The 57,268-nt window shown below is 72.4% G+C and carries 46 protein-coding genes and 1 pseudogene; 19 read left to right on the top strand and 28 right to left on the bottom strand.

Annotated elements, in window-relative coordinates:
- Window positions 1–385: 385 nt before the first annotated feature.
- On the bottom strand, window positions 386–2,260 hold the full coding sequence (locus KMS84_RS08450; RefSeq protein WP_256915465.1) for a DUF4192 family protein: 1,875 nt from the start codon (window positions 2,258–2,260) through the stop codon (window positions 386–388).
- A 162-nt stretch (window positions 2,261–2,422) separates the two neighbouring features.
- On the opposite strand from KMS84_RS08450, the gene KMS84_RS08445 reads away from it, so the two are divergent.
- Both KMS84_RS08445 and KMS84_RS08440 read left to right on the top strand, forming a co-directional pair.
- The gene (locus tag KMS84_RS08445; protein WP_256915464.1) at window positions 2,423–4,588 is read left to right on the top strand and encodes a RecQ family ATP-dependent DNA helicase; all 2,166 of its coding nucleotides are present in this window, start codon (window positions 2,423–2,425) and stop codon (window positions 4,586–4,588) included.
- 488 nt (window positions 4,589–5,076) lie between these two features.
- Window positions 5,077–5,697 (top strand): hypothetical protein, encoded by a 621-nt coding sequence (locus tag KMS84_RS08440; RefSeq protein ID WP_256915463.1) that lies wholly within the window; start codon window positions 5,077–5,079, stop codon window positions 5,695–5,697.
- A 303-nt stretch (window positions 5,698–6,000) separates the two neighbouring features.
- Here KMS84_RS08440 and KMS84_RS08435 read toward each other — a convergent pair whose 3' ends face one another.
- The 3 genes from KMS84_RS08435 to KMS84_RS08425 all read right to left on the bottom strand — a co-directional run bounded on the left by KMS84_RS08435 (window position 6,001) and on the right by KMS84_RS08425 (window position 8,122).
- The gene (locus tag KMS84_RS08435) at window positions 6,001–6,636 is read right to left on the bottom strand and encodes a hypothetical protein (RefSeq protein ID WP_256915462.1); all 636 of its coding nucleotides are present in this window, start codon (window positions 6,634–6,636) and stop codon (window positions 6,001–6,003) included.
- A 68-nt stretch (window positions 6,637–6,704) separates the two neighbouring features.
- Window positions 6,705–7,406 (bottom strand): ribonuclease HII, encoded by a 702-nt coding sequence (gene rnhB / locus KMS84_RS08430; protein ID WP_256915461.1) that lies wholly within the window; start codon window positions 7,404–7,406, stop codon window positions 6,705–6,707.
- 86 nt (window positions 7,407–7,492) lie between these two features.
- Entirely contained in the window at window positions 7,493–8,122 is a 630-nt protein-coding gene (locus KMS84_RS08425; RefSeq protein ID WP_256915460.1) for a TetR/AcrR family transcriptional regulator, read from the bottom strand.
- Window positions 8,123–8,306: 184 nt separating this feature from the next.
- On the opposite strand from KMS84_RS08425, the gene KMS84_RS08420 reads away from it, so the two are divergent.
- Window positions 8,307–9,854 carry an MFS transporter gene (locus KMS84_RS08420; RefSeq protein WP_256915459.1) on the top strand — a complete coding sequence of 516 codons (1,548 nt, stop codon included), beginning with the start codon at window positions 8,307–8,309 and terminating at the stop codon, window positions 9,852–9,854.
- Window positions 9,855–10,280: 426 nt separating this feature from the next.
- Here the strand turns inward: KMS84_RS08420 and KMS84_RS08415 are convergent, their stop codons facing one another.
- From KMS84_RS08415 to KMS84_RS08405, 3 genes are all read right to left on the bottom strand, one after another.
- Window positions 10,281–11,186 carry an ADP-ribosylglycohydrolase family protein gene (locus tag KMS84_RS08415; protein WP_256915458.1) on the bottom strand — a complete coding sequence of 302 codons (906 nt, stop codon included), beginning with the start codon at window positions 11,184–11,186 and terminating at the stop codon, window positions 10,281–10,283.
- Entirely contained in the window at window positions 11,183–11,860 is a 678-nt protein-coding gene (locus KMS84_RS08410; protein ID WP_256915457.1) for a histidine phosphatase family protein, read from the bottom strand. Before KMS84_RS08410 ends, KMS84_RS08415 begins: the two co-directional genes overlap by 4 nt.
- A gap of 117 nt (window positions 11,861–11,977) precedes the next feature.
- On the bottom strand, window positions 11,978–12,583 hold the full coding sequence (locus KMS84_RS08405; protein ID WP_256915456.1) for a YdbC family protein: 606 nt from the start codon (window positions 12,581–12,583) through the stop codon (window positions 11,978–11,980).
- 156 nt (window positions 12,584–12,739) lie between these two features.
- Between KMS84_RS08405 and KMS84_RS08400 the strand changes: the two genes are divergently transcribed.
- Window positions 12,740–13,273, top strand: a complete 534-nt coding sequence (locus tag KMS84_RS08400; protein ID WP_256915455.1) for a TerD family protein — start codon at window positions 12,740–12,742, stop codon at window positions 13,271–13,273.
- Window positions 13,274–13,388: 115 nt separating this feature from the next.
- Here the strand turns inward: KMS84_RS08400 and KMS84_RS08395 are convergent, their stop codons facing one another.
- Together KMS84_RS08395 and nrdR are read right to left on the bottom strand one after the other, a co-directional pair.
- Window positions 13,389–16,289, bottom strand: coding sequence for a vitamin B12-dependent ribonucleotide reductase (locus tag KMS84_RS08395; protein WP_256915454.1), 2,901 nt, complete (start codon window positions 16,287–16,289; stop codon window positions 13,389–13,391).
- Between the two features lie 160 nt (window positions 16,290–16,449).
- Window positions 16,450–17,019 carry a transcriptional regulator NrdR gene (gene nrdR / locus KMS84_RS08390; RefSeq protein WP_256915453.1) on the bottom strand — a complete coding sequence of 190 codons (570 nt, stop codon included), beginning with the start codon at window positions 17,017–17,019 and terminating at the stop codon, window positions 16,450–16,452.
- A gap of 583 nt (window positions 17,020–17,602) precedes the next feature.
- Between nrdR and lexA the strand changes: the two genes are divergently transcribed.
- Window positions 17,603–18,382 (top strand): transcriptional repressor LexA, encoded by a 780-nt coding sequence (lexA, locus tag KMS84_RS08385; protein WP_079659071.1) that lies wholly within the window; start codon window positions 17,603–17,605, stop codon window positions 18,380–18,382.
- A 184-nt stretch (window positions 18,383–18,566) separates the two neighbouring features.
- Here lexA and KMS84_RS08380 read toward each other — a convergent pair whose 3' ends face one another.
- The 4 genes and pseudogenes from KMS84_RS08380 to KMS84_RS08365 form a co-directional block, all read right to left on the bottom strand.
- Window positions 18,567–20,618, bottom strand: coding sequence for an ATP-dependent DNA helicase (locus KMS84_RS08380; protein WP_256915452.1), 2,052 nt, complete (start codon window positions 20,616–20,618; stop codon window positions 18,567–18,569).
- 175 nt (window positions 20,619–20,793) lie between these two features.
- Window positions 20,794–21,330: pseudogene (locus tag KMS84_RS08375) on the bottom strand (GNAT family N-acetyltransferase); the annotation flags it as partial.
- A 90-nt stretch (window positions 21,331–21,420) separates the two neighbouring features.
- Window positions 21,421–23,622 carry an IucA/IucC family protein gene (locus KMS84_RS08370; protein ID WP_438818913.1) on the bottom strand — a complete coding sequence of 734 codons (2,202 nt, stop codon included), beginning with the start codon at window positions 23,620–23,622 and terminating at the stop codon, window positions 21,421–21,423.
- A 164-nt stretch (window positions 23,623–23,786) separates the two neighbouring features.
- Entirely contained in the window at window positions 23,787–25,484 is a 1,698-nt protein-coding gene (locus KMS84_RS08365; RefSeq protein ID WP_438818912.1) for a diaminobutyrate--2-oxoglutarate transaminase family protein, read from the bottom strand.
- Window positions 25,485–25,764: 280 nt separating this feature from the next.
- Here KMS84_RS08365 and KMS84_RS08360 point away from each other — a divergent pair, with 280 nt between their 5' ends.
- Entirely contained in the window at window positions 25,765–26,991 is a 1,227-nt protein-coding gene (locus KMS84_RS08360) for a trypsin-like serine peptidase (protein WP_256915449.1), read from the top strand.
- Window positions 26,992–27,236: 245 nt separating this feature from the next.
- Here the strand turns inward: KMS84_RS08360 and hflX are convergent, their stop codons facing one another.
- From hflX to miaA, 6 genes are all read right to left on the bottom strand, one after another.
- Complete coding sequence (gene hflX / locus KMS84_RS08355) at window positions 27,237–28,730, bottom strand: GTPase HflX (protein WP_256915448.1); 1,494 nt, start codon at window positions 28,728–28,730, stop codon at window positions 27,237–27,239.
- Between the two features lie 202 nt (window positions 28,731–28,932).
- Window positions 28,933–30,477: a M1 family metallopeptidase gene (locus KMS84_RS08350; RefSeq protein WP_256915447.1), complete on the bottom strand. Its 1,545-nt coding sequence runs from the start codon at window positions 30,475–30,477 to the stop codon at window positions 28,933–28,935.
- A gap of 155 nt (window positions 30,478–30,632) precedes the next feature.
- Complete coding sequence (locus tag KMS84_RS08345; protein WP_256915446.1) at window positions 30,633–32,819, bottom strand: RelA/SpoT family protein; 2,187 nt, start codon at window positions 32,817–32,819, stop codon at window positions 30,633–30,635.
- A 301-nt stretch (window positions 32,820–33,120) separates the two neighbouring features.
- The gene (gene dapF, locus KMS84_RS08340; RefSeq protein ID WP_256915445.1) at window positions 33,121–33,990 is read right to left on the bottom strand and encodes a diaminopimelate epimerase; all 870 of its coding nucleotides are present in this window, start codon (window positions 33,988–33,990) and stop codon (window positions 33,121–33,123) included.
- 131 nt (window positions 33,991–34,121) lie between these two features.
- Window positions 34,122–34,631: a hypothetical protein gene (locus KMS84_RS08335; protein WP_256915520.1), complete on the bottom strand. Its 510-nt coding sequence runs from the start codon at window positions 34,629–34,631 to the stop codon at window positions 34,122–34,124.
- A gap of 108 nt (window positions 34,632–34,739) precedes the next feature.
- Entirely contained in the window at window positions 34,740–35,678 is a 939-nt protein-coding gene (gene miaA / locus KMS84_RS08330) for a tRNA (adenosine(37)-N6)-dimethylallyltransferase MiaA (RefSeq protein WP_256915444.1), read from the bottom strand.
- A gap of 220 nt (window positions 35,679–35,898) precedes the next feature.
- Here miaA and KMS84_RS08325 point away from each other — a divergent pair, with 220 nt between their 5' ends.
- Window positions 35,899–36,168, top strand: coding sequence for a hypothetical protein (locus KMS84_RS08325; protein WP_256915443.1), 270 nt, complete (start codon window positions 35,899–35,901; stop codon window positions 36,166–36,168).
- 23 nt (window positions 36,169–36,191) lie between these two features.
- Complete coding sequence (locus tag KMS84_RS08320) at window positions 36,192–36,464, top strand: antitoxin (RefSeq protein WP_256915442.1); 273 nt, start codon at window positions 36,192–36,194, stop codon at window positions 36,462–36,464.
- Window positions 36,465–36,558: 94 nt separating this feature from the next.
- Here the strand turns inward: KMS84_RS08320 and KMS84_RS08315 are convergent, their stop codons facing one another.
- From KMS84_RS08315 to KMS84_RS08300, 4 genes are all read right to left on the bottom strand, one after another.
- Window positions 36,559–37,302: a class III extradiol dioxygenase subunit B-like domain-containing protein gene (locus tag KMS84_RS08315; protein ID WP_256915441.1), complete on the bottom strand. Its 744-nt coding sequence runs from the start codon at window positions 37,300–37,302 to the stop codon at window positions 36,559–36,561.
- 113 nt (window positions 37,303–37,415) lie between these two features.
- Window positions 37,416–38,945, bottom strand: coding sequence for a tRNA (N6-isopentenyl adenosine(37)-C2)-methylthiotransferase MiaB (gene miaB, locus KMS84_RS08310; protein WP_256915440.1), 1,530 nt, complete (start codon window positions 38,943–38,945; stop codon window positions 37,416–37,418).
- Between the two features lie 65 nt (window positions 38,946–39,010).
- The gene (locus tag KMS84_RS08305) at window positions 39,011–39,763 is read right to left on the bottom strand and encodes a response regulator transcription factor (RefSeq protein ID WP_256915439.1); all 753 of its coding nucleotides are present in this window, start codon (window positions 39,761–39,763) and stop codon (window positions 39,011–39,013) included.
- Window positions 39,760–40,767, bottom strand: a complete 1,008-nt coding sequence (locus tag KMS84_RS08300) for a sensor histidine kinase (protein WP_256915438.1) — start codon at window positions 40,765–40,767, stop codon at window positions 39,760–39,762. Before KMS84_RS08300 ends, KMS84_RS08305 begins: the two co-directional genes overlap by 4 nt.
- A 303-nt stretch (window positions 40,768–41,070) precedes the next feature.
- Here KMS84_RS08300 and KMS84_RS08295 point away from each other — a divergent pair, with 303 nt between their 5' ends.
- Window positions 41,071–41,556, top strand: coding sequence for a cation:proton antiporter regulatory subunit (locus tag KMS84_RS08295; protein WP_256915437.1), 486 nt, complete (start codon window positions 41,071–41,073; stop codon window positions 41,554–41,556).
- 4 nt (window positions 41,557–41,560) lie between these two features.
- Complete coding sequence (locus KMS84_RS08290) at window positions 41,561–42,787, top strand: cation:proton antiporter (protein WP_256915436.1); 1,227 nt, start codon at window positions 41,561–41,563, stop codon at window positions 42,785–42,787.
- A 50-nt stretch (window positions 42,788–42,837) separates the two neighbouring features.
- On the opposite strand, the gene KMS84_RS08285 is transcribed toward KMS84_RS08290, so the two are convergent.
- Complete coding sequence (locus KMS84_RS08285) at window positions 42,838–43,242, bottom strand: pyrophosphohydrolase domain-containing protein (RefSeq protein WP_256915435.1); 405 nt, start codon at window positions 43,240–43,242, stop codon at window positions 42,838–42,840.
- A 100-nt stretch (window positions 43,243–43,342) separates the two neighbouring features.
- On the opposite strand from KMS84_RS08285, the gene KMS84_RS08280 reads away from it, so the two are divergent.
- A complete protein-coding gene (locus KMS84_RS08280) occupies window positions 43,343–44,356 on the top strand; it encodes a TAXI family TRAP transporter solute-binding subunit (protein WP_256915434.1) in 1,014 nt (337 codons plus the stop codon).
- 33 nt (window positions 44,357–44,389) lie between these two features.
- Here KMS84_RS08280 and KMS84_RS08275 read toward each other — a convergent pair whose 3' ends face one another.
- The gene (locus KMS84_RS08275) at window positions 44,390–45,799 is read right to left on the bottom strand and encodes a sensor histidine kinase (RefSeq protein WP_256915433.1); all 1,410 of its coding nucleotides are present in this window, start codon (window positions 45,797–45,799) and stop codon (window positions 44,390–44,392) included.
- 12 nt (window positions 45,800–45,811) lie between these two features.
- The gene (locus KMS84_RS08270) at window positions 45,812–46,498 is read right to left on the bottom strand and encodes a response regulator transcription factor (RefSeq protein WP_256915432.1); all 687 of its coding nucleotides are present in this window, start codon (window positions 46,496–46,498) and stop codon (window positions 45,812–45,814) included.
- Window positions 46,499–46,832: 334 nt separating this feature from the next.
- On the opposite strand from KMS84_RS08270, the gene KMS84_RS08265 reads away from it, so the two are divergent.
- The 8 genes from KMS84_RS08265 (at window position 46,833) to KMS84_RS08235 (ending at window position 53,609) form a co-directional block, all read left to right on the top strand.
- Entirely contained in the window at window positions 46,833–47,609 is a 777-nt protein-coding gene (locus tag KMS84_RS08265; protein ID WP_256915431.1) for an amino acid ABC transporter ATP-binding protein, read from the top strand.
- 64 nt (window positions 47,610–47,673) lie between these two features.
- On the top strand, window positions 47,674–48,528 hold the full coding sequence (locus KMS84_RS08260; protein ID WP_256915430.1) for a glutamate ABC transporter substrate-binding protein: 855 nt from the start codon (window positions 47,674–47,676) through the stop codon (window positions 48,526–48,528).
- A gap of 115 nt (window positions 48,529–48,643) precedes the next feature.
- Entirely contained in the window at window positions 48,644–49,309 is a 666-nt protein-coding gene (locus KMS84_RS08255) for an amino acid ABC transporter permease (RefSeq protein ID WP_256915429.1), read from the top strand.
- Complete coding sequence (locus KMS84_RS08250; protein WP_256915428.1) at window positions 49,306–50,214, top strand: amino acid ABC transporter permease; 909 nt, start codon at window positions 49,306–49,308, stop codon at window positions 50,212–50,214. The genes KMS84_RS08255 and KMS84_RS08250 overlap by 4 nt, the downstream gene beginning before the upstream one ends.
- A gap of 187 nt (window positions 50,215–50,401) precedes the next feature.
- Window positions 50,402–52,147 carry an FAD-dependent monooxygenase gene (locus tag KMS84_RS08245; RefSeq protein ID WP_256915427.1) on the top strand — a complete coding sequence of 582 codons (1,746 nt, stop codon included), beginning with the start codon at window positions 50,402–50,404 and terminating at the stop codon, window positions 52,145–52,147.
- 296 nt (window positions 52,148–52,443) lie between these two features.
- On the top strand, window positions 52,444–52,530 hold the full coding sequence (locus KMS84_RS41875; RefSeq protein ID WP_311605579.1) for a putative leader peptide: 87 nt from the start codon (window positions 52,444–52,446) through the stop codon (window positions 52,528–52,530).
- Window positions 52,531–52,629: 99 nt separating this feature from the next.
- A complete protein-coding gene (locus KMS84_RS08240) occupies window positions 52,630–53,172 on the top strand; it encodes a cupin domain-containing protein (RefSeq protein WP_256915426.1) in 543 nt (180 codons plus the stop codon).
- Complete coding sequence (locus KMS84_RS08235) at window positions 53,169–53,609, top strand: rhodanese-like domain-containing protein (RefSeq protein ID WP_438818911.1); 441 nt, start codon at window positions 53,169–53,171, stop codon at window positions 53,607–53,609. Before KMS84_RS08240 ends, KMS84_RS08235 begins: the two co-directional genes overlap by 4 nt.
- A 181-nt stretch (window positions 53,610–53,790) precedes the next feature.
- Here KMS84_RS08235 and KMS84_RS08230 read toward each other — a convergent pair whose 3' ends face one another.
- Window positions 53,791–56,337, bottom strand: coding sequence for an ABC transporter permease (locus tag KMS84_RS08230; protein WP_256915425.1), 2,547 nt, complete (start codon window positions 56,335–56,337; stop codon window positions 53,791–53,793).
- Window positions 56,334–57,026, bottom strand: a complete 693-nt coding sequence (locus tag KMS84_RS08225; RefSeq protein WP_256915424.1) for a winged helix-turn-helix domain-containing protein — start codon at window positions 57,024–57,026, stop codon at window positions 56,334–56,336. The genes KMS84_RS08230 and KMS84_RS08225 overlap by 4 nt, the downstream gene beginning before the upstream one ends.
- Between the last annotated feature and the right edge of the window lie 242 nt (window positions 57,027–57,268).

Here is a 57,268-nt window from a genome sequence, read left to right as displayed (position 1 = left end):
TCGAGGAGTTGTCGCTCGACGAACTGCCGGTCGGCGTCCGCGTCCTGGGGCGGTGCCGGCCGGGAGGAGTGGGAGCGTTCGTCGCGGCCGGAGCGTTCGTCGATGCTGAGGGGTGCGTCGGCGGCGGAGGGCGGAGTCGGCTGATGCATGCGGTGACTTCTTCTGCTCTCTGTGCGCCTCGGGCGAAGGTCGAGGCCCGAGGGGAGGCTCCGGCACGGCGGGGGAGCTGCGGCGGCGCGCCCGAGCAGGCAATCCGCCACTCAGGTGAACGGGGTGGGCCTCCCCCAGGTCACGCCCCCGGCCGGAAGGCCCCACCGATGGCGGTCGCCTGGCCCACGCGTCGGGCCGGGCGCGGACTCCGGCGGGATGTGTCGCGAGGGCGTCCTCAGGGACGGCCGGGGGTTTCGCCCGCGTCCGCGTGGAGCCGCACGCCTTCCCCGGACTCGCCATGGCGTCGGGCGGAGGGGCCCCCGCCGGGGCGCGTACGCGCCCCGGCACGACTCGGCGCTGTGGGGCGAGTGACATCGGACGGCGTCGGACGGTGACGGGATTCCCTCGTCTCGGGACCCGGCGCGACTCCTTCCGCGGTCTGCGCGGGCTCCGTCCCGACAGGGGTGGAACGCGGACGATGACGCCTGCGGGCGGTCGGGCGGGCAGCGGTCGGCAGCGGCCCCGACGCAGCCGCCGGCGAGCCGTGCGGGTCCGAGTCCTCCGCGACCGCGGTGCTCTCTGTGGCCGCAGTGTCGTCGGCGGCCACGGCGTTCTCGACCTGCCTCCCGTCGGTCGCAGTGATCGCTCCGCCAGCGCCGGACTCATCGGTTACGCGGGCCTCACCGGTTTCGTGAAGCCCACCGGATTCGTGAATCGCACTGGCTTCGTGAATCGCACCGGCTTCCGCGCTCACGTGTCCCGCCGCGCGGTCGGCGCCGCGTCCGTCGCGCGCGTCTCCTTCGGCGCGTGCGTCTCGTCCGTCCCGTTCGGCGCGCAGGCAACGTCGTACCGCCTCGGGGTCGAGGCCTTCGTTGCAGGCCTGGTGCAGCAGGCGGGCGAAGAGGTAGCCGGGGTCCACGCCCAGCGCCATGGCGAACGCCTCCCTCGCCTCGAGCTCGTCGCCGCCGGACCACGCGACCCAGCCTGCGAGGGTCAGCGACGCCGCCGCGTGTTCTGCGTAGGGCCCGACGCAGCGCCTCGCCAGGGCTCGCCACAGCCGCAGTGCGGGAGCCGCCTCGTCGCCCTCCATCCACTCGGCTGCCCGGTCGCGCGTCACCCGGTCCTGGAGGCCGAGGATCAGAGCCGCTGCCTCGTCGCATCCGATCAGTTCGTCGTCCCGCTGGTCGGCGAGAAGCGCGCCGGACACCACGGGCGCGTCGGCCAGGCGCCGCATCACCCGCCGCGCGAGTCGCAGAGTCTCGGCGGTGACACCCACACGGTTCGCGTCGTCCAGGATCCTCGGGATCAGCGCCATGGCGGCGGTGTCCAGGGCGACTTCCTGCTCCAGGGCCACGCCCGTCTCCAGCGGTTGCAACCGGGCCCGCAGCTCGCGCAGAGTGCCCCGGACCTGGATCCCCGCGTAGGTCGCGGCAGCGGCCAGCACGGAGGTTCCCGGCAGGCCCATCCGGACGCCCTCGACCGGACAGCATCCTCGACCGGCGCAGCAGTACGACCAGAACCGGCCGTCCGCGATGCAGAGGGCTTCGATCACCGGGATGTCGAGGCGGCCGCAGGCGAGGCGCAACCGATCGGCGAGCGGCTTGAGGCGCTCCATGACCTGTCGGCCCGTCTCTCCGGGCCCCGGCTCCTGGCAGAGGTAGGCGACCATCTGCGCGGGACGGTCGCCTCGACGTTCGCTGCCCGTGACCAGGCCCTGCGCCAACTGCTGCGCGACGGCTTCCCAGTCGTCGGGGTTGGCGGGGATGCCGAGCCGGGCCCGGCCGCCGAAACGCCCCCGGCCGCCGAGGTCGTGCAGGGCCACCAGCACGATGCTGTCCTCGGGCCGGTACCCGAGCAGATAGGGCAGCGCGTCGGCCAGTTCGTCCGGGGATCGCAGGGTGACCTGGTGGACGGTCCGGTCAGTGCCGTACTCGGCCTCCCCGTCGTCCATCGGACGACTGTCGTGTGCCGTGGGACCGCCGGCCTCCGCCGAGCCGCTCCGCCCGCCGCGTTCGTCCCGCCCTTCGTGGGCGTTCTGCGCCTCCCGGTCGTCGCGCCGGGCGATGGGGCCGTTTTCGGAGGGGCCGGTCGATTCGCTGTGATTCGTCATGCGCAGACGATCTCGCGTATGCCGAAATCCCGCTCGACCTGTGGATAACTCCAATCGCGGACATGTCAGACAAGCCGGGCCGACGAGACCCGAAGGCGCTCGGAGCCCTGCTCCCGCAACGGCCGTGACCGGATTGTCAGCGCCGTCCTGTTGTATGGAGGCATGGAGCACACGAGCAACACGGATCTCCGGGCCGACGCCGACGCCGTCCTCGCCCGCCTCGTCGGCGACGCCTCGGGCGCGGCCCGGCTGCGGGAGGACCAGTGGCGGGCGATCGAGGCGCTGGTCGCCGACCGGCGCCGGGCCCTGGTGGTCCAGCGGACGGGCTGGGGGAAGTCCGCCGTGTACTTCGTGGCGACCTCCCTGCTCCGGGCCCGCGGCTCCGGCCCCACGGTGATCGTCTCGCCGCTGCTCGCCCTCATGCGCAACCAGGTCGACGCCGCGGCCCGGGCCGGTATCCGTGCACGGACCATCAACTCCTCGAACACGGAGGAATGGGAGACCGTGCAGGGCGAGATCGCGGCCGGCGAGGTGGACGTCCTCCTGGTCAGTCCGGAGCGCCTCAACAACCCGGACTTCCGCGACCAGGTGCTGCCCCGGCTGGCCGCCGCCACCGGCCTGCTCGTGGTCGACGAGGCGCACTGCATCTCCGACTGGGGCCACGACTTCCGGCCGGACTACCGCCGCCTGCGGACGATGCTCTCCGACCTCCCGGCCGGCGTGCCGGTCCTCGCGACGACCGCGACCGCCAACGCCCGCGTGACCGCCGACGTCGCCGAGCAACTCGGCACCGGGGGCGCCTCGGACGCCCTGGTGCTGCGCGGCCCGCTGGATCGCGAGAGCCTGAGCCTGAACGTGCTGCGGCTGCCCGACGCGGCGCACCGGATGGCCTGGCTCGCCGACCATCTCGACGAGCTCCCCGGCTCGGGGATCGTCTACACGCTCACCGTGGCCGCCGCGGAGGAGGTCACCGCCTTTCTGCGGCAGCGCGGACATGTCGTCGCCTCGTACACGGGCCGCACCGAGAACGCCGACCGGCAGCAGGCGGAAGAAGACCTGCTGGCCAACAAGGTGAAAGCGCTGGTCGCGACCTCCGCTCTCGGCATGGGCTTCGACAAGCCCGACCTGGGCTTCGTCGTGCACCTCGGCTCGCCGTCCTCCCCCATCGCGTACTACCAGCAGGTCGGCCGTGCCGGACGCGGTGTCGAGCACGCCGAGGTGCTGCTCCTGCCGGGAAGGGAGGACGAGGCGATCTGGGAGTACTTCGCGTCGCTCGCCTTCCCGCCGGAGGACCTGGTGCGTCGCACGCTGGACGTTCTCGCGCAGGCGGAGCGGCCCGTGTCGCTGCCCGCGTTGGAGCCCCTGGTGGAGCTGCGCCGCTCCCGGCTGGAGACGATGCTCAAGGTTCTCGACGTCGACGGGGCGGTCAAGCGGGTCAAGGGCGGCTGGCTGTCGACCGGGCAGCCGTGGCGGTACGACACCGAGCGGTACGCGTGGGTCGCACGGCAGCGCAAGGCCGAGCAGGAGGCGATGCGGCAGTACGCGTCGACGACGGACTGCCGGATGGAGTTCCTCCAGCGCCAGCTCGACGACGAGGGCGCGAAGCCGTGCGGGCGGTGCGACAACTGCGCGGGAGCGCGGTACGCCGCCGACACGTCCTCGGCGGCGCTGGACGCCGCGCGGGTGGACCTGGGCCGTGCGTGCGTCGAGGTGGAGCCCCGTCGGATGTGGCCGACCGGCCTGGCGGCGATCGGCATGGGCCTCAAGGGGCGCATCCCGGCGAACGAGCAGGCGGCGTCCGGGCGGGCTCTGGGGCGTCTCTCGGACATCGGCTGGGGCAACCGGCTGCGCCCCATGCTGGCGCCCCAGGCTCCTGACGCACCGGTTCCGGACGACGTGGCCAGGGCCGTGGTGGAGGTGCTGGCGGACTGGGCGAAGGGGCCCGGCGGTTGGGCCTCCGGAGCGGCCGACGCCTCACCGCGCCCGGTCGGCGTGGTCACCGTCGCCTCCCGCACACGACCGCGGCTGGTCACCTCCTTGGGCGCGCGGATCGCCGAGGTCGGCCGGCTCCCCCTGCTGGGCACGGTGGAATACACCGCCGACGCCGCGCCGATCTCCCGGAGCAACAGCGCCCAGCGCCTCAAGGCGCTCGACGGCATGCTCGAAGTGCCGCCCGCGCTCGCTGCCGCCCTCGCCGAGACCCCGGGCCCGGTTCTCCTCGTGGACGACTACACCGAGACGGGCTGGACCCTCGCGGTGGCCGCCCGGATGCTGCGGCGGGCAGGCGCGCAGGGGGTGTTGCCGCTGGTTCTGGCCATGCAGGGCTGACGGAGAGCGGCCGGGCGCGAAAGTATCCGGCCTCTGAGGGGTCACCGATGCCCCGGCCGTCTCGCCGACGGACCCGCGCGCGCCTGCCGTCGCGGGCACCCCCAGGCCGAGGGTGGGGGCAGCGGGCGCGAGCCTCTACGCGCACGTAGCGGCCGGGACGCCCGACGTCGACGCCCCGCCGGGGGAGACCTCAGGCCCTCGTCGCGCCGCGGTGAACCGGCGTCAAACTCCGGGCCTCGAAGGCGCCTACAAGGCTTGAACGTCGACTCACGCATCCTCCGGTGAAACACTGGGTAGGGATATAAGCCACTCACCGCCATATAACGGTCGGTGGCCCCAATTGCTCGTTGCCGCATCCAAGTTCGGCAGGAAGAATTGAGGTCCGCTCCCCGCACGGCTCGGTCCGTAGTCCGGTTGGGCTCTGCTGCGGCGTGCGCTCCCCCGAATCCGACCCGCCCGCAGTGTGGGCCGTAGCCGAAGGGAGGCTCGTGACCTTCGGATTCGCTCCGTCCTCGGCGGCACCGTTGTCGACCTCCACGTCCGCCACCTCCGCCAACCGTTTGCTCGAGCCTGCCGAATGGGCCGCGGCCGGGATACCCCTGCTGCGCAACCCGCGGGAAGTCGTCAGCGGACTGCACTCACGGCACCGGCCGCGGCCGACCACGGCGATCGTGGCCGTCCTCGACCCGGACGAGCGGGTGCGGGCCAGCGCCTCGTTCACCCGACGCCAGGCTTCGAGTGACGGCTGGGTGTTCCGCAACGCCCTGCTCGCCCAGCTGCGCCGGGTCATACCCCACGATCTTCGGCTGCGCACCCCGGTGCGCACCGCCGTGCTGCTCTACTGCCGCGACGGCGACGCACGCTGGACGGAGGAGGACGGGGCGTGGATGTGGGGCCTTCGGGACGCCTGCACCTTGCACGGTCTGCGCTGCGGGGCGTACATCACTCTGACCCGGGACGGTTGGCAGGTCCTCGGGGAGGGGCGCGGCGGCCGACGGCCCAACGCGGATTCGGTTCCGGAGCCCTTCGCCCTGTCCGAGGCTCCGCCGCCGCTCCCCCGGACCGGCGGCTCGGCCTCCGAGGTGATGCGTCGCGCGGCCGCCCGCTGAGCGGCGACGGAGGACGGACGACCGGCGGCCGCTCGTCCGAGACGGCCCCACGGCCGGGAGGACGGCGACGGGGCCGGACCGCAGGACGGTGCCGGGGCCGGACCGGGGCCCGGCCGGAGACCCGCCGGCGAGTCCCGGCAGCGGGCCCGCCCGGAACCGACCGGTACGGGCGAAGACTCCGACGCGCCCGCCTCCACGGCCGGCCCGGGAACACCCGAGGGGCGCCCTGGCACACGGAAGAGGCGCCGCATCAGCGACGCCTCTTCCGGATGCGCCGGACCCTCGTGGCCTACCGGAACGGACTCAGACGCCCGCGCCCAGCACCGCGTTGATCGTCTGCGGGTCCCCGCAGACGATCAGCAGCGCCGAGGCACGCGTGCGGGCCAGCGGCAGAACGGTGGCGGCCACCGTGTCCGGTCCGCCGTTGACCGCGACGACGACGACCGGACGGGTACCCACCCGGGTCACCGCGGCGGCATCCGCGTAGAAGACGTCGTCCCCGGCGTCGTGCTGCGCCCAGTAGGGCGCCTCGCCGAAGGACAGCTCGTGGGCGGCCCACGGGTGCCGTTCGCCGGTCGTGATCACCAGCACGTCACCCGGAGCGCGTCCGGATTCCAGGAGAAGGTCGACGGCCTCCTCGGCGGCGTCCAGCGCGCCCACGGCCGAGGCCGGGATCAGCTGGACCTGGGCGGCCGCCGGAGCAGGCGCGGCGGCGGGAGCGGCCGGGGCCGAAGGCCCGGGCTTGGCGGCCGTGTCACGCGGCGCGCGCTGCGCCGGCGGCGTGGGCCGGAGGGGTCCGGGACGACCGGGACGCGACGGAGCCGCGGGACGGGGTCCGGGTACAGGTCGAGGGGTCGGCGCGGTGCGGCCGCTGGCCGGAACGGCGCGGGGACCCTGGGCACTCTCGTGAATCTGAGGCTCCTCGGGAATGAGAGGCATGAGCTGTTGTCTATCAAACGTTGGTGCGACACGCGCCAACGGGTGGCACATCAGTGCGACCGGAACGGTCAGAAGTCGAAACCGAGTTGACCCTCGACCTCCGGAACGCTTCCGTTCACCCAGCCGCGGGCCTTCTTGAGGTGCCGCCACTGGGGCAGCGCATCAAGATACGCCCACGACAACCGGTGGTACGGGGTGGGCCCCCGCTCCTCCAGTGCGGCCTTGTGCACGGGCGACGGATACCCGGCATTGTCCGCAAAGCCGAAGTCTGCATGCTCGGCACCCAGTTCGGCCATCATTTTGTCGCGCCGAACCTTGGCGATCACCGAGGCAGCCGCGACCGCCACGCACGACTGGTCGCCCTTGATCACCGTGCGGACCCGCCAGGGGGAACCGAGGTAGTCGTGCTTGCCGTCGAGGATCACCGCGTCCGGGCGGACCGGGAGCGCTTCCAGAGCGCGTCCGGCGGCCAGCCGCAGCGCGGCCGTCATCCCGAGCTCGTCGATCTCCTCGGGGGACGCGTGGCCCAGGGCGTACGACGTCACCCACTTCAGCAGTTCCTCGGACAGCTCGTTGCGACGCTTGACGGTGAGGAGCTTGGAGTCGGTGAGACCGACGGGCGGTCGGCGGAGTCCGGTCACGGCCGCGCAGACGGTGACGGGTCCGGCCCACGCGCCCCGGCCCACCTCGTCGACGCCGGCGATGACCTTGGCTCCGGTCGTGGCGCGAAGGGAGCGCTCGACGGTGTGAGTGGGTGGTTCGTACGGCATGGCGTCCTTAGGTTACGCCGCCTCGATCCCGTCGCGACACCCCGGTCGGCCCTGGCCCCTCGCGGACGGCGCCGACGGCGTCGACCTCACGCCCGGGGCGCGTCGGGCCGAAGCAGGGGCAGCATGAGCCCGTCCACCATCTCCTCGAGTTCGCGATCATTCCATTCGCAGGCGCTTATCTTCGAGCGGTACATCATCATGGCCGGAATGGCGTCGAACACGTAGCTGTTCGCCGCGTCCGCCCGCACCTCACCTCGCTCGATTCCCCTGCTGAGGACGTCGTGCAGGAGCCTGACCGTCGGTTCGACGACACCCTCGAAGATCAGGACGTGGAAGCGCTCCGCCTGGAGCGGATCGCATTCGTGAATGACCGAGCGCAACGCGAGGCCCGGGCGGGAGAACATCGCGTCGCGTGCGTCACGGCACAGCGCGAGCAGGTCCTCGCGCACGCTCCCCCGGTCGGGTGCGCCGTCCAGCCGTGGCAGTCCCGCACGCAGGGCCTCCGCGACGAGGTCCTCCTTGGAGGGCCAACGGCGGTAGACGGCGGCCTTGCCGGTCTGGGCGCCGGCCGCGACGCCCTCCATCGTCAGGCCGTTCCAGCCGACGGTGCCGAGTTGCTCCAGCGCGGCATCGAGAATCGCACGTTCGAGCACGGCGCCGCGCCGGCGAGGGGAGGCCGCCGGAGCGGGGGCGGCCGTCCAGCGCGAAGTAACCATCTGAGTGTCTCCAGCGAGCAGATCGAGCGGGGCGGGGGCAGAGAGGGACTCCGGGCGGCAGCGGCGGGGGACTCGCCGGGGGACGCCACCACAAGTGAACGCTTGCGTTCACTACGAGGAACTCACTACCTTTGACGGGCCAGTGAACGCCATCGTTCACTAACGCTTTTGTGGGGGACTCACAGTGACAACCTCTCAGTTGACCGAAGACCGGAAACCCGGCACGGCACGGCGCGCGGGACACCCGGGCATCGCGCTCGCCGTCATCGCGGCCTGCCAACTCATGGTGGTACTCGACGCGACGATTGTGAACATCGCCCTCCCGCACATTCAAGGAGCGCTGAAGTTCAGCACCACCGACCTCACCTGGGTGGTCAGCGCCTACACGCTCACCTTCGGCGGCCTGCTGCTGCTCGGCGCCCGGGCCGGCGACATCCTCGGCCGGCGCCGGGTGTTCATGGCCGGCATCCTGCTCTTCACCTTCGCCTCGCTGCTCGGCGGACTGGCGCAGGAACCCTGGCAGTTGCTCGCCGCGCGGGCCCTCCAGGGCATGGGTGGCGCCATCGCCTCGCCCACGTCGCTGGCGCTCATCACCACGACGTTCCCCGAAGGCCCCGAACGCAACCGGGCCTTCGGCGTCTTCGCCGCGGTGTCCGCGGGCGGCGGCGCGATCGGCCTGCTCGCCGGCGGCATGCTCACCGAGTGGCTCGACTGGCGCTGGGTGCTGTTCGTCAACGTGCCCATCGGGATACTCATCGCCACGCTCGCCCCGATGTACATCAACGAGTCCGAACGCCACCCCGGGCGCTTCGACATCGCCGGCGCGCTGACCTCCACCACCGGCATGGCCTCCCTCGTCTACGCCTTCATCAGGGCGGCGGAGGAGGGCTGGCGGGACGAACTCACGCTCGGCGCCTTCGCGGCCGCACTGGTCCTGCTGGTCGCCTTCGTGTTCACCGAGCGGCGCGCGAAGGAGCCGATCACCCCCCTGCGGATGTTCACCGACCGCAACCGCGCCGGCACGTACGTGATCATGCTGAGCCTCGCCGCGGCCATGTTCGGCATGTTCTTCTACATCGTGCTGTTCGTGCAGAACGTGCTGGGCTACAGCCCCATCAAGGCCGGTCTCGCGTTCCTCCCGGTCACCGTCGCCATCGCCACCGGCGCGGGCCTGTCCCAACGGTTCCTGCCGGTCCTCGGCCCCAAGCCGTTCATGGTCGCCGGAGCCACGCTGGTCGTGACCGGCCTCACCTGGCAGGCCTTCATCAGCCCGGACAGCACCTACGTCGGCGGCGTGCTCGGGCCGATGCTGATCTTCGGCTTCGGCATGGGGCTGAACTTCGTGACGGCGACGGTCACCGCGGTGGCGGGCGTCGCCCCGCACGAGGCCGGCGCCGCCTCCGGTCTGCTCAACGCCATGCAGCAGGTGGGCGGCTCGCTCGGCCTGTCCATCCTGACGACCGTCTTCGGCACGGCCGCCAAGGACGAGGCGGAGAAGCAGCTGCCGAAGTTCCTCGCCGAGGGCTCCGCGGAGCAGAAGGCCGAGTTCGCGCGGACGCATCAGCTGCCCGCGCCCTGGGGGCACGAGGTGCTCGCCCATGGCATCTCCTCGGCTTTCGTCCCGGCAGCCGGCATAGCCGTCCTGGCCCTCGCGACCGCCTGGTTCGTGATCCGGGTCCGCAAGAGCGACCTGGAAGCGCTGTCGGGCACGGCGGCCCCCGTGGTGGGCTGACCGAACGGCCCCACGGATCGACCCCGGAGTGTCGCCACCGCGCTCGGTGGAGGCGCGTCCCCCGCTCCCGGGTCGACCCGTCCGGCCTCCCGGCGCCGACAGCACCGACAGCACGATCATCGACAGTGCGTACCGCATACCCCGCCACACCCCCTGCGTCGCTCCACTCCCCCCGCCGCCGGGCCGGCGCTCGTCGCCCAGCGGTCGTTCGGACAACGCGGGGCCGTCACGCAGAGTTCCCATCGAGCACACAGAGTTCGCGACCCGCGGGAGTGGAACGGCTCAGCTGCGGCGCGTCGTCGGACGTTCACACCCCGGGAACGGCTCACCCACCGGCGGGCCTCTCGCCCACCGGGCAGCCGACCGCTCCCGTCCCTCGTCGCACGCCCGCTCGCCGCAGGCGCCCTCGGCTCACGCACCCTCGGCTCACGCGGACGCGGACAGCCACTCCGGCAGGTCCTCCACCTGCTGGGCCCAGGCGACGGGCGGCGCCCCGGCCTTGCCGGCGGCGAGCACCCCGCCCATGATGGCGCACGTGGTGTCCACGTCCCCGCCGACCTGCGCGGTCGTCCAGAACGCCGTCTCGTAGTCGGTCAGGGCGCGCGCGGCCGACCACAGCGCGAAGGGCACGGTGTCGTGCGCCGACGTCCGTCTGCCGCAGCCCAGGACGGCGGCGACGGTGGCCGCGTCGGCGTAGTCGAGCATGTCCCGGGCGCGGCCCAGGCCCGCGCGGACGGCGCTTCGGGGAATCAGGCCGATCACGCCGTCCAGCAGGGCCTCGGCCCCGGGCGGGCCGCCCGGGGCGCCGGACAGCGCGGCGGCCGCGGCCACGGCCATGGCGCCGACCACGGCCTCCCGGTGCTGGTGCGTGGGGTAGGCGGAGATCTCCGCCTGGTGGGTCGCCTGCTCGGGGTCGTCCGCGTACCAGGCGCCGAGGGGCGCGATCCGCATGGCGGCGCCGTTGCCCCAGGACCCCTGTCCGTTGAACAGGGCGGACGACAGCTCGCGCCAGTCCTCGCCCTGCCGGACCAGTCTGAGCAGGCGGTTGACGGCGGGACCGTAGCCGCGGTCGAAGTCGTGGTGTTCGGCGAAGGACCGGGCCAGCGCGTCCTGGTCGATGCGGTGGTGAGCGGCCAGGACCGCCACCACGGAGCAGGCCATCTCGGTGTCGTCGGTCCACTGCCAGGGGCCGGACGGCAGCTCGCGGCGCTGCAACAGCGGATAGTTCACCGGGACGAAGAACTGCGAGCCCAGCGCGTCGCCCACGGCGAGGCCGCGCAGGCTGGACAGGGCGCGCTCCAGGCGCCCGGCGGGAGAGGAGTCAGCGATCATCTTTCACCCACTCTATCCCCGGTGATCCCGTAGGGCGCCGGTTCCCGCCAGCGGTCGAAGGGCCGGTCGAGGGCGTACCGGTCGTCGTCCTGGAGAACGAGCATCCGCATCTCCGCGTTCCCCGGGTTCGCGAGCGACTCGAATTCGGCGACCGTCCAGTGGAACCAGCGCATGCAGAACAGGCGCATCGCCAGGCCGTGGGTCACCAGCAGCACGTTCGGCGGGTGGTCGGGGGCCTCGAAGCTGCGGAACAGGCTCTCCAGGAAGCCGCCGACCCGGTCGTAGACGTCCGCTCCGCTCTCGCCCTGCGCGAAGCGGTAGAAGAAGTGCCCGTAGGCGTCCCGGTAGGTCTTCTGCAGCTGGACGTCGTCGCGGTCCTGCCAGTTTCCCCAGTCCTGCTCGCGCAGCCGGGGCTCCTCGCGAACCCGTATGAGTTCGGGGTCGAGGTGGAAGGCGCGCAGGGTCTCGTGCGTGCGCCGGTAGGGGGAGACGTACACGCTGACCCGCTCGCGGCCGAAGACCTCCCGCAGGTGCTTTCCCGTCTCCTCTGCCTGACTGCGGCCCCGGTCGGTCAGGGCCAGTGCGTGGTCGGGTTCACGCTCGTAGACGGTGTCATCAACATTGCCCGTTGACTCCCCGTGCCGGACAAGGACGATGCGCCGTGGTCGTGCCATGCCAAGACCCTAGATCGGTCGGCGGCCGATCGAGCACTCGGAGGGCCTCCATACGGCGTAGGTCACACCATCACTGTCCCGGAAGGACGTGAAGGGCGCACGTCGGAGGGCGTGCGCTCACACCGTCCAGGCGGTCTCCAGCTCGACGATGTCCCCGGTCAGCGAGGAGACGTCCGCCTCCGTCTGCGCGCGCAGAGCGAGCCGTTCCACCCGCTCGGTGCGGTACTTCCCGTGCTCGGCCTGCGAGCGCCACATCGACAGCACCAGGAACTCGGGGCCGGGCGCCTCGGCGAACAGTCCGCGGATCATGCCGGGAGAGCCGGCCATGGCGGGGTTCCACACCTTCTCCTGCATGAGCGTGAAGTGCTCGGCGCGTTCCTCGTGGACCCGGCACAGCGCGACCCGCAGCAGGTCGGAGTCGGTGAAGCGGGGCTCGAAGCCCGTCTTCACGTCGAAGCGGTAGTCGAACAGCCGTACCTGGGGGTCCCTGAAGGTGCCCGACTGGGCCGTCGCCAGCCGGTCGTGGGAGCGGGCCATGAAGGAGTCGTAGAAGGCGCGGCTCTCCCAGAACGTGAAGACATGGGCGACGGAGGGCCGTGTCCTGCTCCAGCCCCCGCCCTGTCCCCGAAATCCCGGCTCCCCCAGAAGCCCCGCCCACTTTCGCTGCCCCCGTTCGAAACCGCGGCGGTCCACCACGGTGCAGCGAATCCACTTGACCAGCACCGCGCCATGGTAAGGCCAGCGGGCGTGGCGTTGGTCACTCTCGCGCACAGTGCTCCGCCTCCACCGTGCACGCGCGCGTGGCAGGATGGACAACCGGCCCTGGCGGACGGCCCGTTCGGGTGCGACAGCAACGGGGAATCGGGGAGGGGAAGTCCGGTGAGCGGCCTCAACAAGGGCATCCGCAAGATCGAGATGGCGCTGAAGTGGGATCCCAGTCCGGCAGGGCAGCCGCCCACCGACCTGGACGTCGTGGCGGCGACCTACCTGGCGAGCGATCCGCATGGCGCCCCCGCCTACGTGGTGCACTTCGACAGCCGTTCGCCCGACGGCACGATCTATCTCAACCGGGACAGCAAGGACGGCAAGGGCTTCGGCTGGGACGAGGTCATGACGCTGGAGCTCGACCGACTGGACGTGCGGTACGCGCGCGTGGTCCTCGGCGTCGTCATCCAGCAGAACTCCGCGCACCGGACCTTCGTCGGGGTGCTCAATCCGGCCTTCCGCATCAGGGAGGGCTACACGGTCCTGGACGAGGGCGAGTTCGGCGACGTCCTCGGCGCGACCGCGGCGACCGTCGGGGAGTTCGTGCGCGAGACGCCCGACAGCTGGTCGTTCCACCCGGGTGTCCAGGGCTTCGAGGACGACCCGGCGACGTTCACCCGGGTCATGGGACAGGCCCACCGGCCCTGAACGAACCCGGCGCGAACGGGCGATGACGCGCGAAGGGGCGGAAACGCCGAAGGCGGTGGAGCCGTAGACCGGCTCCACCGCCTTCACCGGATCACAGGGACCCGGTCGGCGCCGCCTAGCTGCAACCGCTGGTGGAGCCGCAGCCCTCGCAGATGTAGCAGGAGCCGGCGCGCTGCATCTTCGTGCCGCAGGAGAAGCACAGCGGGGCGTCGGCCTGGATGCCCAGCTGCATCTCCACCAGCTCGGCGCTGGTGTGGGCCTGCTGCGGCACCGGACGGGCGGCCTCGGCCTCCGCCTTCGGAGCGGCGACGGCCTTCAGGTCCGTCTGGCGCGGCGCGGACTGGGCCAGGCCCTCGACGTCCACGTCCTCCTCCTCGAGGTTCGGCTCGTAGGAGCCGGTCTCCAGGTGGCGCTGACGCTCCTCGGCGGAGTGGATGCCGAGCGCCGAGCGCGTCTCGAAGGGCAGGAAGTCCAGCGCCAGGCGGCGGAAGATGTAGTCGACGATCGACTGCGCCATCCGCACGTCCGGGTCGTCCGTCATGCCGGCCGGCTCGAAGCGCATGTTGGTGAACTTTGAGACGTACGTCTCCAGCGGCACGCCGTACTGGAGGCCGACGGAGACGGCGATGGAGAAGGCGTCCATCATGCCGGCGAGGGTCGAGCCCTGCTTGGACATCTTCAGGAAGACCTCGCCGAGACCGTCGTCCGGGTAGGAGTTGGCGGTCATGTAGCCCTCGGCGCCGCCGACCGTGAACGAGGTCGTGATGCCGGGACGGCCCTTGGGCAGACGCTTGCGGACCGGGCGGTACTCGATGACCTTCTCGACCGCGGCGCGGATCGTGTCCTCGGCCTTCTCGGTGACCTCGGTCTTCTCCTTCTCCTTGGTCTTGGCGGAGAGGGGCTGGCCGACCTTGCAGTTGTCGCGGTAGATCGCGAGCGCCTTGACGCCGAGCTTCCAGGCCTCGAAGTAGATCTCCTCGACCTCCTCGACGGTCGCCGTCTCCGGCATGTTGACCGTCTTGGAGATCGCGCCGGAGATCCAGGGCTGGATGGCGGCCATCATGCGGACGTGGCCCATCGGGGAGATGGCGCGCTCGCCCATGGCGCAGTCGAACACCTCGTAGTGCTCGTGCGCGAGACCGGGGGCGTCGATCACATTGCCGTTCTCGGCGATGTGGGCGACGATCGCCTCGATCTGCTCCTCCTGGTAACCCAGGCGGCGCAGGGCCTGCGGCACGGTGCCGTTGACGATCTGCATCGAGCCGCCGCCGACCAGCTTCTTGAACTTGACCAGGGCGAGGTCGGGCTCGACGCCGGTGGTGTCGCAGGACATCGCCAGACCGATGGTGCCGGTCGGGGCGAGCACGGACGCCTGGGCGTTACGGAAACCGTTCTTCTCGCCGAGGCGGAGCACGTCCTGCCAGGCCTCCGTGGCGGCGGCCCAGACGGGGGTGTCCAGGTCGTCCATGCGCCGGGCCGTCGCGTTGGCGTCGGAGTGCTGCTTCATGACGCGGTTGTGCGCGTCGGCGTTGCGGGCGTAGCCGTCGTACGGGCCGACCACGGCGGCCAGCTCGGAGGAGCGGCGGTAGGCCGTGCCGGTCATCAGGGAGGTGATGGAGCCGGCGAGGGAGCGGCCGCCGTCGCTGTCGTACGCGTGGCCGGTGGCCATCAGCAGGGCGCCCAGGTTGGCGTAGCCGATGCCGAGCTGGCGGAACGCGCGCGTGTTCTCGCCGATCTTCTGGGTCGGGAAGTCCGCGAAGCAGATGGAGATGTCCATCGCCGTGATGACGAGCTCGACGACCTTCTGGAAGCGGTCCGCCTCGAAGGACTGGTTGCCCTTGCCGTCGTCCTTGAGGAACTTCATCAGGTTCAGCGAGGCGAGGTTGCAGGACGTGTTGTCCAGGTGCATGTACTCGCTGCACGGGTTCGACGCGGTGATGCGGCCGGACTCGGGGCAGGTGTGCCAGTTGTTGATCACACCGTCGTACTGGATGCCCGGGTCGGCGCAGGCCCACGCGGCCTCGGCGAGCTTGCGGAACAGCGCCTTGGCGTCGACCTTCTCGATGATCTCGCCGGTCATGCGGGCGCGCAGACCGAACTCGGCGCCGTTCTCGACGGCCGTCATGAACTCGTCGTTCACGCGGACGCTGTTGTTGGCGTTCTGGTACTGGACGGACGTGATGTCGTCCCCGCCCAGGTCCATGTCGAAGCCCGCGTCGCGCAGGGCGCGGATCTTCTCCTCCTCCTTCACCTTGGTGGCGATGAAGTCCTCGATGTCCGGGTGGTCCACGTCGAGGACGACCATCTTGGCCGCGCGGCGCGTGGCGCCGCCGGACTTGATGGTGCCGGCGGAGGCGTCGGCGCCGCGCATGAAGGAGACCGGGCCGGAGGCGTTGCCGCCGGAGGAGAGGAGTTCCTTGGAGGAGCGGATCCGGGAGAGGTTCAGGCCGGCGCCCGAGCCACCCTTGAAGATCATGCCCTCTTCCTTGTACCAGTCGAGGATCGACTCCATGGAGTCGTCGACGGCCAGGATGAAGCAGGCGGAGACCTGCTGGGGCTGCGGGGTCCCGACGTTGAACCAGACGGGGCTGTTGAAGCTGAAGACCTGGTGCAGGAGGGCGTAGGCCAGCTCGTGCTCGAAGATCTCGGCGTCGGCGGGCGAGGCGAAGTAGCTGTTGTCCTCGCCGGCCTTCCGGTACGTCTTCACGATGCGGTCGATCAGCTGCCTGAGGCCGGTCTCGCGCTGGGGGGTGCCCACGGCACCGCGGAAGTACTTGCTGGTGACGATGTTGACCGCGTTCACCGACCAGAAGTCGGGGAACTCGACGCCACGCTGCTCGAAATTGATCGAGCCGTCGCGCCAGTTGGTCATGACGACGTCACGACGCTCCCAGGCAACCTCGTCGTAGGGGTGCACTCCGGGGGTCGTGTGGATGCGCTCGATGCGCAGGCCCTTGGTGTTCTTCGCGCCCTTGGCTCGGGAACCTCGCGCCGGACCGCTCGCCGTCTCTGTCATGCCGCCTCCCTCTACGGGCGAAAACGCCCTGAAATGCCACGTTGTTCCCGTGACACGTTGTTCTGTCTGATGCTGTGGGCGCCCACGCACTACCGCCCACAGCAGGTCTTCGTCCGCCGCCGCCCCGCCTCCGTGAAGGGGCTCCGGGCGCGGCCGTCGGTCAGTCGGCGGCCCGGGCGGGCTCGGGGACCTGCACGGTCCCGCCGCGCCCGGCGTCGTCCTTCCGGCTCCCCGCCACGTCCCCGGCCGGGTCCGCGCGGTCGTCGTCGTCCGCGGCGGGGGGTCCCGTCTGGTCCCTGAGTTCCGCGATCGCCGCCTCGAAGTCCTCGAGCGAGTCGAACGCCCGGTAGACGGAGGCGAACCGCAGATAGGCGACGAGGTCGAGCTCCTGCAACGGGCCGAGTATGGCCAGCCCCACGTCATGGGTGGTCAACTCGGCGCTTCCGGTGGCCCGCACCGCCTCCTCGACCCGCTGGCCGAGCTGGGCGAGGGCGTCCTCGGTGACGGGCCGCCCCTGACACGCCTTGCGCACCCCGTTGATGACCTTGGTGCGGCTGAACGGTTCGGTGACCCCGGACCGCTTGACCACCATCAGCGAGCACGTCTCCACGGTCGTGAAGCGGCGGGAGCAGTCGGGGCATTGACGCCGGCGGCGGATCGACGTGCCGTCGTCCGTCGTACGGCTGTCGACCACACGGCTGTCGGGGTGCCTACAGAAGGGGCAGTGCATGAACTCCAACCCTCCTCACAGCAGACTCAACGGCCTCGCCGGACCTCACGGGCCCCTCGAAGCAGCCCCAAGCATAGGGGATCCATCAGCATCCGAAGACACCGGGGACCACAACTTCTGGGCCGCTGCGCCAATCCAACCACTAGATGTGGGGCTTGGCGCATACATCCAGGCCGTATCGCGTGTCGCGTCCGTCGCGCTCACCGCACGCGATCCGGCGGTCACACCGAGCACGCGAAATCCACCCCGGCACGCGCGTGTACGGGCGTATCGCGGCGACGCCCACGGCGATACCGTGAGCGTCACGAGGAGGAGCGGTGGGACTCTCGCGCAGCAGCGCGACCGGTCCTCGATCGACCGGGGGCCGGATGGCAGACTGGGGCCACGCCTCACAAGGTCATCGTCTCCGGCGGTGAAGAGTACAACAATGAGCGCTTTTGCCTGCCGAGGACCGCGTTAGCCATACACCCAGACACATGATCAAGTCCGGTTATCCGCGCTTTTTCACTCGAACGTGTGTTTGGCGCAACCTTTCGAAAGCAACTACCGTTGTCCAGCAGGGAGACAACCGAGAGGGGCCGACGTGACCACCACCGCAGACAGTGCCACCATCACTGCCCAGGACCGCTCCCAGGGCCGACTCGAGCCGGTGCATGCGATGAACGAAGCCATGAATCCCGAGGCGCACAAGCGCTCGTTGCCCGGCCGACCTCCCGGCATCCGGGCCGACAGCTCGGGGCTCACCGACCGGCAGCGCCGAGTGATCGAGGTCATCAGGGACTCCGTCCAGCGGCGCGGCTACCCGCCGTCGATGCGGGAGATCGGTCAGGCGGTCGGCCTGTCCAGCACGTCCTCGGTCGCCCACCAGCTGATGGCACTGGAGCGGAAGGGCTTCCTGCGCCGCGACCCGCACCGCCCGCGCGCGTACGAGGTGCGCGGCTCCGACCAGGCCGCCTCCGTGCAGCCGACCGACACCGCCGGGAAGCCGGCCGCGTCCTACGTCCCGCTGGTCGGCCGGATCGCCGCGGGCGGCCCGATCCTCGCCGAGGAGTCGGTGGAGGACGTCTTCCCGCTCCCGAGGCAGCTCGTGGGCGACGGCGAGCTGTTCGTCCTCAAGGTCGTCGGCGACTCGATGATCGAGGCCGCGATCTGTGACGGCGACTGGGTCACCGTCCGCCGCCAGCCCGTCGCCGAGAACGGCGACATCGTGGCCGCGATGCTCGACGGAGAGGCCACCGTCAAGCGCTTCAAGCGCGAGGACGGCCACGTGTGGCTGCTGCCGCACAACGCCGCCTACGAGCCGATCCCGGGTGACGACGCGACCATCCTCGGCAAGGTGGTGGCCGTACTCCGCCGCGTCTGAGCGCCGCGACGGGCGGGCACTTTCCCGCCCTTGCCCCTTGACTGGGCCCCGGGATCCCTGCGCCGGTTCCGGGGCCCTGCGCTGTCCCGCGGACCGTCGCGCCGGACTCCGGCCCTGCCCGGGCCCGGCACGCCCCTCCCCCGCGCGGGCCTCCCCCGTGCGGGCCCTGGCCCTCGTCCGGGACCTAGGCGTCCGCCGCCGTCCCTGAAGCCTGCTCCGCCTCCGCCTGCGTCTCGTTCTGGGACTCGGACCGCGCCGCGAGGTCGGACTCCGACTGTCTGGCCTTCGCGTCGATCGCGGCGAGGGACCTGCGGACCTGGTTGCGGTCCGTGGTGTACCAGAAGTCGGGCAGGGAGGCCTTCAGGTAGCTCCCGTAGCGCGCCGTCGCCAGTCGCTGGTCCAGGACGGCCACGACACCGCGATCTCCCGAGGCGCGGACCAGGCGGCCCGCGCCCTGGGCCATGAGCAGCGCCGCGTGGGTCGCGGCGACGGCCATGAAGCCGTTGCCTCCGGCGTCCTCCACGGCCTTCTGGCGGGCGCTCATCAGGGGGTCGTCCGGGCGCGGGAACGGGATCTTGTCCATGACGACCAGCTGGCAGCTGGGGCCGGGCACGTCGACGCCCTGCCAGAGCGAGAGCGTGCCGAACAGGCAGGTCTGCGGGTCGGCCGAGAAGTTCTTGATCAGCTCGCCGAGGGTCTCCTCGCCCTGGAGGAGGATCGGGAACTCGGGCAGCCGGGTGCGCAGTTCCTCGGCGGCGAGCTGCGCGGCGCGCATGGAGGAGAAGAGACCGAGCGTGCGGCCGCCCGCCGCCTGGATCAGCTCGGTGAGTTCGTCGAGCATGTCGGCGCGGTCGCCGTCCCGCGCGGGGCGCGCGAGATGTTTGGCGACGTACAGGATGCCCTGCTTGCGGTAGTCGAAGGGGGAGCCGACGTCGATGCCCTTCCACTGCGGCACGTCGTCGCCCTCGGTGCCCTCCGGGGCGAGGCCCATCGACGCGCCCACCCCGTTGAAGTCCCCGCCCAGCTTCAGCGTGGCCGAGGCCAGGGTCACCGACCGGTCCGTGAAGAGCTTCTCCCGCAGCAGGCCCGACACCGACATGGGCGCGACGCGCAGGGACGCTCCGAAGCGGTCGTGGCGCTCGTACCAGACGACGTCCCACTCGGAGCCGTTGCAGATCCGCTCAGCCACGTCGTGCACGGACTCCACGGAGGCCAGCGCCTGCTTGCGCACCGCGTCCTCGTCCTGGACGGACTTGTCACGGGTGGCGCCGATGGCGGAGACGACCGTCCGCGCCGCGTCGCGCAGCGCCATCAGGGCGTAGCCGAGGTCCTCGGGGATCTCCTCCAGGCGGCCCGGCAGCGCCAGCTCCATGAGCCGCTCGAAGCCCTCGGCGGCGGTCTGCAACTGGTCGGCGGCCTTCTCGTTGACGAGCTTGGCCGCGCGGCGCACGGCACGGTTGACCTGGCCCGGGGTGAGCTCGCCGGTGGCGACGCCGGTGACCCGGGAGACCAGCTCGTGCGCCTCGTCGACGATCAGCACCTCGTGCTGCGGGAGGACGGGCGCCCCTTCGATGGCGTCGATGGCCAGCAGCGCGTGGTTGGTGACGACGACCTCGGCCAGCTTGGCGCGCTCGCGGGCCATCTCGGCGAAGCACTCGGCCCCGTAGGCGCATTTCGTCGCGCCGAGGCACTCCCGCGAGGACACCGACACCTGGGCCCAGGCGCGGTCGGACACGCCCGGGGTGAGGTCGTCGCGGTCCCCCGACTCGGTCTCGTCGGACCAGTCCCGCAGCCGGAGCAGGTCCTGGCCGAGCCTGCTGGTGGGGGCGGCCGCCTCGAACTGGTCGAAGAGGCCCTCCTCCTCGTCCTGCGGGACGCCTTCGTGGAGGCGGTGCAGGCACAGGTAGTTCGACCGGCCCTTGAGCATCGCGAACTCGGGCCGCCGGCGCAGCAGCGGGTGCAGCGCGTCGACCGTGCGCGGCAGGTCCCGCTCGACGAGTTGGCGTTGCAGGGCCAGCGTGGCCGTGGCCACCACGACGCGCTCCCCGTGGGCGAGCGCGGGCACGAGGTAGCCGAGCGACTTGCCGGTGCCGGTGCCGGCCTGGACCAGCAGGTGTGAGCCGTCGTCGATCGCCTGGGCGACGGCTTCGGCCATGGTCACCTGGCCGGGGCGCTCCGTGCCGCCGACGGCGGCGACGGCGGCGTGCAGGAGTTCGGGGAGTGAGGGCTTCGTCATAGCGCGACCACCCTACGGCTCGGCACTGACAAACGGGTCGCCGAGGCGGGCGGGAGGGGAGGGATCAAGACCGTGGTTCTCCTGGTGGGGAAGGGGAGCGCGGGCCGACGGTGGCGCAATGTGATGTTTCCGGGGCGAGAGATGAGCGGATCCGGCCGATGTCGCGCGTTCTGTGTCACGGGAGATCACGCGGAGGACGTTCGCGGATCATCAGCGCGGCCCGCTTGGCCGGCAGATCGAGTTCCGCCGAGAACCGGAAACCGGCGTTCAGGAAGGCGACGACGGACGGAACGTTGCGCAGGTCGGGTTCGGCGACGACGCGGGCGCACGCGGGCACAGCGTCGAGGACGATCTCGGCGACGGCTTCGAGCAGCGGCCCGCCGAGCCCCCTCCCCCGGTCGGCCGCGCCGCCGATGAGGAGGTGGACTCCGATGTCGTGGGGCCGGGCCGGGTAGTGGCGGGCCAGCGGGTCGAGGTCCGCCCGGTAGATCTCCCAGTAGCTCATCGGCCGTCCGTGCAGCACCCCCAGGCAGGGAATGCCGTGAGCGCCGGCGGCCAGCTGTTCGCGCAGGTGCCGCTCGGTCACGGACGCGGGCCCCGCCAACTCCCAGAAGGCGGCCACGGCAGGGTCGTTCATCCACCGGACGACGAGCGGGAGGTCTCGCTCGATCCGCACGGGGACGAGGCGGAACGCGCCGACGGACGTGCGGACGACCCTCCGGTCGCCGGCGGCGAGGACTACGGGCGCGCCGGGGGCGGCGTCCGTCCCGGCAGCGGGCACGGCGGACTCCTCTCGGACGGTTCAGGACAGCAGCGGGTTGGCGAAGGCGACGTAGACGGACTGGGTGTCCACCGGTCCGACGAGTTCGTCGAGCCCGTGCAGCCGGGTGAGCAGATTGGCCTTGCAGCGCAGGACGGCAGAGTCGAGCAGCCGGGCGGGCAGCGGACTGCGGGCGGCCGGACGCCGGGGAAGCGGGGCGAGAGCGGCCCGGACGTCGGCGTCCTCCTCCGCGAGGGAGCGGTCGGCGTCGGAGAGGAAGCGCCGGAAGGCCGCGAGCAGCAGACGTTCGTCGGCGAGCCGCTGCGAACCGAACGCTCCGATGAGGCCGAACACGTTGTTGATGCCCAGGTAATAGCAGAAACGCTCGTCGGTGACGTCGTCGGAGACGAAGGTGTCGCTGCGCGCGCCGATCCCGGGCAGCCGGGCGTCGAGGTCCGCGCGGCGGGACTCGCGGAAGTAGTACCCCTGGTTGTCGCGGTAGCGGCCCCCGCTGGGCCAGCCGTCCGGGTCCAGCAGGACGAGCGTGTTCTGCTGGTGGGATTCCAGGGCGATCCCCGCCACCGCGTCGAGCCACAGGACGGGCCGGACGACCTGCTCCAGGTAGCGCAGGAACCACTCCGCCGCCACCGCGCCCAGCGGCCGGCCGGTGCGCCCGGCGAGCCGGGTGACGATCGCGGCCAGTCGGGAGGGCCCTACGGTGCCCGTGTCCGCGCGCGGGAGCGGTGTCCCGGCCGGCCCGTCGCCCGCGTCGTTCGCGTCGTTCGCGTCGTTCGCGTGGCCCACGTCGCTCGCCCGGCCCGCGTCGGACGCGTGCGGCCGGGGCGCCACGAGGGCGGCGATGCAGCAGACGTCGTCCGCCGGGCTGAAGGGGTTGTGGCGGATCACCACGTCGAGTCCGGTGAGCGGGCGGCCCTCCGGGCCGTCGACCGCCAGCCAGGCGGGATCGCGGACGATGTCGAAGCCGGGGTGGGCCGCGCGCCACTGTCCGGCCAGGCCGGACCGCAGGAGCCGGTGCACCTCCACACCCCGGTGCAGCTCCTTGCGGAGGTTCTCGCGGCGCGAGTTGGTGACGCGCAGGCCCAGGGACAGCTTGAGCATCGCCGGGGCGCCGGACCGGTGCACGGTGCGCACGGAGGAGGTGGGGTGCCACGGGAGGCCGTGCGCGCCCAGATCCCGGAGTCGGCCCGCGTCGAACAGCGCCTCGGCCTCGGGACGGCGCCGCAGCTCGCCCAGCTGCCAGGGATGCACCGGCAGCGCGGCGAACCCGTCGGGCAGCGGCAGCCCCGGGCCCGCCAGTCGCGCCGTCAGCCGGGCGGCGGGGACGGGGCGGCCGCCTTCGGTCCAGGCGGACTCGGAGGCGAGCACGGAGGGAGCGACGCCGACCCAGTGCAGCGGGAACGAGCCGCGCGCCTCGGGCGAGTACAGCCGCGCCTCACCGTCGGAGAGTCCCTCACGGCTCTTGGGGGTCGGATGCAGCGGGTGCCCGAGCAGCAGGGCCTGCTCCGCCGCCAGGAACAGGTCGGGGCCGTCGACGGGCTGCTCTCTGCGCTCCCTGATGAAGACGGCGGTACGGCGGACGGAGTCCGCGACGCGTGCGACCAAGTCCACGCCCTCGCCGGTCACGCCGTCACCGTCCTCCCCGCCTTCTACGCCTTCTACGCCTTCTACGCCTTCAGCAGCGTCCGTGTCGCGCGCGGGCGTCTCGCGGGCCAGCAGGGCGGCGACCGTGACCGCGTCCGCGGGCGGTGCCTGCTCGGGGGCGCCGGCCAGGCGGGGCAGGCCGAACCGGTGCCAGCCCGTCGGGGACCAGTAGCGGACGGGCACGAGCAGAGCGGCACCGCTCGCTGGCAACGGCACCCGCAGGACGCCGTCGCTGGGTGCGGGCAGGCCGGTCTCGCGGACCCAGCAGCGCAGCAGGTTCTCCACGGCCGCGGCCTCGGCGGCGGTGTGCGGGTCGGGATGGTCGAGAAGGTCCTCGGCGGTGGAGCGCGGCGGTTCGCCGAAGGGGGACGCCGACGCCCCACGGGGTGTCGGCAGCGGGCGCGCGGCCGCATCGGCGGCACGGGCGACATCGGCGACGCCAGGGAGGGAGGCAGGCGAGGGGACGGAGACGGGTGCGGGGGCGGTGGCCGGGGACGGTCGCCCGGGCGGCGACGAGGGAGCGTGTGCGGACGGCGCGCAGAGCGCGGAGTCGGCGTCGACGGGCTGCGGGGAGGTGGTCAAGGTCGTCCTCGGTCGGTCCTCGTGGAATGAGGGGGTGCGGGTGCGGGTGCGGGTGAGCGGGCGGCCACGGCAGGCACCCTCGCGGCCGGTCTCCTGGGGAGACGGGCGGGGAGAGGCCAGGCCTGCCTGCCCCGGTGACGCCCGTGGAGGGCGGGCCGGCAGGGTCATCTCGTGCGGTCGGCGCGGCTTCCCGGCCGAGGGACCTGCCCCGGAGGTCTGCCCGGCGGGTTCGCCCCGCCCGGGCCGTGCCCGTCGGCCGGTCTCGCCTCTCCCGCCCGTACCGCCTCTCCCGCCCGTACCGCCTGTGCCGCCTCCGCTGCCGGTACCGCCTCCGCTGCCCGAACCGGCTCATGCGCCTGCCTCGGCCGCTCCGTACCGCCCGTGCGGGTCGTGCGGGTCGTGCGGGTCGTTCGGGTCGTGCGAGAGGTGCCGTCGGTGCGAGGGGCGCTGTGTGCGTGGCTCGTCGCGACGGCGGCCATCGCGTCCGCGAGCCGGTCCAGCACCGCGGCGGCCTGCTCGTCGGTGATGGTCAGCGGCGGAAGCAGTCGTACGACGCCGGCGTGACGCCCGCCCAGTTCGACGATCAGGCCGCGCCGCAGACACTCCCGTCGGAGCGCGAGAGCCAGGTCCGGGGCGGCGGGGTGGGGGCGGCGCGCACCGCTGACGCCGTCGGCCCCCTCGATCCCCTCCGTCTCGTGGATCCCGTCCGACTCGTCGGCTCCCCGGAGCGGGGCGACCCCGGGAAGTTCCGCGTCCGGGTCCACCATCTCGACCCCGATCATCAGCCCGCGCCCTCGTACGTCTCCCATGCACGGGAACTCCCGGGCGAGGTCGCGGAGCCGGCCCATGAGGCGTGCGCCCACGACGGCGGCGCGGTCGGCGAGGCCGTTCTCGCGGACGAAGGCGAGGGTGGCCGTGCCGGCGGCCATGGCGAGCTGATTGCCGCGGAACGTGCCCGCGTGGGCGCCCGGTTGCCAGACGTCGAGGTCCTCGCGGTAGACGACGACGGCGAGCGGCAGGCTGCCGCCGATGGCCTTGGACAGCACCATCACGTCGGGGGTGATCCCGCTGTGCTCCACCGCCCAGAAGGCGCCGGTGCGGCCGACGCCCGTCTGGACCTCGTCGGCGATCAGCGGGATGGAGCGGTCCGCGGTGATCCGTCGCATCCTGCGCAGCCAGGCGTCCGGCGCGGGGATGACCCCACCCTCCCCCTGCACGGGTTCGAGGATCATCCCGGCGGGCCGTCGCACCCCGGACTTGGGGTCGTCGAGCACGGACTCCGTCCAGCGGGCGGCGAGTTCGGCGCCGCGCTCGCCGCCGACGCCGAACGGGCAGCGGTAGTCCTGCGGGTAGGGCAGCCGCGTCGCCCGGACGTCACCCGCGCCCCCGGAGACCTCCAGGGATCCGGCGGTCATCCCGTGGTAGGCCCCCGTGAAGGCCAGCACGCCCGTGCGGCCGGTGGCGGCCCGGACGAGCGTGAGCGCGGCCTCGACGGCGTCCGTGCCGGCCGGTCCGCAGAACTGCACGCGCGCGTGGTCGGCCAGAGCGGGCGGCAGGGTGCGGAACAGCTCGGTGACGAACGCGTCCTTGACCGGGGTCGCGAGGTCGAGCACCTGGAGCGGCGCGCCCGAGTCGAGCACCGCGCGGACGGCCTCCAGCACGACCGGATGGTTGTGCCCGAGGGCGAGAGCGCCGGCGCCGGAGAGGCAGTCGAGGTAACGGCGGCCGTCCGCGCCCTCGATGGTCATCCCTCGGGCCCGCACCGGCACGATCGGCAGGGCGCGCGCGTAGGTGCGCGCCGCCGACTCACGCGCCGACTGACGCCTCAGGATGCCCTCGGGCACTGACTCGGTCACGACCACGGCTTCCCGTCCTCCCGCAGTTCAGGGGCCGGGCGCGGACAGCGGACCCCCCACCGCTACCAACCGCGGACGGTCTTCGCGGTTACGGGTTGCCGCGAGATCCACGCTGTGACCGAACAGTTGCCGTTCCGTCGGAAGTCCCCCACAGGCGGCGCATATCGTGTGGAGGCATCGCACCAGGCCGTGCGACCCGACTGAACCAGGGACGAGCCACCCGTGAGTTCAGGTCCGGGGACACGGCCGGTGTCTCAAGTTCGTTCACAGCAGGGGGAGTCACACCATGCGATCCACACGGCCGTCGTTCACCGTTCGCCGGAGGAGGAACGCGCGCCGCAGAACCTCCCCCGTGCTGGGCGCCATGGCCCTCGTCCCGGTGCTCGCGCTCACCGCGACCGCGTGCGACTCGGGCGACACCGACGCGAGCGGACAGGCGGCCTCCTCCGCGCCGGCCACCGGCGACGGGAAGATCACGATCCCGGACGACATCAAGGACCGGCTCAAAGAGCACGGGATCGACCTCGACAAGTGGAAGAACGGCGCCTGGAAGAACTGGGACCGGGACGACTGGCTGCGCGAGGCGAAGGACTACGTCAACCCGATCATCAAGGGCCTGTGGGACCCGGACCGGATGCGCAGGGCGGAGGATCCGGACCGCAGCGTCGACGACAGCGACCTCTCCGGCGACCAGGGCGTGACCGACCCCACGCCGCAGGCGGTGGAGGCGACGGCCGTGCCGACGAAGTACCACGCCAACGCCCCCGAGGCCGGCAAGGTGTTCTTCGACTCGCCCGAGGGCACGATGGTCTGCTCGGCGACGGTCGTCAAGGACCCGGCCCACCCGGGCAAGTCCAACCTGGTGTGGACGGCGGGCCATTGCGTGCACGCGGGCAAGGGCGGCGGCTGGTACCGCAACATCGCGTTCGTGCCGTCGTACAACGACCAGGGGCTGTCGTCCGCGCAGTTGCAGACGGCCACCAAGGAGCAGGCGGCCCCGTACGGCGTCTGGTGGGGCGACTGGACGAAGACCTCGGACCAGTGGATCGCGCAGGGCGGTCAGACCGGCGGCGACGGCGCCTCCTACGACTACGCCGTCATCCATGTGACGCCGGAGGACAGCGGGTCGGGCAAGTCCCTGGAGGAGACGGTCGGTTCGGCGCTGCCGGTGAACTTCAAGGCCCCCGCGGTCCCGAAGGTCGCCGACATCACCGCGACCGGGTACCCGGCGGCCAAGCCCTACGACGGCCAGAAGCTCTACCAGTGCCAGGACCGGCCGGGGCGGTTCTCGCTCAACGCGGCGGATCCGACGATGTACCGCATCGGCTGCACGATGACCGGCGGCTCGTCGGGCGGCGGCTGGGTCGCGAAGGGGTCGGACGGCACGCCGGCGCTGGTGTCCAACACCTCGATCGGCCCGGTGAGGTCGGGATGGCTCGCGGGTCCGCGGCTCGGTGACGTGGCCAAGGGCGTCTACGACTCGGTGAGCGACAAGTTCGCCGGTCGTCGGTAGCCGGTCCCGACGGCGGACGCCGAGAGGAGCCCGCTGGGGCCCGCGTCGTCCCGCCGCCGTTCGTCCCCGCGGTCGGCGGCCCGCCGCGCCGGGGCGGCTCGCTCACGACGAGCGTGAGGCCCTGACGCGGAGCGGCCGGTGAAGGCCGGACAGCACGAAGGCCCGTCCCCCGCGGTGAGCGAGGGGCGGGCCTTCGGCGTACGGTGCGGGCCTTCGACGCGCCGTCCGTCGGCCGGTCGCGCGGTCTAGGCGGCCGGCGCCGGGACGTACGGCGCCAGGTCGGCCGCCAGTTCCTCGTGCACCCGGACCTTCAGCAGGGTGCCCTCCGCGGTGTGCTCCTCGGAGATCACCTCGCCCTCGGTGTGGGCGCGGGCGACCAGGCCGCCGTGGGTGTACGGCACGAGCGCCTCGACCTCGACGGACGGCCGCGGCAGCTCGTCGTCGATCAGCGCGAGCAGTTCGTCGATGCCCTGGCCGGTACGGGCCGAGACCGCGATGGAGCGCTTCTCGATCCGCATCAGCCGCTGTAGCGTCAGCGGGTCGGCCGCGTCCGCCTTGTTGATCACGACGATCTCGGGCACGCCGGTCGCGCCGACGTCCCGGACGACCTCGCGCACGGCGGCCAGCTGCTCCTCCGGGGCGGGGTGCGAGCCGTCCACCACGTGGAGGATCAGGTCGGCCTCGCCGACCTCCTCCATGGTGGAGCGGAACGCCTCGACCAGGTGGTGCGGCAGGTGCCGGACGAAGCCGACGGTGTCGGCCAGCGTGTACAGCCGGCCGCTCGGGGTCTCGGCCCGGCGCACGGTCGGGTCCAGGGTCGCGAACAGCGCGTTCTCGACCAGGACGCCCGCGCCGGTGAGGCGGTTGAGCAGGGACGACTTGCCGGCGTTGGTGTAGCCCGCGATGGCCACGGACGGCACCTTGTGGCGCTTGCGCTCCTGCCGCTTGATCTCGCGGCCGGTCTTCATCTCCGCGATCTCCCGGCGCATCTTCGCCATCTTCTCGCGGATCCGGCGCCGGTCCGTCTCGATCTTGGTCTCACCGGGACCACGGGTGGCGAGGCCGCCGCCCTTGCCGCCGCCCATCTGACGGGACAGCGACTGACCCCAGCCTCGCAGCCTCGGCAGCATGTACTGCATCTGCGCGAGCGCGACCTGCGCCTTGCCCTCCCGGGACTTGGCGTGCTGGGCGAAGATGTCGAGGATCAGGGCCGTGCGGTCGATGACCTTGACCTTGACGACGTCCTCGAGGTGGATGAGCTGGCCGGGGCTGAGCTCTCCGTCGCAGATCACGGTGTCGGCGCCGGTCTCCAGGACGATGTCCCGGAGCTCGTTCGCCTTGCCGGAGCCGATGTAGGTGGCCGCGTCGGGCTTGTCACGGCGCTGGATGACGCCGTCCAGCACGAGCGCTCCCGCCGTCTCCGCGAGGGCGGCCAGCTCCGCGAGGGAGTTGTCCGCGTCCTGCGAGGTTCCCGTGGTCCAGACGCCGACGAGCACGACACGCTCCAGGCGGAGCTGTCGGTACTCGACCTCGGTGACGTCCTCGAGTTCGGTGGAGAGACCGGCCACGCGGCGCAGGGCCGCGCGCTCGGAGCGGTCGAACTGGTCGCCGTCCCGGTCTCCGTCGATCTCGTGGCTCCAGGCGACGTCCTCTTCCATCAGGGCATCGGCCTTGAGACCTTCGGGATAGGCGTGCGCAACGCGCTTGGTGTCCTGGGAAGGGGAAGAAGAGGAGGTCATTGGGTCCTTACGTCGTGGGGAATGCCGGTTGCGCGGCCTTCATGGACATCAACGCACGGATGCCCCGGGAGATTCCCGCGCACCTCGCGCACCGTGCCGCGCCGACCGCACGATGGTCGCACGGGACGGCCCGTCTCGTCATCGTCTTATCGCGGCCTCCGCGCGGCCGTCGGCGCCGGAGCCGGAGCCGGCTCCGGGCGGGCTACGGCTTGGTCCCCGCCTTGGGGGCGGTCCGGGGTGCGGTCCTCGGCGCGGTCTTGGACGCGCCCTTCGGTTCCGCCTTGGGTTCGGCGCGGGCCACCGGCGCGGCGGGCTTCCAGTCCGGGTGCCCGGGCATCGCCGGCGTCTTCTCGCCGTACAGCCAGTCCTTGAAGAACCCGCTCAGCTCCCGCCCGGAGATCCCTTCCGCGAGGCGCTCGAAGTCGGCCGTGGTCGCCGTGGAGTCGCGGTGGTTGCGCACCCAGGCCCGTTCCAGGCGCTCGAAGGCGGGGACGCCGATCTCCTGGCGCAGGGCGTACAGGACGAGGGCCGCGCCGTCGTAGACGTTGGGCCGGAAGATGCTGATCTTCTGGCCCGGACGGGGGGCCTTGGGCAGCGCCGGGGGGCCTCCGGCGGCGCGCCAGTGGTCGGAGGCGCCGTAGGCGGCCTTCATCCGCGCCTCCAGGGTGCGGCCCGCCTTCTCCTCGGCGTACAGGGCCTCGTACCAGGTGGCGTGGCCCTCGTTGAGCCACAGGTCGGACCAGCTGCGCGGGCTGACGCTGTCGCCGAACCACTGGTGGGAGAGCTCGTGCACCATGATCGACTCGACGTACCACTTGGGGTAGCCGGGCTCGGTGAAGAGGTCCTTCTCGAAGAGGGACAAGGTCTGCGTCTCCAGCTCGAACCCGGTCGAGGCGTCGGCCATGAGCAGGCCGTACGTCTCGAAGGGGTAGGGCCCGACCTTGCCCTCCATCCAGGCGATCTGCTCGGGGGTCTTCTTCAGCCACGGCTCCAGCGCCGTGCGGTCCTTCGTGGGCACCACGTCCCGCACGGGCAGGGCGTGGGGTCCCTCTCGGCGCACGACGGTGGAGCGGCCGATCGACACCTGGGCGAGCTCGGTCGCCATGGGGTGCTGGGTGCGGTAGGTCCACGTGGTCGCCGGGCCGACGCGCTCGACGCCTGCGGGCAGGCCGCCCGCGACGGCCGTGTAGTCGTTGGGGGCGGTGACGCGGATGGTGAACATCGCCTTGTCGGAGGGGTGGTCGTTGCAGGGGAAGACCAGGTGGGCGGCGTCGGCCTGGTTGGCCATGGCGAGTCCGTCCGCGGTCCGGACCCAGCCGCCGTCGCGGTCGTCGGCGCTCACCGGGTCGCTGGTGTGCCGCACGGTGATCCGCACCCAGCTGCCCGGGGGCAGCGGACTGCGCGGGGTGACCACCAGGTCGTCGCCCGCGCCGGCGAAGGCGGCGGGCGCGCCGTCGACCTCGACCGAGTCGACCTTGCCGTGGGCGAAGTCGAGGTTGATCCGGTCCAGAGCGGCCGTCGTCCAGGCGTCGATGGTGGTGACCGCCTGGAGGGGCTTGCTGTTGTCGCCCTCATAGGTGAAGGACAGGTCGTAGGAGGCGACGTCGTATCCCGGGTTGCCCAGATACGGGAACAGGCGGTCGCCGACGCCGAGCGGGTCCGCCGGGGCGCTCGCGGCGACGAGGCAGACGGAGACGGCCGAGGCGAGCAGCGCGGACGTGAGGCGGGCGCGGGGGGTGAGCAGCATGGACCACCGCTACCAGCGCGTGAGCGGGTCGCGTCGGCGACGCGCGCCCGGCCCACCCGAACGGATGGCGCCCGCGCGCTTGGGCGGACGCCCGGGGGGCGAGCCACCCGGACGAAACCCGGGAGGCAGGGCGCACCCCGCGCGCGGGGTGCGCCCTACGCCGGTTCCGCCGCGGCCTGCGCGTGGTGCTGCGCGCGGTCCACGTCGTACACGCCGGGGACGTTGCGCATGGCGCGCAGGAGGGCGGGGAGACGGGCGGCGTCGGGAAGCTGGACGGTGTAGGTGTGCCGCACCCGCTGCTGGCTGGGGGGTTCGACGGTCGCGGAGACGATCTCGGCGCCTTCGAGCGCCATCGCCTCGGTGAGGTCGGCCAGCAGATGCGGCCGGCCGAACGATTCGGCGACGAGGCTGACCCGGCAGCCGGTGGTGTCGCCCCAGCTCACGTCGACCTCTTCGCGCCCCGCGCTCGCCATGCGGGCCACGGCGTCGCACTCCGCGCGGTGCACGGTGACCACTCCCCCGCGTACCAGGAACCCGGTGACGTCGTCGAGCGGTACGGGCGTGCAGCATCCGGCGAGCCGGACGGTGGCGTCGGGCCGGCCGCCGACGGTGACGGCGGCTCCGGGGCGCGGCGCGGGCGCGTCGACGCCCAAGGGGTCGGCCGCCGACCGGGCGGTCGCCTCCGCGGCCTTGGCGGCGACCGGGTCCCCGGCCGGTGCGGGGCCGGCCGGCTCGGCGGGTGCGGGATGCGTCGCCAGCCATCGCTGGATGGCGATCCGGGCGGCCGGGGTGTGGGCGTGCTCCAGCCACTCCCTGGACGGCTCGGAGGCCGGGTCCTGCCCCATGAGGAGCTGGACGGTGTCGCCGTCGCGCAGCACGGTGCTGAGGGTGGCCAGGCGGCCGTTCACCCGGGCGCCGATGCAGGCGTGGGCGTCCTCGCCGTACTGGGCGTAGGCGGCGTCCACGCAGGTCGCGCCCTCGGGCAGGCCGAGCGTGCCGCCGTCCGGGCGGAAGACGGTGATCTCGCGGTCCTGGGCGAGGTCCTCGCGCAGGGTGGACCAGAAGGTGTCGGGGTCGGGCGCGGCCTCCTGCCAGTCCAGGAGACGGGAGAGCCAGCCGGGCCGGGTGGGGTCGACGCGTTCCTCGTCGGCGGCGGCCCGTGCCCTGGCCTGCTCCTCGGAGGGGGCCGGGTAGGGGTTGCCGAGCGCCACGACGCCGGCCTCCGCGACCTTGTGCATCTGGTGCGTGCGGATGAGGACTTCGGCGACCTGGCCGTCCTCACGGGCGACCGCGGTGTGCAGCGACTGGTAGAGGTTGAACTTGGGGACGGCGATGAAGTCCTTGAACTCCGAGACCACCGGCGTCATGCAGGTGTGCAGCTCGCCCAGGACGGCGTAACAGTCGGCGTCCTCGTTGACCAGGACCAGCAGGCGGCCGAAGTCGGAGCCGCGCATGCGGCCGCGCTTGCGGGAGAAGCGGTGCACGGACACGAAGTGCCGCGGGCGGATGAGGACTTCGGCCTGGATGCCGGCGTCGCGCAGGACGGCGCGCATCGCGTCGGCGAACTCGGCGAGGGGGTCGTCCGCGCGGGAGGCGTTCTCGACGACGAGTTCGCGGGTGTGCTCGTACTCCTCGGGGTGCAGGATCGCGAAGACGAGGTCTTCCAGCTCGGTCTTGAGGGCCTGGACGCCGAGGCGTTCGGCGAGCGGGATCAGGACGTCCCGGGTGACCTTGGCGATGCGGGCCTGTTTCTCGGGGCGCATCACGCCCAGGGTGCGCATGTTGTGCAGCCGGTCGGCGAGTTTGATCGACATCACCCGCACGTCGTTGCCGGTCGCGACGAGCATCTTGCGGAAGGTCTCGGGCTCGGCGGCCGCGCCGTAGTCGACCTTCTCCAGCTTGGTGACGCCGTCGACGAGGTAGCGCACCTCGGCGCCGAACTGCTCGCCGACCTGATCGAGCGTCACGTCGGTGTCCTCGACGGTGTCGTGGAGCAGGGACGCGGTCAGGGTCGTGGTCTCCGCGCCGAGTTCGGCGAGGATCAGGGTCACGGCGAGCGGGTGGGTGATGTAGGGCTCGCCGCTCTTGCGCATCTGGCCGCGGTGCGAGGACTCGGCGAGGACGTAGGCGCGGCGCAGGGTCTCGAGGTCGGCGTCGGGGTGGTGGGCGCGGTGGACCTCGACGACGTGGCCGATCGCGTCCGGGAGCCGGCCGCGGGAGGCGGGGCCGAGCAGCGCGGCGCCGACCAGGCGGCGCAGATCGATCCGGGGACGGCTGCGCCTGCGGGGTGTGGCCGGCGCCACCGGGCCCGGCGTCGCAGGGTTCGTGGCCTCCGCACTCATGGGCACCTCCGGCTGCGTGGACCGGCGGACGGGGTGTCCCAGGGCGGACACGGCTCAGGGGACTGGATGAACGGTCCCCCGTCCGGGCCGGTGCTTGATGCTACCGAGCCCATCACGCGGGACCGACCGCCTCTCGCCGAGCGTGAAACGGATCACCCATTCGAGCGATGGGTGGCGCGTTTACGTTTTTGAGCCACCCGTCACGGCCCCGGTCGCGCATTCGAACCCGTGGCACGCTCCGCCGGGTTGATCATGTACGTCATGGAGCCGCCCCGGCCTCCGATACCAAGCCGAGAGCGGATCAGCGGGCGACCTTTTCCAGCCACGCGGACTCGATCTCTCCTGTGGCGACGATCACTGCGGGACCGGTCATCTCGATCTCGCCGTCCGGCCCCTCGGTGATCACCAGGCGTCCGCCGGGCACGTCGACGGTGTAGGTGGCCGGCGTCCCGGTGGCCGCCGGGTCGGCGCCGTCCCGGCGGGCGGCCGCCACGGCGACGGCGCACGCGCCCGTGCCGCACGAGCGGGTCTCGCCCGCGCCGCGCTCGTGCACGCGCAGGGCGACGTGCCGCGGGCCGCGGTCCACGACGAACTCCACGTTGACCCCGTCCGGGTAGGCGGAGGCCGGGCTGAAGGGCGGCGGCGCGTGCAGGCCACCGGCGTGGGCGAGGTCGTCGACGAAGGCGACGGCGTGCGGGTTGCCCATGTTCACGTTGCGCGCGGGCCAGCTGCGCCCGCCGACGCTCACCGTGACGTCCCCCTCGGGGAGGAGGGCCCTGCCCATGCCGACCGTGACATCCCCGTTCTCGGCGAGGTGCACGCGCTTGACGCCCCCGCGCGTGGCGACCGCGAGATCGCCCTCGGTGACGAGGCCGGCGTGCTGGAGGTAGCGGGCGAAGACGCGGACGCCGTTGCCGCACATCTCGGCGATCGAGCCGTCGCCGTTGCGGTAGTCCATGAACCACTCCGCCCGCTCCGCCATGTCCTTCGCCTCGGGGTGCGCGGCGGACCTCACGACGTGCAGCAGACCGTCCCCGCCGATGCCGGCGCGCCGGTCGCACAGCGCGGCGACGGCGGCCGGGGGGAGGTCGAGGGCGTTGTCGGGGTCCGGGACGATCACGAAGTCGTTCTCGGTGCCGTGGCCCTTGAGGAAGGCGATCCGCGTGCTCATCCCTCGATCGTACGGGGTGGCCGTGACACCGGGCCGGCAGCGGCGGGACGGCGCCCGCCGGCCGCGGTCCCGGGCTCGGAGCGTGGGCCGTCACGCGCGCATGGGCCGCCGTGACGGCCGCCTTCGCCGGCTCAACGGAGCCGGGCGACCCGCCAGACCGCGAGGGCGACCACCGCCGCGACCATCACCACGTAGGCGAGGGCGAACCGCCAGTCGGGGCGGCGGCCGGAGCCGCGCGCGGGCAGGCCGGGCCACGTGTAACCGACGCGGCGGGCGGCCATCATCCCCCAGCCCGCGGCACAGGAGCAGATCAGCAGCCCGAGCATGGCGATCATGGCCCCGCTGTCGCCGAAGTCGAAGGCGAGCGGGAAGGCGAACATCAGGGAGCCGATCGCGGCCAGGGCCACGATGGGCGCGAGCTGCCAGATCCGCAGCCGGCGCTGCGGGCGCAGTTCGACCTCGACCTCGGGGCCGCTCGTGAACATCTCCTCGGGCTCGGGACCGTCGTCGGTCACCCCGCCCCCGGTGTCGTCCTCGTCCGGCCCGTCCGGGCTCAGACGGCCTTCCTCGGGCTCCGGTTCACCGCTTGCGGCGGTGCGGTGCTCGATGCCTTGTGCGGTGTCGCGAGGGCCGGCCTCCATCGCCACGCGCCCTCCCAACTCGGACTCCACTTGGTCGATCGAAGCTCGATGATGGCACGCCGTCGCGGGCCCCGATGACGGCCTGGGCGTCCCGATGCCATGACGTGATCAGGCTGTGACCGGTCGCTCCACCAACGCCAGCGCGAGCTCCGGAAGTTCCGCGAGATCAGCCGCGGCCCCACTCAACCAGTGCACCCGCGGATCGCGCCTGAACCAGGAATCCTGACGGCGCGCGAAGCGCTTGGTGGCACGCACCGTCTCGGCCCGTGCCCCTTCCTCGGTGCAGTCGCCGGCCAGGGCCGCGAGGATCTGCTGGTAACCGAGCGCGCGGGAGGCCGTGCGCCCCTCGCGCAGGCCCTGCGCCTCCAGCGCGCGGACCTCGTCCACGAGCCCGGCTTCCCACATCCGGTCGACGCGGCGGGCGATGCGCTCGTCGAGTTCGGGGCGCGCCACGTCGACGCCGATCTGGACCGTGTCGTAGATGGAGTCGTGGCCGGGCAGATTGGCCGTGAAGGGCTTGCCGGTGATCTCGATCACCTCGAGGGCGCGGACGATGCGGCGGCCGTTGCCGGGCAGGATCGCGTGCGCGGCCTCGGGGTCGGCGGCGGCCAGCCGCGCGTGCAGCGCGCCCGAACCGCGCAGCGTGAGCTCCTCCTCCAGCCGGGCGCGCACCGCGGGATCGGTGCCGGGGAATTCCAGGTTGTCCACGGCGCCGCGCACGTACAGGCCGGAGCCGCCGACGAGGACCGGCCAGCGGCCCTCGGCGAGGAGCGCGTCGATCCGCTCGCGCGCCAGCCGCTGGTACTCGGCGACGGAGGCGGTCTCGGTGACGTCCCAGACGTCCAGGAGGTGGTGCGGAACTCCGGCGCGCTCCTCGGGCGTCAGTTTGGCGGTGCCGATGTCCATCCCTCGGTACAGCTGCATGGAGTCGGCGTTGACGACCTCGCCGCCGAGGCGCCGGGCCAGGAAGACGCCCAGATCGGACTTTCCGGCCGCGGTCGGTCCGACGACGGCGATGACGCGGGGTGCGGGGGGTGCGCTGCTCACGGGACCAGTCTCGCAAACCCCGCCGCAACCCCCGAACGAGTTACGTGACGGCGTCGGTGCGGGGTCGTTCCTCGTTGCGGGCTTTCCGTCACCCCGCGCGGGGTCGGCGGCCCCCGGTGACGCGAACGGACGCACCGGCCGACGCGGGATTTCGCCCGCACGAGTACCGTATGGAGTGGACATGGGCGTTTTGGCGCGAATTTTCCGGAGGTCGAAGTCCGTGGCGGAGTCGGCGACCGCGCAGGCGGCCACCGCCGGCGTCGAGGCGCCGGCCGGTGCGGCGCGGGACGCGGCCGAGGCGGAGACGGCCGGGGCCACGGTCGCGGAGGACTCGCCGGAGACGGCCGGGCCCGGAGTTCCCGGCGGGACGGCGAAGGAGCCCGTCGCCGCCGACGACGACGACGGCGCCGACGGCGTCGGGATCCCCCGTCAGCAGTCCCCCGAGGAGACGGCCGACAGCGAGGCCGCCGACGAGGGCGCCCGCACGTGACGCACGGCTAGGGAAGGTGGCCCATGGGTCTCTTGCACAATCTGAAGGCCAGGCTGGCCCCGGCCAGGGGCAAGGTCACGGACCTCGCGCAACAGCACGGGGACAAGGTGCACCACGGCCTGGACAAGGCCGCCCAGGTCGTCGACGAGAAGACCAAGGGCAAGTACAGCGACCGGATCCACACGGGCACCGACAAGGCCAAGGGAGCCATGGACCGGCTCGCCCACAAGGACGGGCCCTCGACGGGAGGCGGCGACACCTTCGTGCCGCCGACCCCGCCACCGCCGGCCTCCTGACCGGGCGTGGGTCGGGGGACGGCCGCGGAGCGGAAACCCTCACGGCCGTCCCCCGACCCGCGCCCATGGCCCGGTCCCGCCCGGCGCACGCCGGCTACGACCAGGTGGCGACCAGGTAGCCCACGCCGTACGGCGCGTCCTCGTAGAGCAGCGCGCCGGTCAGCCCGGCGTCGTCGGCGGCGCCCGCGAGCACCTGCCACGGCGCGCGGCCGCAGGCCTTGAGTTCGTACGCCAGCTCGGCGTCCAGCGCCTTGAGCGCCGCCACGTCCGCCGTGCCGAGCGCGCGGGCGACCTCCGCGTCGAAGGGCGCGGCGCGCTCGTCGAGGTAGCCGGGCGCCTTCAGCGTGCGGCACGCGCTCGCGTCGCCCATGACCAGCAGGGCGACCCGTGCGGACGACGCGCCGATCTCCCGGCCCACCTCGACGCAGCGCTCGGCCGCGAGGGGTTCCCCGACGCCGAGACCCTCGACCGGGGCGGCCGACCAGCCGGCCCGCTCCAGCAGCCAGGCCCCCACGGCGAGGGACGGCGGCAGGTCCGGGCTCTCCGAGCCCGGCGCCACGGGGGTGTGCTCGCCACCGTGCTCGCCACTGCGGCCGAGGCGCACGGCGACGTCCGCTCCGAAGCCGCGGAACGAGCCCCGCGCGCCTTCCGGGTGGGGGCCCCGTCCCGCCTTCTCGGCGGGGCCGACGACCACCAGCCGGTCCGGCCGGGCGGCCGCCAGCACGGCCAGGGCGTCCGAGCAGGCGGTACGCGCCGCGTCCAGCTCGGGCGCGGCGCCCGCGGCGACCTCGGGCACGAGCAGCGGCGGACAGGGGCAGACGGAGGCGGCGACAAGCATGATCGGCAGCGTAACCCCGAGGACGCGCCCTGGGGCACCCCACCGGGCGTCCCCGGCGACGCGCCCCGGCCGGACGTCACCTCCGGGGTGTCGCCCGCCGGGCCCCGCCGCCGTCAGTCGCAGCCGCAGCCGCTGCCCGTGGCCACCGGGAGCGGCGCGGGCACGCCGATCTTGGGCAGGCCGAGCAGGACGCCGGCCGGCTTGGCCGACTGCTCGGCGGTGCGCTTCTCCCAGGCGTCGCCCGCGCGCGTGCGGCGCACGTCCAGGACCGCGCCCTCGGCCAGGAGGTGGTGCGGGGCGGCGTAGGTGATCTCGACGGTCACCACGTCGCCGGGGCGCACCTGCCGCTCGGGCTTGGTGAAGTGCACCAGACGGTTGTCGGGGGCGCGGCCGGACAGGCGGTGCGTGGCGCCGTCCTTGCGGCCCTCGCCCTCGGCCACCATCAGCTCCAGCGTGCGGCCGACCTGCTTCTTGTTCTCCTCCCAGGAGATCTCCTCCTGGAGGGCCACGAGACGCTCGTAGCGCGCCTGGACGACCTCCTTGGGGATCTGGTCGTCCATGGTCGCGGCCGGGGTGCCGGGGCGCTTGGAGTACTGGAAGGTGAACGCCTGCGCGAAGCGGGCCTCGCGGACCGCGTGCAGGGTCTGCTCGAAGTCCTCCTCGGTCTCGCCGGGGAAGCCCACGATGATGTCGGTGGTGATCGCCGCGTGCGGGATGGCGGCGCGCACCTTCTCGATGATCCCGAGGTAGCGCTCCTGACGGTAGGAGCGGCGCATCGCCTTGAGGACCGTGTCCGAGCCGGACTGCATCGGCATGTGCAGCTGCGGCATCACGTTGGGCGTCTCGGCCATGGCGGCGATGACGTCGTCGGTGAAGTCGCGCGGGTGCGGGGACGTGAAGCGGACGCGCTCCAGGCCCTCGATCGCGCCGCACGCGCGCAGCAGCTTGCTGAAGGCCTCGCGGTCGCCGATGTCGGAGCCGTAGGCGTTGACGTTCTGGCCGAGCAGGGTGATCTCGGAGACCCCCTCGGCGACCAGCGCCTCGATCTCGGCGAGGATGTCGCCGGTGCGGCGGTCCTTCTCCTTGCCGCGCAGCGCCGGGACGATGCAGAACGTGCACGTGTTGTTGCAGCCGACCGAGATCGACACCCAGGCCGCGTAGGCGCTCTCGCGTCGCGTCGGCAGGGTGGACGGGAACGCCTCCAGCGACTCGGCGATCTCGACCTGGGCCTCTTCCTGCACGCGCGCGCGTTCCAGCAGGACCGGCAGCTTGCCGATGTTGTGCGTGCCGAAGACGACGTCCACCCAGGGCGCCTTCTTCACGATGGTCTCGCGGTCCTTCTGCGCGAGGCAGCCGCCGACCGCGATCTGCATCCCGGGCCGGCTCGCCTTGCGCGGGGCGAGGCGGCCGAGGTTGCCGTAGAGCCGGTTGTCGGCGTTCTCGCGCACCGCGCAGGTGTTGAAGACGACGACGTCCGCGTCGCCGTCCGAGCCCTCGGGGGCGCGCACGTACCCGGCCTCTTCGAGCAGCCCGGACAATCGCTCGGAGTCGTGGACGTTCATCTGGCACCCGTAAGTGCGGATCTCGTAGCTCTTGGGGGCTTGGACGTCCACTGCGAGGCTCCGGTCGCTGCTGCTGGTCATGGCTCAAGGGTAGGCGCTCGCCGGAGGACGCCCGCCGCCCCCGCTCCTCGAGGGGTCCGCCGCGCTCAGGGGTCGATCAGACCGGCGCGGATCGCGTAGCGGGTGAGCTCGAGCCGGTCGCGCATGCCGAGCTTCTGCAGGAGGTTGGCGCGGTGCCGTTCGACGGTCTTGGCGCTGATGAAGAGCAGCGCGCCGATCTCCTTGGAGGTGTGCCCCTCCGCGACGAGCTTGAGGATCTCCTCCTCGCGCTCGGTGATGGGCCGCTCGGGCAGGCCGTCGACGTCGGCGCCGCGGTGCAGCCGGTCCAGGTAGGAGCGCACGAGCGCCCGCTCGGCGCCGGGGTAGATGAACGGCTCGTCGCGCACGACCGCGTGGCACGCCTCCACCAGGTCCCGGTCGGCGACCGACTTCAGGACGTATCCCCCGGCCCCGGCCCTGAGGGCCTCGAAGAAGTACTGCTCGTTGTCGTACATCGTGAGGATGAGGATGGGGAGCGCCGGGAGCCTGCGGGACAGCTCGCGCGCCGCCTGCAACCCGGTCATCCGGGGCATGGCCACGTCGAGGACGGCCAGATCGACGTCCCCCTCCCGCGCGCGGGCGACCGCCTCGGCCCCGTCGCCGGCCTCGGCGACGACCGTGAGGTCGGGCTCGCCGTCCAGGATGAGCCGCACGCCACGGCGGACGAGCGTGTGGTCGTCGGCGAGCAGCACCCGGATCGGCGCGGCCGCTCCGGACGGTCCGGGCTGCGTGGTGGACGGGGACGGCTCGGATGTCGGCGGGCCCTGCGCCGGGGTCGCCGACGCGACGGAGTGCGTCATCGCAGACCCCCGGGGGACGCCGGGACGCCTGTCGTCGCAGCCCTTGCCGTCGCCACGGCGGCCGCCCTCGTCAGCAGTCGGACGTCGGCCCCGCTCCCGCTGCCGCCGGCGCCCGACGAGACGGTCAGGACCGCGCCGATCAGCAGCGCCCGTTCGCGCATCCCCCGGATGCCGGCGCCCTCGCCGGCCCGCGCGCCGAGGCCCGTGCCGTTGTCCCGCACGAGCAGTTCGACGCCGTCGCCGACGGGGCGCAGCCGCAGCTCGGCGCGGTCGGCGCCCGAGTGCCGGGCGGTGTTGGTCAGGGCCTCCTGGGCCACGCGGTAGAGCACCAGTTCCGTCTCCTCGGTCAGCGCGGGGAGCCCGGCGCGCAGGTCGTGGCGCACCGTCAGCCCATGGGTGGTGAACTCGGCGGCCAGGGAGCGCAGTGCGCTGACCAGGCCCAGCTCGTCGAGGACGCCGGGGCGCAGCCGTCGGGCGATGCGGCGGATCTCGTCCAGTCCGGACCGGGTGGACTCCTGTGCCAGGCCCAGTTCCTCGCGCAGGTCCTCGGGGGCCCGGTCGGCGACGCGCTTGAGCTGGAGCAGGACGGCCGTCAGTGTCTGCCCGACCTCGTCGTGGAGCTCGCGGGCGACGCGATGGCGCTCCCGTTCCTGCGCGGACAGGGCTCCGGCGGCGCTGGCGGCGCGCTCGGCCTCCAGGCGGTCCAGCATGGCGTTGTACGTGGTGATGAGCTCGGCCGTCTCGACCGGCCCCGCGACCACGGCGCGGGCCCCGGGGCGCAACAGGTCGGCGTCGGCCATGGCCCGGCCCAGCCGTCCCAGCGGCGCCAGGCCGACGCGCAGCACGACCGCGTTGACGGCCAGCAGCGCGGCCAGGCCCGCCAGCACGACGAGCACCTCGGCCGGCAGAATCGGCGTGGAGACGGTCACCGGGCCCAGGAGCAGCGCGGCCGCCACGACCAGGCCGAGGGCGTCGAGGACGAAGATCCGCCAGAACAACGACACGTGCGCGACACCTCCCGTTCCGACTCGTCCCTTGCGCGCCTTTCGAGCGCTCGGCCCGTTTCGACCGGCCGGCCCGCCGCGGCTGTCTCGTCCGCCCGGTTCGCCCGGTCCGGCGTCACCGGAACCGTCGCGGCCGCGGCTCGATGGCGCCGCCGTGACCAGCCTCTCCGTCGGCCGGCGGCCCTGTCCATCCGTCACGACACCCATGTCGTCACGGTACGGGCAGGTGGCAGCATGGCGTTTCCGGGCACCCGCGAGGAGACGTCCCGGTAGCACCGCCCACGACCACTCAGGGGAAGAAACGTGTCTGCGCCACGCCTGCGAACGACTCCGCTGCCGGGCATCGGAGTCCGGTACGACCTCGTGACGCGGGAGCAGCGCCAGCTGTCCGTCGTGGCGCACCGCGACGGCGCGCGCACCGTGAACCTGTACCGGACCGACGACCCCGACTCCTGCGCCCAGTCGCTGCGGCTGACCGGCGCCGAGGCGGGCGCGCTGATCGACGCGCTGATGCCGTCCCATCACAGCGCGAGCCTGCTCTACACGACGGACCTGGGGCTGGTCGCCGAGCGCGTGGAGGTGGCGGCCACCTCGCGCTGGAACGGGCGGTTGCTGGGCGAGACCAGGATGCGCACCGAGACCGGCGCCTCGATCGTGGCGGTGCTGCGGCGGGCCGAGGCGATACCGTCCCCCGCCCCGGACTTCCGGCTCGCGGGAGGCGACACGCTCATCGTCGTCGGCACCCGCGAGGGTGTGGACGCGGCCGCCGCGATCCTCGGTCGGGAGTGATCGGGTGCACTCCGCCGTCCTGCTGATCGAGTTCGGTTCCATCATCCTCTGCCTCGGCCTGCTCGGCCGGTTCGCGGCCCGGTTCCGGTTCTCGCCGATCCCGCTCTACCTGCTGGCCGGACTGGCCTTCGGAGAGGGCGGGCTGCTGCCCCTCGGCGCGAGCGAGGAGTTCGTGGCCACCGGCGCCGAGATCGGCGTCATCCTGCTGCTGCTGATGCTGGGCCTCGAGTACACGGCGAGCGATCTGGTCTCCAACCTCAAGGCCCACTACCCGTCCGGTCTGGTCGACTGCGCCCTGAACGCCCTGCCCGGGGCCGCCGCCGCGCTGCTGCTCGGCTGGGGGCCGGTGGCGGCCGTGGTGCTGGCCGGGGTCACCTGGATCTCCTCCTCCGGGGTGATCGCCAAGGTGCTCGGCGACCTGGGACGGGTCGGCAACCGGGAGACGCCGGTGATCCTCAGCGTGCTGGTGCTGGAGGACCTGGCCATGGCCGTCTACCTGCCGATCGTCACCGCGCTGGTGGCCGGGGTGGGACTGGCGGCCGGCAGCATGACCCTGGCGGTCGCGCTGGGCGTCGCGGGGCTCGTGCTCTTCGCCGCGGTGCGCTACGGCCGGGTGATCTCGCGCTTCGTGTCGAGCGACGACCCGGAGAAGCTGCTCCTCGTCGTGCTGGGGCTGACGATCCTGGTCGCGGGTGTGGCACAGCAGTTGCAGGTGTCGGCGGCGGTCGGCGCGTTCCTCGTCGGCATCGCGCTGTCCGGCGAGGTCGCCGAGGGCGCGCACACGCTGCTGAGCCCGCTGCGGGACCTGTTCGCCGCCGTGTTCTTCGTCTTCTTCGGGCTGCACACCGACCCGGCGAGCATCCCTCCCGTCCTCGTGCCGGCCCTCGCGCTGGCCGTCGTCACCGCCGCGACGAAGATCGCCACCGGCTACTGGGCCGCCCGGCGGGCCGGGATCTCGGTCAAGGGACGCTGGCGGGCGGGCGGTGCGCTGGTGGCCCGCGGCGAGTTCTCGATCGTCATCGCCGGGCTGGCGGTCACCGCCGGCATCGAGCCCTCCCTCGGACCGCTGGCCACGGCGTACGTGCTGATCCTGGTCGTGCTGGGCCCCCTCACGGCGCGCTTCACCGAGCCGCTCGCCACGCGGTGGACGCGCCGCCGGGCGCCCGGCGGCCCGGCCGCGGTGCCGGAGCTGCCGGCCGAGACGCGACCGCAGACGCCGGTGGGCGACTGAGGGCGCCGGTGGGACGCTCGCCGTGCGCGGCCCGGGCGCGGCCGGCCGGATCAGGCCCCCTCAGGTCTCCAGCCCTGTCGGCGCAGGACCGCCGAGACGTCGGGCGCCCGGTAGTGCTCGCCCTTGAGCACCTTGCCGTCGGCGCGGCGGGCGATCCGGCCGTCGGGGCCGATCTTGGTCATGTTGGAGCGGTGGATCTCGACGAGCACCGCGTCGAGGTCGATCCCGTGCACCAGCGCCGTGCCGTAGGCGACGTAGACGACGTCGGCCAGCTCGTGCGCCAGCCGGTCCAGCAGGCCTCCGTGCGACACCTCGGCGACCTCCGCCGCCTCCTCGGCGAGCAGGTTCTTGCGCTGCTCGGCGAGAGCCGGCGGCACCTCGGTCGGCGTGGAGCGGACGTCGAGCCCGAAGGCGCGGTGGAACTCACGGACCAGATCGGCGGGCGAGGTACTCATGCCGCCGACTGTAGCGACAGGCACTGACAGGCCTGTGCGTTCCGGGGGCTGTGAGCCCCGCCCTGGCCAGCACCTCGTGCGGGCTGGCAGGATCGCTGGCATGTCCAAGGTGTTCTCCCGTCCCGGCGGACGTCCCGGCAGGCGCGGCGTCCTGGGGGGCGCGGCCGCCGCCGTCCTCGTCGTCATGGGACTGCTGCTGTGGTGGCTGCTGCCGCTGGGCGAGGAGCCGCCGAGCGGTTCGATCACCTTCAGCACGGGCACGACGAGCGGCGTCTACTACGAGTACGGCAGCCAGCTGCGCGACGCGCTCGCCAGGGACATGCCCGATCTGGACGTGAACCTGACGACGAGCAACGGGTCCCCGGAGAACGTCGAGCGCGTGGCGACCGGCGAGGCCGACTTCACCATCGCCGCGGCCGACGCCGTGCAGGCCTACGAGTCGCAGCACCCCGGCGGGGCCGCCGAACTGCGCGGGGTGGCCCGGCTGTACGACGACTACGTCCAGCTCGTGGTGGACCGCGACTCGGACATCCGCTCCATCGCGGATCTGCGGGGCAGAACCGTGGCGACGGGCCTGCCCCGCTCCGGTGTGCGCCTGATCGCGGAGCGGGTGCTCAGGGCGGCGGGCCTGGACCCGGTGAAGGACATCAAGGCCGAGTCGGAGGGCATCGACACCGGCCCCGAGAAGCTGAAGCGCGGCAAGATCGACGCCTTCTTCTGGTCCGGCGGGGTGCCGACCGCGGGGCTGGAGAAGCTGGCCGACACCTACACCTTCCGGTTCGTGCCGATCAGCTCCGAACTCGTCGCCGAGATGCACGACCAGGACGACTCCACCGGCTACTACCGGGCCGCGAACATGCCCGAGTCGGCCTACCCCACCATCCAGAACGGCTCCTCCGTGCCGACGATCGCGGTGTCCAACCTGCTGATCACCCGCACGGACATGGCCCCCCGGCTCACCGAGTGGGTGACCCGCACCGTGATCAGGAGCCGGGACGGCATCGGCGCGCACGTGCACTCCGCCCAGCTGGTCGACCTGCGCACCGCCATCTACACCGACCCCCTCAAGCTGCACCAGGGCGCCCGGAGCTACTACCGCTCGGTCAAGCCGTAGGCGCCGGCCGCAGGGCCTTCGCCCGGGGCGCGCTCACGCCGTCGGCGAGCGGGGCACCGACACCGTCGCCGTCAGTCCGCTCGGCTCGTGGTGGGCGTACGACAGCGAGCCGCCGCCCGCCGCGAGCAGGGCCCGGGAGATGGACAGGCCCAGGCCCGAGCCCTTGACGTTCTGGTGGCGGCCGCTGCGCCAGAACCGGTCGCCCACGCGCGTGAGCTCCTCGTCGGTGAGGCCCGGCCCGTTGTCGGTCACGACGACGGTCGAGGTGTCGCCGTCGGCCGCCACGACGACCTCGACGCACTCGCCGCGCGGGGTGAACTTCACGGCGTTGTCGATGACGGCGTCCAGGGCGCTGGAGAGCGTCACCGGGTCGGCCCATGCCGTGGTGGGCGGGCAGTCGCCCACCAGTCGCACGCCCTTGGCCTCGGCGGTGGGCGCCCAGGCGGCCACCCGCTCGGCGGCCAGCGCGCCGATGTCGGTGACGCGCAGGTCGGCCTCGGCGTGCTCGGCGAGGGCGAGGTCCAGCAGGTCGTCCAGGACCTGGGCCAGGCGCTTGCCCTCGTTCTGAACCGAGGCGATCTCCTCGTTGCCCTCGGGGAGCTCGTAGGCCAGCAGCTCGATGCGCAGCAGCAGGGCCGCGAGCGGGTTGCGCAGTTGGTGGGAGGCGTCGGCGACGAACGCGCGCTGCTGTTCCAGCACGTTCTCGACGTTGTCCGCCATCTCGTTGAACGCTCCGGCCAGCCGCCGCAGTTCCGGCGGCCCGCCGCCCACCGCGACCCGGGATTTCAGCCGGCCGCTCGCGATCTCGTGGGTGGTGGCGTCCAGGACCCGCACCGGTCGCAGCACCCAGCCGGTCAGCCGCAGCGCGGCGCCGATGGCCAGCAGCATCGCGGCGACCTCGCCCGCGCCGATGACCAGCCAGCCGTGCAGGATCCTCGACCGCATGGGCCCGGTGGGCGAGTCCGTGACGACGACCGCGACGACGTCGCCGTCCCGGATGACCGGCGACGCCACGACGAGCCGGTTGCGCTGCCACGGCCACACCTGCCGGGGGTCGTGACTGCGACGGCTGAGGAGCGCCTCGTCGAAGGCGTCCCGCACCTCACCCGATGCGGGGAGGTACCAGTCGCGCGGGGCATGAGCCATGGGCGTGTCGGTGCCGTAGAAGACACCGGCGCGAATGCCGTAGACGTCGTAGTAGCTGGCGAGCTCCCGGCCGAGGGTCGCGCGCCGCTCGTTGGTGGACGCCGCCGTGGTGTCGCTCGCGCCCGACGAGGCGGTCACGAACTGGGCGAGCGCCGCGAAGCGCGCGGTGTCGTCGATGCGGTCGACGACGACCTTCTGCTGCTGGGCGCCGGCCACGCTGATCGCCAGCGGCACCCCGAGGGCCAGCAGCACGGCCGCCATCAGGACGATGAGCAGCGGCAGGAGACGTGTACGCAACCGCGGTCCCCGCTACGCGGCCGGGGCGACGAGCCGGTAGCCGACGCCGCGCACGGTCTCGATCAGCGCGGGCATGCGCAGCTTGGCGCGCAGCGAGGCCACATGGACCTCCAGGGTGCGCCCGGTCCCCTCCCAGCTGGTGCGCCACACCTCGCTGATGATCTGCTCCCGGCGGAAGACCACGCCGGGCCGCTGGGCGAGCAGCGCCAGGAGGTCGAACTCCTTGCGGGTCAGCTGGACGGCCGCGCCGTCCACCGTGACGCGCCGGGTCGGCAGTTCGATCTGCACCGGCCCCAGGCGCAGCGCGCTGTCCTGGGCGGTGGCCGGGTCGTCGGGGACGGTGCGACGGCTGACGGCGTGGATCCGGGCGAGCAGTTCCCCCGTGTCGTAGGGCTTCACCACGTAGTCGTCGGCGCCCAGGTTGAGGCCATGAATACGGGAACGCACGTCGGAACGGGCCGTCACCATGATCACCGGAGTGGCGGTGCGCTTGCGGATCTTGCCGCAGACCTCGTAGCCGTCCTGGTCGGGCAGGCCGAGGTCGAGCAGGACGACCCCGAAGCCGGCTCCCTCCGGGACGAGCGCCTGGAGGGCCTCCTCGCCGCTGCGCGCGTGGGTGACGTCGAAACCGTGCCGTTTGAGGACGGCGGACAGCGCGGCGGCGACATGGTTGTCGTCCTCGACGAGCAGCAGTCTCATGCCGGCCTCCTCCTGTTCACTTCCTCGGACATACGGTCTGACTCACTCCGACAGGCCTGCGGTTTCGCGAACCCGTGACGAACGCGCGAAAGACAGCGCGCACACGCGTGGGTGCATCATGGCAGTGACGCTGATGGACGAGGACGCAGTCAAGCGAGTTCCGGTTGCACGCGCCTTCCGTTATCCGGCCGATACGGCCGCAGGTCACAAGTGCTACGACATGTGTCCGATTGCTATCGGATCGTGATCCTCAGATTCCCCTCAGATGTAATGACGCTGGTCGCGGCAGGTCACTACTGTCCAGCGAAACCGAGGAGGACGGAGCACCAGAGCGATGACCGAAGTATCGGTGACCAAGGAGGACGCGGTCACGAGCGGTGACCTGGTCGTCCTGAAGAGCGTCAACAAGCACTTCGGCGCGTTGCACGTTCTCCAGGACATCGACCTGACGATCGCCCGCGGAGAGGTCGTCGTGGTGATCGGCCCCTCCGGGTCCGGGAAGTCGACGCTGTGCCGCACGATCAACCGTCTGGAGACGATCGACGACGGCGCGATCAGCATCGACGGGAAGCCGCTGCCCCAGGAGGGCAAGGCGCTGGCCCGGCTGCGCGCCGACGTCGGCATGGTCTTCCAGTCGTTCAACCTGTTCGCGCACAAGACCGTGCTCGAGAACGTGATGCTCGGCCAGATCAAGGTCCGCAAGGCGGACAAGGCGCAGGCCGAGGAGAAGGCACGCGCCCTCCTGGACCGGGTCGGTGTGGGAACCCAGGCGGACAAGTACCCCGCGCAGCTCTCCGGCGGACAGCAGCAGCGCGTCGCCATCGCCCGCGCGCTGGCGATGGACCCGAAGGTCATGCTCTTCGACGAGCCGACGTCGGCCCTGGACCCCGAGATGATCAACGAGGTCCTGGAGGTCATGCAGCAGCTGGCCCGGGACGGCATGACGATGATCGTCGTCACCCACGAGATGGGTTTCGCACGATCGGCTGCAAACCGCGTGGTGTTCATGGCGGACGGACGCATCGTCGAAGAGGCTGCGCCCGACCAGTTCTTCAGCAACCCGCGCAGCGACCGTGCCAAGGACTTCCTGTCGAAGATCCTGCACCACTGACCCGCAGCTCCGCCGGACCCCGCACCGCACGCAGTACTTCATCACTCTTCTAAGGACGTTCTCCATGAAGCTTCGCAAGGTCACCGCCGCCTCGGCCGCAGCCCTCGTCCTCGCCCTGACCGCCACCGCGTGCGGCGGCGACAACAAGGACGACGCCGGAAGCGGCTCCAGCGCCGGAAGCGGCGGCGGCGGCAAGATCAAGGTCGGCATCAAGTTCGACCAGCCCGGCCTCGGCCTGAAGAAGCCCGACGGGTCCTTCGCCGGCTTCGACGTCGACGTCGCCACGTACGTCGCCAAGCAGCTCGGCTACAAGCCGGACCAGATCGAGTTCGTCGAGACCAAGAGCGCCGACCGCGAGAACGCCCTCGCGCGCGGTGACGTCAAGTTCATCGCCGCCACCTACTCGATCAACGACGAGCGCAAGCAGAAGGTCGACTTCGCCGGCCCGTACCTGCTGGCCCACCAGGACCTGTTGATCAAGTCCGACTCCGACATCGCCAAGGGCACGGACCTCAACGGCAAGAAGCTGTGTTCCGTGACCGGTTCGACCTCGGCGCAGAACGTCAAGAAGACGATCGCCCCCGACGCGAACCTCAAGAAGGTGAGCTCCTACTCGGAGTGCATCGCCGGTCTGCAGAGCGGCGCGGTCGAAGCGGTCACCACCGACGACTCGATCCTCGCCGGCTTCGCCTCCCAGGACCAGTACAAGGGCAAGTTCAAGCTCGCGGGCCTGAAGCTCAGCAACGAGAACTACGGCATCGGCGTCAAGAAGGGCGACACCGCGACCGTGGACAAGATCAACAAGGCGCTGGAGCAGATGGTCAAGGACGGCGCGTGGGACAAGGCCGTCAAGGACAACTTCGGCCCGGCCGACTACAAGAACGAGCCCGCGCCGAAGATCGGCGTCATCGTCAAGTAGTCCGGGCCACGGCCCACCCTGCGGGGTTCCTGCGGCGCGCCGCCGTCCGTCGCGATCACGGCGGCGGCGCACCGCACCCTTCCCATACGCCACCCAGCCGGAAGCGCGGGAGATCGTGTTCGACTTTCTTGATGGTTACGACGTCCTAGGGGCGTTCTGGATGACGGTGAAGCTCACCGCCGTCTCCGCCGTGGGATCCCTGATCTGGGGCACCCTGCTGGCCGCGATGCGGGTGAGCCCCGTCCCGCTGATGCGCGGGTTCGGCACCGTCTACGTCAACGTCGTGCGGAACATCCCCCTGACGGTCATCATCCTGTTCAGCTCACTCGGTCTCGCCGACATCTTCGGCATGACCATGGGCAGCGACGACTTCGACGTCCAGGGCTTCCGGCTGGCCGTGCTCAGTCTGATCGCCTACACCTCGGCCTTCGTCTGCGAAGCGATCCGCTCCGGCATCAACACCGTGCCGCTGGGCCAGGCGGAGGCGGCCCGGGCCATCGGCCTGAGCTTCAGCCAGACGCTGACGCTCGTCGTCCTGCCGCAGGCCTTCCGCTCGGTCATCGGCCCGCTGGCCAACGTCCTGATCGCGCTGACCAAGAACACCACGGTGGCGGCCGCCATCGGCGTCGCCGAGGCCGCCTCCCTCATGAAGACGATGATCGAGAACGAGGCGCAGACGCTGCTCATCGGCGCGGTCTTCGCGTTCGGGTTCGTGGTTCTGACCCTGCCCACCGGCCTCATCCTCGGCCGGCTCAGCAAGCGACTGGCGGTGAAGCGATGAGCTCGGTCCTCTACGACACTCCCGGACCTCGCGCCAAGCGGCGCAACGTCCTCTTCTCGGTGGTCTTCACCGTCCTGCTCGTCCTCGTCCTGTGGTGGATGTGGCAGAAGATGGACGACAAGAACCAGCTCGACTCCGCGCTGTGGAAGCCGTTCGTCGAGTCCGAGGCGTGGACGACCTATCTGCTGCCCGGCCTCGCCAACACGCTGAAGGCCGCGGCGCTCGCCATGGTCATCGCCCTTCCGCTGGGCGCCGTCTTCGGCATCGCCCGGCTGTCCGACCACCGGTGGGTGCGCGGCGTGTCCGGCACGGTGGTCGAGTTCTTCCGCGCCATCCCGGTGCTGCTGCTGATGCTGTTCGCCAACGAGTTCTACGCCCGCTCCACGAACGTGGGCAGCGACGAGCGGCCTCTGTACGCCGTCGTCACCGGTCTGGTGCTCTACAACGCCGCCGTCCTCGCCGAGGTCGTCCGGGCCGGCATCCTCTCCCTGCCCAAGGGCCAGACGGAGGCGGCGTACGCCATCGGTCTGCGCAAGGGCCAGACGATGAGCAGCATCCTGCTCCCGCAGGCCGTCACCGCGATGCTCCCGGCGATCGTCAGCCAACTGGTCGTCATCGTCAAGGACACCGCGCTCGGCGGCGTGATGATCGGCTTCGCCGAGCTGCTCAACTCGCGCGGCACGCTCGCGGCCAACTACGCCAACGTCGTCCCGAGCTTCATCGTCGTCGCGATCATCTTCATCGTGCTGAACTTCCTCCTGACCAGCTTCGCGAGCTGGCTGGAGCGCAGGCTGCGGCGCAGCAAGCGCGGCACGGGCGCGGTCCTCGGCGCCGACAAGGTCGACGACCTGAACGCCGCGGAGGTCGGCGGTGCCTACGGCACCGGCGCGGGCGGCGGCATCTGACGCCGTCCGACGCCCGCTCGAGCGAGGTGCACAGTACGAAAGGCAGTGGCGGGCTCGCCACTGCCTTTCGTCGCTTGACGCAAACAACGACAATGGGTTGCATACGTTCTGTGATCGTGCACCCTGCTCCAACCCGCTGTTCACCCCATCCCGCGAGGACACCGTCGAAGGCAGGGGGCGGCACGCCGTGGACCCGGTGATCATCGTCGGAGCCGGGCCCGTGGGGCTCACGCTGGCCCTGGCCCTGGCACGGCAGCAGGTGCCTTCCGTGGTGCTCGACGAGGGCCCCGGCAAGGACGAGGAGCGACTCGCGCGCACCGTCGTCCTGCGCGAGGACACCGCGGCCCTCGTCCAGCGGCTGACCGGAGCCGACCTGGACCGGGCCGGACTCCGTTGGGCCGGATGGCGCTCCATGCGGCGCAAGCAGGTGATCCGCGAGGTCGCCTTCGACGACGGCTCCGCCCCCGCCCACCCGGACACCGCCGACCCCGCGCCGCTGCACATCGCCCAGCACGTCCTGACGGCCACGTTGCGCGCCGCGCTGGAGGACGAGGGGCTGGTGAAGGTCGTCGCGGACAGCCGCGTGGACGGCCTGGAACAGGAAGCCTCCGGCGTCACGGTCCACACCCGCGGCCCCCGGGGCACCTGGTGGCGCGGCAGCCACGTGGTCGGCTGCGACGGCCCGCGCTCCACCGTCCGCAAGCTCCTCGACGTCCGCTTCCCCGGCCGCACCGCGGTCGAACGGCACGCCGTGGCCGCCCTGCGCGTGGACCTTCCCTGGCCCGACGAGGCGCTGCTCCACCGCATGCCACCGTGGCGCGCGTCCGGCCCCTCCGCCGGCGAGGTCACCGGACGTCCGCTGCCCGACGGCGTGTGGCGCCTGGACTGGCTGCTGCCGCCCGGCAAGGACCTCGTCACCCCCGAACTCCTCGTGGCCCGCGTCCGCGAGACCCTGGCCGGCTGGAGCGACGGCTCCACGCCCGCCTACGAACTGCTGGACACCGGCGTCCACACCGTGCACCACCGGCTGGCCCGCCGCTGGCGCGTGGGACGGGTCTTCCTCGCCGGGGACGCCGCGCACCTGCTCGGCGCGTTCGGCGCCCAGGGCTTCGACGAGGGGCTGCGCGACGCCGACAACCTGGCCTGGAAGCTCGCCCTGGCCTGGCACCACGGACCGCACGAGGCACTGCTCGACAGCTACCAGCAGGAGCGTCGCGCGGTCGTCTCCGCACGGCTGCGCGCCGCCGACCAGGCGTTGCCCCTGCTGCGGGGCGGCGGCGGCATAAGGGCCTACGTGCCCGGCACGGCGCGCGGCCAGGACGCGATGCTGAGCGACGGCCACCTGGGACGCGGACCGCTGGGTGCGGCCGGCGGCTACGAGGACTCCCCCCTGGCGCCCCGGCACCTGGAGGCGGAGGTCCCGGTGGGCACCCCGCCCGGCGCGCAGGTCCAGGACGTCCGCGTGACGGCGGAGGACGGCTCGTTCGTCCGCCTGCGGGACCGCCTCGGCCGGGGCGCGCTGCTCGTCCTGCTGATCGCGCCCGGCACCGGCGTGTGGGAGCGCCGGCACTGGGTGAGCGCCGGGATCATGCCCCGCCTGGCCGCAGCCGTGACGGCCCTGCCGAGTCCGGCCGAGCTGCTGGTGGCGGAGAGCTACCCGGGCGCGGCCGCCCACACCGTCCTGCTGATCCGGCCCGACGGCCATCTGGTCGCCGCGCTCAACGGGGTGCGCGCGGCCGACCTGTACGCGGCGGCGGAGGCGGCCCTGGGCGGTCCGGCGACCGCCCAGCACGCGCAGAAGGCGCGGGGAGCCCACGGGACCGGTGGAACGGACGGGAGCGACCCGACCGGGCGGACCGGCGGGGCCAAGGGGACGAAGGGGGCTCAGGACGCACCCGCGGCCGGCGCGGCGGCGGGCAGCCCGGCCAAGTAGCGGCGGCCCCGCCGCGCGGTCACTACCGCGCGGCGGGCCTCGCCGGTCCCGGTGACGTCCACACAGGGTGGTCATCACGATCAAGTGCACAAGGTGATCGTCACGACCAAGTGCGCATGGTGGTCGTCATGGCTACGTCCACACGGTCATCGTCATGGCCACCTGCACACGGTGATCGTCATGATGGAGTCCACATGTTGATCGCCATCATGACGTCCTCATGGCGTCCGTCACGGTGAGGTCCACATGGTGACGATGAGTTGACCGGGTTGCCCTGTCATGGTCTACTCCGAATCGTGACCGACACCGATGTGCGCCTGTGGCGGAGGGTCCATATGGACCTCGTCCGCTATGCGGGCTGCGTGTGTCGTCCGTCCTGCTGAATTCGCGCCCCTCTCCCACCGGCACGCCCTGCCGCAGCGCATGCGCGCTCGCGCGCCCGGCCGCGTGCCTCCCCCGCGAACCTTCACAGGACGGTACCCATGTCTGTCTCCCCCTCCCCGTCCGCCGTCGCCGCGGACGCCCCCGTCGCGGCGCCCACCCAGGCGGACCTCCTCGACTTCGTCCGGCGCACGGCCGCCGACACCGAACTGATCTCCTCGCTCCCCCTCGACCCCGAAGGCCGCACATGGGTGCGCCTGGAAGGTCCCGGCGGCAGCGAGGCCTGGCTCATCGGCTGGCCACCCGGCACCGGCACCGGCTGGCACGACCACGCCGACTCTGTGGGCGCCTTCCAGACGGCCCGGGGCACGCTCAAGGAGTACTCGCTCGCCGCGCGACTGCCCGCCGACGGCTGGAAGACCCTGGAGCTGGCCGACGACGTCGACCGGGTACGGTCCCTGACCGCCGGCCACGGCCGGGCCTTCGGCCGCCACCACGTCCACGAGGTGCTCAACGAGTCCCCCGCGGAGCACGCCGTCTCCGTCCACGCCTACTACCCGCCGTTGCCCGGCATGCGCCGCTACAGCCGCACCGGACGGGTGCTGCGGCTGGAGCAGGTGGAGCGCCCGGAGGACTGGCAGTGAGCGGCCCGGACGACCTGCCGAACAACCGTGGCGACGACCTGACGTCCGACCCGCAGCCGCCCGGCATAGACGAGCTGCTCGAACGCGTGCGTTCCCGCTACGCGCGCGTGGAGGCGCGGGAGGCCTTCGAGGCCGCCCGCGCGGGCGAGGCGGTGCTCGTCGACATCCGGTACGCGGCCCTGCGCGAGCGGGACGGGCTGATCCCGGGCGCCCTGGTCGTCGAACGCAACGAGCTGGAGTGGCGTCTCGACCCCCGGGGCAGTCACCGGCTCCCCGAGGCCACGAGCCACGACGTGCGCGCGGTCGTGATCTGCAACGAGGGCTACGCTTCCAGCCTCGCCGCGGCGTCACTGCACCAACTGGGGCTGCACCGGGCGACCGACCTCGTCGGCGGCTTCCAGGCATGGAGGGCGGCGGGTCTGCCCGTGACCTCGTAGACGGCGACAGGGGCCGGGGGCGGGACCTGACCCCTGCTTCTCGACCTGGTCCTGGCTCGGGTCCTGGGCCTGGTCCTGGCTCGGGTCCTGGGCCTGGTCCTGGCTCGGGTCCTGGGCCTGGCCCCTGCCGGGCTCTCGGCGCTACCGTCCCCTCGGCCCTTCCGAGCCGAGGGGACGGCCTTCAGTCCTTCGCCGTCGCCACCGTCACCGCGCGCACCCTGAGCGCCACCCGCCCCGGCACGGCGGTGGCGACGAGGGCGAGCAGTCCCGCTACGGCGACCACCGTGCAGTACACGAGGGGTACGACCGCCGGGGCAGCCCGGCCGGTCATGCCGACGCTGAACGCGGTCAGGACGGCCAGGGCGATGGCGCTGCCCAGCCCGGTGGCCAGCAGGAGGACCGACAGGGCCTCGGTGCGCAGCATGCGCAGGACCTGACGGCGGGTGGCCCCTGCCAGACGCAACAGGGCGAACTCCCGGACGCGCTCGGAGACCGACATCGCCAGCGTGTTGACCACGGCGATCGCGGTGAACGCCAGGACGAGCCCCATGGCCAGGAAGTCGACCTCGGCGTTCGCCTGTTGCCGCTCCGCCTGGATCGTGTCGGCGTCGGGCGGAGAGATCACCGTCAGTCCCGGGAACTCACGCAGCGTGGCCGCGAGTTGTGTCTGTGTGCGGTCCGTGCGGACCAGCAGGGAGGAGGAGAGCGGGTTGTCGACGTGGCGGGCGAGCAGGTCGTGCGCGAAGGTGAGGTCTCCGAAGCCGAGACCCTTGGCGTAGACGGCGGCGACGGTCAGCGTGGCGGGCGTGCCGTCGCCCAGCGTGAGCTTCAAAGGGCTTCCCGGTGTCAGGTGCAGCTGGTCCGCGGCCAGTTCGCTGACGGCGACGGTGTGTTCGGTGAGCTCGCCGAGCGAGCCGGCGGTGACGTCCGGGTCCCAGGTGCGGGCCAGACCGGCCGGGGTGACGCCTTGGGCGGCGTACTTGTCCAGTCCGACCCGCACGGTCGTACGGACCACTTCGGTGACGACGGCACGCTGCGCGCGCAGCCGTCGCGCCGCCTCGGCCGGGACGCCGGGTCCCTGCGGGGCGACGATCCAGTCGGCGTGGACGCCTTCGCGGGCCTGGGCACGGGCCGCGTCGCCGAGAGTGGGCTGCACGAACAGCACCGTGCAGGCCATGCCGACGAGCAGCGTGAGCGGGGTGACCACGGACGCCATCCGGGCGGCGTTGCCGCGAAGGTTGGCGGCGGCCAGCCGGGCGCCGGGACCGGTCAGGCGCAGCGGAACGGCCAGCAGGAGGACGGCCGCCTTGACCAGAAGCGGTCCGAGCAGGGCGACGGAGGTGGACAGCACGACCACGGCGAGGAAGGTCACGGGCGTCGACGCCGGCTCGGTGCGCAGAACACTGAGCAGGGCGACGAGGACAGCGCCGCCGGCGAGCAGCAGCAGACCGGCGAGGAGACGGCCCCAGGCGGGTCGAGTGCGCTCGGCGCGGGCCTCGGCCAGCGCCTCCGCCGGACGGATGCGCGCCACCCGGCGGGAGGCGATCCGGGCGGGCGCCCAGGCGCCGAACACGGTCGCGGCGACGGCCGCGAGCGGGGGCAGCGCACTCACGGTGTGCTGGAGCGTGGCGGGCACGGCGCCGAGGGCGACGAACCGGCCGTGCAGCCAACCCCCCAGAGGGATCCCCAGGAGCGCTCCGGCCGCGCCCGCGGCCAACCCCACGATCAGTGCTTCACGTCCGAGGAGTCTGCGGATCTGCCCCGAGGTGGCGGCGACGGCGCGCAGCAGGGCGAGTTCGCGGTGCCGCTGCTGCACGGAGAGCGCGAACGTCCCGACGACCACCAGGACCGCCACGAGCAGCGAGGTGCCGCCCATCGCTCCCCCCATGCTCACCAGCTTGGTGCGGGCCGCGGCGGCGTCCAGGAACTCGACCGGCCCACGGGCGTCCCCGGCGCTGACCTGGGCGCCGGTGCCCCGCAGAGCCGTGGCCACCGCGGTGCGGAGCCGACCGGCGTCCACGCCCGGCTCGGGGAACACCCCGAACGCCGTGACCTGTCCGGGGTGTGCGGCGAGGCGGCGCGCCTCCGCGGTGGAGAAGAAGAGGGACGTCTGATGGCGGACGGCGGTGTCGGGGGCGGCGACACCGGAAACGCGGTAGACGCGCGGCGCCCGTGTCGACTGGACGGTGAGCCGGTCGCCGGGCGCGAGGTGGGCTCGTCCGGCGAGCGCCTGGTCGACGACCACGTCGGTGTCGGCCGCGGGAGCGCTGCCGGCCGTGAGCCGGTACGGCGTCAGCGCGGCGGACTCCCAGGCGTGCCCGTACGCGGATCCACCATCGGCCCCCGCGGCCACCGGGCGACCCTCAGGGCTCAACGACTGTGCCAGGAAGGTGAGTTCGGGCACGACGCGGGCGACCCCCGGCGTGGACGCCACTCTGCTCCGCAGGCCGGCCGGCACCCAGGCGCGTTCGGCGATGGGCTTGGCCTTGTGCTTGACCTTGGTCTTGCCCTTCTTGTGTTTGACGGTGGTCCGATGGACGTTCTGGTCGGCGGAGACCACCACCGGCGCAGCGGCATAACGCTCAGGGCGGATCGACCCCCGCAGCCCCGTCTCCAGGAGCGTGCCGCAGGCGGTGATCAGGGCGGCGGCGCACATCAGGGCGAGAAAGGCGCCGAGGAAACTCGCTTTGCGGGCACGGACGGTCTTCAGGGCGTAGCGCAGCATCATGACGGGTCCGTCTCTCTTCTGTCGTCCGGGGCAGTGAGGTGGGCGGGCCCGCCGGGGCTCTCGGGAGCGGGGTGGGCGAAGAGCCGGGTGAGGACGGTGCGCGCACCGGGCGGGGTCTCGGACTCGGGACGCTTGTAGCGGTTGAGGAGGGCGATGTACTCCTCGAAGAACTCCCGCAGTTCGGGCAGGGTGAGCCGGACGGCGGACCGGGAGTGGGCGAAGGCGTCGCTCCAGGGGTCGCCCTCCGGCGCGTCCCGCTGAAGCCGTTCGAAGAGCTCCACGTCGGCGGCGTAGGCGTGATGGTTCAGCTCGTCCATCACCTGCCGCATCGCGGGACTCTGACGGCTGCGCGGCGGGAAACGGCGGTCACCGGGAACGGCCCGCCACCAGCGCCGCCGTCGAGCGGACGGTTCCGGGCGGCCGTCCGGTCGCCGCGCGCTGTCCGGCGCCTCGACGGTCTCCTCGACGAAGCCGTATCGGGCCAGTTCCCGCAGGTGATAGCTGGTGGAGCCGGTGTTCAGACCAAGGGCTCGGGCGAGCGTCGCCGAGGTCGCGGGGCCGTGCAGCGTGAGGTGCTCGAGCATGCGCTGGCGACGAGGCTGCGCGAGCGCCTTGAGCGTGGCGAGGTCGCCCAATTCGACGGTCGCCGCGGGCTCGGAGACGCCGCGTTCCTGGGGTGTCCGGGGCATGCGTACACAGTCGTCTGTGCACAGCCACCTGTGCACTGCGGCGATCAGGCGTCTTCAACGGGGGGTTAACCCCACCCCCGCCTCGCCTCGCGGCTCACGCCTCGCGGCTCGCCGATTCCCGGCCGGCGACTTACTGCTGGAGGCTCCGCGGGCGGCCGTTCCGCTCGTCGCGGTTCGCGATGTGCGGTTCGCGGTTCTTGTTCGGTCTCAGGAGGGGCTCTCCCCCTCCCCTCCCCCTCCCC

Source organism: Streptomyces hilarionis (assembly GCF_024539675.1).
Classification (GTDB): Bacteria; Actinomycetota; Actinomycetes; order Streptomycetales; family Streptomycetaceae; genus Streptomyces; species Streptomyces hilarionis.
This window is presented reverse-complemented; position numbering and strand designations above follow the sequence as displayed.

What these genes read in the sequence shown, in the direction of transcription:
- nrdR (WP_256915453.1), bottom strand. Translation starts at nt 17,019, where the DNA reads ATGCACTGCCCCTTCTGTAGGCACCCCGACAGCCGTGTGGTCGACAGC.
- KMS84_RS08445 (WP_256915464.1), top strand. Translation starts at nt 2,423, where the DNA reads ATGGAGCACACGAGCAACACGGATCTCCGGGCCGACGCCGACGCCGTC.
- KMS84_RS08345 (WP_256915446.1), bottom strand. Translation starts at nt 32,819, where the DNA reads ATGAGTGCGGAGGCCACGAACCCTGCGACGCCGGGCCCGGTGGCGCCG.
- KMS84_RS08280 (WP_256915434.1), top strand. Translation starts at nt 43,343, where the DNA reads ATGTCCAAGGTGTTCTCCCGTCCCGGCGGACGTCCCGGCAGGCGCGGC.
- KMS84_RS08415 (WP_256915458.1), bottom strand. Translation starts at nt 11,186, where the DNA reads ATGATCGCTGACTCCTCTCCCGCCGGGCGCCTGGAGCGCGCCCTGTCC.
- hflX (WP_256915448.1), bottom strand. Translation starts at nt 28,730, where the DNA reads ATGACCTCCTCTTCTTCCCCTTCCCAGGACACCAAGCGCGTTGCGCAC.
- KMS84_RS08410 (WP_256915457.1), bottom strand. Translation starts at nt 11,860, where the DNA reads ATGGCACGACCACGGCGCATCGTCCTTGTCCGGCACGGGGAGTCAACG.
- KMS84_RS08265 (WP_256915431.1), top strand. Translation starts at nt 46,833, where the DNA reads ATGACCGAAGTATCGGTGACCAAGGAGGACGCGGTCACGAGCGGTGAC.
- KMS84_RS08250 (WP_256915428.1), top strand. Translation starts at nt 49,306, where the DNA reads ATGAGCTCGGTCCTCTACGACACTCCCGGACCTCGCGCCAAGCGGCGC.
- KMS84_RS08425 (WP_256915460.1), bottom strand. Translation starts at nt 8,122, where the DNA reads ATGGTTACTTCGCGCTGGACGGCCGCCCCCGCTCCGGCGGCCTCCCCT.
- KMS84_RS08380 (WP_256915452.1), bottom strand. Translation starts at nt 20,618, where the DNA reads ATGACGAAGCCCTCACTCCCCGAACTCCTGCACGCCGCCGTCGCCGCC.
- KMS84_RS08395 (WP_256915454.1), bottom strand. Translation starts at nt 16,289, where the DNA reads ATGACAGAGACGGCGAGCGGTCCGGCGCGAGGTTCCCGAGCCAAGGGC.
- KMS84_RS08435 (WP_256915462.1), bottom strand. Translation starts at nt 6,636, where the DNA reads ATGCCTCTCATTCCCGAGGAGCCTCAGATTCACGAGAGTGCCCAGGGT.
- KMS84_RS08360 (WP_256915449.1), top strand. Translation starts at nt 25,765, where the DNA reads ATGCGATCCACACGGCCGTCGTTCACCGTTCGCCGGAGGAGGAACGCG.
- KMS84_RS08315 (WP_256915441.1), bottom strand. Translation starts at nt 37,302, where the DNA reads ATGCTTGTCGCCGCCTCCGTCTGCCCCTGTCCGCCGCTGCTCGTGCCC.
- KMS84_RS08240 (WP_256915426.1), top strand. Translation starts at nt 52,630, where the DNA reads ATGTCTGTCTCCCCCTCCCCGTCCGCCGTCGCCGCGGACGCCCCCGTC.
- KMS84_RS08270 (WP_256915432.1), bottom strand. Translation starts at nt 46,498, where the DNA reads ATGAGACTGCTGCTCGTCGAGGACGACAACCATGTCGCCGCCGCGCTG.
- KMS84_RS08320 (WP_256915442.1), top strand. Translation starts at nt 36,192, where the DNA reads ATGGGTCTCTTGCACAATCTGAAGGCCAGGCTGGCCCCGGCCAGGGGC.
- KMS84_RS08335 (WP_256915520.1), bottom strand. Translation starts at nt 34,631, where the DNA reads ATGGAGGCCGGCCCTCGCGACACCGCACAAGGCATCGAGCACCGCACC.
- KMS84_RS08225 (WP_256915424.1), bottom strand. Translation starts at nt 57,026, where the DNA reads ATGCCCCGGACACCCCAGGAACGCGGCGTCTCCGAGCCCGCGGCGACC.
- KMS84_RS08350 (WP_256915447.1), bottom strand. Translation starts at nt 30,477, where the DNA reads ATGCTGCTCACCCCCCGCGCCCGCCTCACGTCCGCGCTGCTCGCCTCG.
- KMS84_RS08285 (WP_256915435.1), bottom strand. Translation starts at nt 43,242, where the DNA reads ATGAGTACCTCGCCCGCCGATCTGGTCCGTGAGTTCCACCGCGCCTTC.
- miaB (WP_256915440.1), bottom strand. Translation starts at nt 38,945, where the DNA reads ATGACCAGCAGCAGCGACCGGAGCCTCGCAGTGGACGTCCAAGCCCCC.
- KMS84_RS08230 (WP_256915425.1), bottom strand. Translation starts at nt 56,337, where the DNA reads ATGATGCTGCGCTACGCCCTGAAGACCGTCCGTGCCCGCAAAGCGAGT.
- dapF (WP_256915445.1), bottom strand. Translation starts at nt 33,990, where the DNA reads ATGAGCACGCGGATCGCCTTCCTCAAGGGCCACGGCACCGAGAACGAC.
- KMS84_RS08450 (WP_256915465.1), bottom strand. Translation starts at nt 2,260, where the DNA reads ATGACGAATCACAGCGAATCGACCGGCCCCTCCGAAAACGGCCCCATC.
- rnhB (WP_256915461.1), bottom strand. Translation starts at nt 7,406, where the DNA reads ATGCCGTACGAACCACCCACTCACACCGTCGAGCGCTCCCTTCGCGCC.
- KMS84_RS08305 (WP_256915439.1), bottom strand. Translation starts at nt 39,763, where the DNA reads ATGACGCACTCCGTCGCGTCGGCGACCCCGGCGCAGGGCCCGCCGACA.
- KMS84_RS08260 (WP_256915430.1), top strand. Translation starts at nt 47,674, where the DNA reads ATGAAGCTTCGCAAGGTCACCGCCGCCTCGGCCGCAGCCCTCGTCCTC.